The 57671-nt window shown below is 57.5% G+C and carries 53 protein-coding genes and 3 pseudogenes (1 of these 56 running past the window's edge); 30 read left to right on the forward strand and 26 right to left on the reverse strand.

Annotated elements, in window-relative coordinates; genetic code table 11:
* The first annotated feature begins 34 nt into the window (after positions 1–34).
* Positions 35–781, forward strand: coding sequence for a bifunctional NADP-dependent 3-hydroxy acid dehydrogenase/3-hydroxypropionate dehydrogenase YdfG (gene ydfG / locus ASF13_RS21310; protein ID WP_056241461.1), 747 nt, complete (start codon positions 35–37; stop codon positions 779–781).
* A gap of 92 nt (positions 782–873) precedes the next feature.
* Here ydfG and ASF13_RS21315 read toward each other — a convergent pair whose 3' ends face one another.
* The gene (locus ASF13_RS21315; protein WP_056241464.1) at positions 874–1200 is read right to left on the reverse strand and encodes a YnfA family protein; all 327 of its coding nucleotides are present in this window, start codon (positions 1198–1200) and stop codon (positions 874–876) included.
* Positions 1201–1337: 137 nt separating this feature from the next.
* On the opposite strand from ASF13_RS21315, the gene ASF13_RS21320 reads away from it, so the two are divergent.
* Complete coding sequence (locus ASF13_RS21320) at positions 1338–1682, forward strand: DUF1283 family protein (protein ID WP_056241467.1); 345 nt, start codon at positions 1338–1340, stop codon at positions 1680–1682.
* A gap of 88 nt (positions 1683–1770) precedes the next feature.
* Positions 1771–2070 (forward strand): DUF1161 domain-containing protein, encoded by a 300-nt coding sequence (locus tag ASF13_RS21325; protein WP_369814408.1) that lies wholly within the window; start codon positions 1771–1773, stop codon positions 2068–2070.
* 75 nt (positions 2071–2145) lie between these two features.
* Here ASF13_RS21325 and ASF13_RS21330 read toward each other — a convergent pair whose 3' ends face one another.
* From ASF13_RS21330 to ASF13_RS21345, 4 genes are all read right to left on the reverse strand, one after another.
* Entirely contained in the window at positions 2146–3603 is a 1458-nt protein-coding gene (locus ASF13_RS21330; protein WP_056241474.1) for an MDR family MFS transporter, read from the reverse strand.
* Positions 3604–3938: 335 nt separating this feature from the next.
* The gene (gene bioD / locus ASF13_RS21335; RefSeq protein WP_056241777.1) at positions 3939–4604 is read right to left on the reverse strand and encodes a dethiobiotin synthase; all 666 of its coding nucleotides are present in this window, start codon (positions 4602–4604) and stop codon (positions 3939–3941) included.
* 120 nt (positions 4605–4724) lie between these two features.
* Positions 4725–5942 (reverse strand): ROK family transcriptional regulator, encoded by a 1218-nt coding sequence (locus ASF13_RS21340; protein WP_056241477.1) that lies wholly within the window; start codon positions 5940–5942, stop codon positions 4725–4727.
* Between the two features lie 144 nt (positions 5943–6086).
* Positions 6087–6998, reverse strand: coding sequence for a LysR family transcriptional regulator (locus ASF13_RS21345; RefSeq protein WP_056241480.1), 912 nt, complete (start codon positions 6996–6998; stop codon positions 6087–6089).
* A gap of 102 nt (positions 6999–7100) precedes the next feature.
* On the opposite strand from ASF13_RS21345, the gene ASF13_RS21350 reads away from it, so the two are divergent.
* Together ASF13_RS21350 and ASF13_RS21355 are read left to right on the forward strand one after the other, a co-directional pair.
* Complete coding sequence (locus tag ASF13_RS21350; protein WP_056241485.1) at positions 7101–8354, forward strand: MFS transporter; 1254 nt, start codon at positions 7101–7103, stop codon at positions 8352–8354.
* A 259-nt stretch (positions 8355–8613) separates the two neighbouring features.
* The gene (locus tag ASF13_RS21355) at positions 8614–9012 is read left to right on the forward strand and encodes a hypothetical protein (protein ID WP_056241488.1); all 399 of its coding nucleotides are present in this window, start codon (positions 8614–8616) and stop codon (positions 9010–9012) included.
* A gap of 125 nt (positions 9013–9137) precedes the next feature.
* Here the strand turns inward: ASF13_RS21355 and ASF13_RS21360 are convergent, their stop codons facing one another.
* Positions 9138–10022 (reverse strand): LysR family transcriptional regulator, encoded by an 885-nt coding sequence (locus ASF13_RS21360; protein ID WP_056241492.1) that lies wholly within the window; start codon positions 10020–10022, stop codon positions 9138–9140.
* Between the two features lie 198 nt (positions 10023–10220).
* Here ASF13_RS21360 and ASF13_RS21365 point away from each other — a divergent pair, with 198 nt between their 5' ends.
* The 3 genes from ASF13_RS21365 (at position 10221) to tus (ending at position 13837) form a co-directional block, all read left to right on the forward strand.
* Positions 10221–11357, forward strand: coding sequence for an alpha/beta hydrolase (locus ASF13_RS21365; protein ID WP_072166469.1), 1137 nt, complete (start codon positions 10221–10223; stop codon positions 11355–11357).
* A gap of 177 nt (positions 11358–11534) precedes the next feature.
* Positions 11535–12728: an MFS transporter gene (locus ASF13_RS21370; RefSeq protein WP_056241498.1), complete on the forward strand. Its 1194-nt coding sequence runs from the start codon at positions 11535–11537 to the stop codon at positions 12726–12728.
* A gap of 179 nt (positions 12729–12907) precedes the next feature.
* Positions 12908–13837: a DNA replication terminus site-binding protein gene (gene tus / locus ASF13_RS21375; RefSeq protein ID WP_056241503.1), complete on the forward strand. Its 930-nt coding sequence runs from the start codon at positions 12908–12910 to the stop codon at positions 13835–13837.
* Positions 13838–13922: 85 nt separating this feature from the next.
* Here tus and ASF13_RS21380 read toward each other — a convergent pair whose 3' ends face one another.
* The 3 genes from ASF13_RS21380 to ASF13_RS21390 form a co-directional block, all read right to left on the reverse strand.
* Positions 13923–14558 carry a DUF421 domain-containing protein gene (locus ASF13_RS21380; protein ID WP_056241506.1) on the reverse strand — a complete coding sequence of 212 codons (636 nt, stop codon included), beginning with the start codon at positions 14556–14558 and terminating at the stop codon, positions 13923–13925.
* A gap of 8 nt (positions 14559–14566) precedes the next feature.
* Positions 14567–15013 (reverse strand): DUF3290 domain-containing protein, encoded by a 447-nt coding sequence (locus ASF13_RS21385; protein ID WP_056241508.1) that lies wholly within the window; start codon positions 15011–15013, stop codon positions 14567–14569.
* Between the two features lie 328 nt (positions 15014–15341).
* Positions 15342–15779, reverse strand: a complete 438-nt coding sequence (locus ASF13_RS21390) for a VOC family protein (protein WP_056241511.1) — start codon at positions 15777–15779, stop codon at positions 15342–15344.
* A gap of 215 nt (positions 15780–15994) precedes the next feature.
* On the opposite strand from ASF13_RS21390, the gene ASF13_RS21395 reads away from it, so the two are divergent.
* Positions 15995–16945 carry a lysozyme inhibitor LprI family protein gene (locus tag ASF13_RS21395; protein WP_056241514.1) on the forward strand — a complete coding sequence of 317 codons (951 nt, stop codon included), beginning with the start codon at positions 15995–15997 and terminating at the stop codon, positions 16943–16945.
* A gap of 99 nt (positions 16946–17044) precedes the next feature.
* Here ASF13_RS21395 and yajD read toward each other — a convergent pair whose 3' ends face one another.
* On the reverse strand, positions 17045–17392 hold the full coding sequence (gene yajD, locus ASF13_RS21400) for an HNH nuclease YajD (protein ID WP_056241517.1): 348 nt from the start codon (positions 17390–17392) through the stop codon (positions 17045–17047).
* Between the two features lie 664 nt (positions 17393–18056).
* Here yajD and rcsA point away from each other — a divergent pair.
* Positions 18057–18686, forward strand: coding sequence for a transcriptional regulator RcsA (gene rcsA, locus ASF13_RS21405; protein WP_056241520.1), 630 nt, complete (start codon positions 18057–18059; stop codon positions 18684–18686).
* A 28-nt stretch (positions 18687–18714) separates the two neighbouring features.
* Here rcsA and ASF13_RS21410 read toward each other — a convergent pair whose 3' ends face one another.
* Positions 18715–19677, reverse strand: a complete 963-nt coding sequence (locus tag ASF13_RS21410; RefSeq protein ID WP_056241524.1) for an AraC family transcriptional regulator — start codon at positions 19675–19677, stop codon at positions 18715–18717.
* Positions 19678–20105: 428 nt separating this feature from the next.
* Complete coding sequence (fumC, locus tag ASF13_RS21415; RefSeq protein WP_056241527.1) at positions 20106–21503, reverse strand: class II fumarate hydratase; 1398 nt, start codon at positions 21501–21503, stop codon at positions 20106–20108.
* Positions 21504–21920: 417 nt separating this feature from the next.
* Between fumC and manA the strand changes: the two genes are divergently transcribed.
* From manA to arsH, 5 genes are all read left to right on the forward strand, one after another.
* A complete protein-coding gene (gene manA / locus ASF13_RS21420; protein ID WP_056241530.1) occupies positions 21921–23105 on the forward strand; it encodes a mannose-6-phosphate isomerase in 1185 nt (394 codons plus the stop codon).
* A 140-nt stretch (positions 23106–23245) separates the two neighbouring features.
* Positions 23246–24748: a YdgA family protein gene (locus tag ASF13_RS21425; protein WP_056241532.1), complete on the forward strand. Its 1503-nt coding sequence runs from the start codon at positions 23246–23248 to the stop codon at positions 24746–24748.
* 367 nt (positions 24749–25115) lie between these two features.
* Complete coding sequence (locus tag ASF13_RS21430; RefSeq protein WP_056241533.1) at positions 25116–26090, forward strand: IS110 family transposase; 975 nt, start codon at positions 25116–25118, stop codon at positions 26088–26090.
* A 188-nt stretch (positions 26091–26278) separates the two neighbouring features.
* A complete protein-coding gene (locus ASF13_RS21435; protein ID WP_056241537.1) occupies positions 26279–26614 on the forward strand; it encodes a helix-turn-helix transcriptional regulator in 336 nt (111 codons plus the stop codon).
* A complete protein-coding gene (gene arsH, locus ASF13_RS21440; RefSeq protein ID WP_101505621.1) occupies positions 26611–27333 on the forward strand; it encodes an arsenical resistance protein ArsH in 723 nt (240 codons plus the stop codon). Before ASF13_RS21435 ends, arsH begins: the two co-directional genes overlap by 4 nt.
* 43 nt (positions 27334–27376) lie before the next feature.
* Here the strand turns inward: arsH and arsC are convergent, their stop codons facing one another.
* The 3 genes from arsC to ASF13_RS21455 form a co-directional block, all read right to left on the reverse strand.
* Positions 27377–27805, reverse strand: a complete 429-nt coding sequence (gene arsC / locus ASF13_RS21445; RefSeq protein ID WP_056241541.1) for an arsenate reductase (glutaredoxin) — start codon at positions 27803–27805, stop codon at positions 27377–27379.
* A gap of 47 nt (positions 27806–27852) precedes the next feature.
* Positions 27853–29136, reverse strand: a complete 1284-nt coding sequence (locus ASF13_RS21450; RefSeq protein ID WP_056241544.1) for an arsenic transporter — start codon at positions 29134–29136, stop codon at positions 27853–27855.
* 72 nt (positions 29137–29208) lie between these two features.
* Positions 29209–29562 (reverse strand): metalloregulator ArsR/SmtB family transcription factor, encoded by a 354-nt coding sequence (locus ASF13_RS21455; RefSeq protein ID WP_056241548.1) that lies wholly within the window; start codon positions 29560–29562, stop codon positions 29209–29211.
* Positions 29563–30176: 614 nt separating this feature from the next.
* Between ASF13_RS21455 and add the strand changes: the two genes are divergently transcribed.
* Positions 30177–31184 (forward strand): adenosine deaminase, encoded by a 1008-nt coding sequence (gene add / locus ASF13_RS21460; RefSeq protein ID WP_056241551.1) that lies wholly within the window; start codon positions 30177–30179, stop codon positions 31182–31184.
* On the opposite strand, the gene araC is transcribed toward add, so the two are convergent.
* From araC to ASF13_RS21480, 4 genes are all read right to left on the reverse strand, one after another.
* Positions 31181–32101, reverse strand: a complete 921-nt coding sequence (gene araC, locus ASF13_RS21465; RefSeq protein ID WP_056241554.1) for an arabinose operon transcriptional regulator AraC — start codon at positions 32099–32101, stop codon at positions 31181–31183. The two genes, add and araC, sit on opposite strands and share 4 nt — an antisense overlap.
* 13 nt (positions 32102–32114) lie before the next feature.
* Positions 32115–33095, reverse strand: coding sequence for an L-arabinose ABC transporter permease AraH (gene araH / locus ASF13_RS21470; protein ID WP_056241558.1), 981 nt, complete (start codon positions 33093–33095; stop codon positions 32115–32117).
* 15 nt (positions 33096–33110) lie between these two features.
* Entirely contained in the window at positions 33111–34634 is a 1524-nt protein-coding gene (araG, locus tag ASF13_RS21475) for an L-arabinose ABC transporter ATP-binding protein AraG (RefSeq protein ID WP_056241559.1), read from the reverse strand.
* Positions 34635–34834: 200 nt separating this feature from the next.
* Positions 34835–35818, reverse strand: a complete 984-nt coding sequence (locus ASF13_RS21480) for an arabinose ABC transporter substrate-binding protein (RefSeq protein ID WP_056241562.1) — start codon at positions 35816–35818, stop codon at positions 34835–34837.
* A gap of 358 nt (positions 35819–36176) precedes the next feature.
* On the opposite strand from ASF13_RS21480, the gene ASF13_RS21485 reads away from it, so the two are divergent.
* The 3 genes from ASF13_RS21485 to ASF13_RS21495 all read left to right on the forward strand — a co-directional run bounded on the left by ASF13_RS21485 (position 36177) and on the right by ASF13_RS21495 (position 40543).
* Entirely contained in the window at positions 36177–37862 is a 1686-nt protein-coding gene (locus ASF13_RS21485) for a ribulokinase (protein ID WP_056241564.1), read from the forward strand.
* Between the two features lie 12 nt (positions 37863–37874).
* Entirely contained in the window at positions 37875–39368 is a 1494-nt protein-coding gene (gene araA / locus ASF13_RS21490; protein WP_056241567.1) for an L-arabinose isomerase, read from the forward strand.
* A 776-nt stretch (positions 39369–40144) separates the two neighbouring features.
* Positions 40145–40543, forward strand: coding sequence for an NUDIX domain-containing protein (locus ASF13_RS21495; protein WP_056241568.1), 399 nt, complete (start codon positions 40145–40147; stop codon positions 40541–40543).
* 153 nt (positions 40544–40696) lie between these two features.
* Here ASF13_RS21495 and ASF13_RS23870 read toward each other — a convergent pair.
* From ASF13_RS23870 to ASF13_RS25110, 3 genes and pseudogenes are all read right to left on the reverse strand, one after another.
* A pseudogene (locus ASF13_RS23870) lies at positions 40697–40842 on the reverse strand (helix-turn-helix domain-containing protein); the annotation flags it as partial.
* Positions 40843–40950: 108 nt separating this feature from the next.
* Positions 40951–42729, reverse strand: coding sequence for an ABC transporter ATP-binding protein (locus ASF13_RS21500; protein WP_235515093.1), 1779 nt, complete (start codon positions 42727–42729; stop codon positions 40951–40953).
* Between the two features lie 382 nt (positions 42730–43111).
* Positions 43112–43291, reverse strand: a complete 180-nt coding sequence (locus ASF13_RS25110; RefSeq protein ID WP_056241577.1) for a hypothetical protein — start codon at positions 43289–43291, stop codon at positions 43112–43114.
* A gap of 400 nt (positions 43292–43691) precedes the next feature.
* Here ASF13_RS25110 and ASF13_RS21515 point away from each other — a divergent pair.
* Together ASF13_RS21515 and ASF13_RS21520 are read left to right on the forward strand one after the other, a co-directional pair.
* Positions 43692–43933: pseudogene (locus ASF13_RS21515) on the forward strand (transposase); the annotation flags it as partial.
* Between the two features lie 98 nt (positions 43934–44031).
* Positions 44032–45050: pseudogene (locus ASF13_RS21520) on the forward strand (IS110 family transposase).
* 409 nt (positions 45051–45459) lie between these two features.
* Here the strand turns inward: ASF13_RS21520 and yjfF are convergent.
* From yjfF to ytfQ, 4 genes are read right to left on the reverse strand one after another with little or no spacing between them, the layout of a single operon-like run.
* Positions 45460–46458: a galactofuranose ABC transporter, permease protein YjfF gene (gene yjfF, locus ASF13_RS21525; RefSeq protein WP_056241579.1), complete on the reverse strand. Its 999-nt coding sequence runs from the start codon at positions 46456–46458 to the stop codon at positions 45460–45462.
* Positions 46451–47470, reverse strand: coding sequence for a galactofuranose ABC transporter, ATP-binding protein YtfT (ytfT, locus tag ASF13_RS21530; RefSeq protein WP_056241581.1), 1020 nt, complete (start codon positions 47468–47470; stop codon positions 46451–46453). The genes yjfF and ytfT overlap by 8 nt, the downstream gene beginning before the upstream one ends.
* Positions 47463–48986 (reverse strand): galactofuranose ABC transporter, ATP-binding protein YtfR, encoded by a 1524-nt coding sequence (gene ytfR / locus ASF13_RS21535; protein ID WP_056241584.1) that lies wholly within the window; start codon positions 48984–48986, stop codon positions 47463–47465. The genes ytfT and ytfR overlap by 8 nt, the downstream gene beginning before the upstream one ends.
* Positions 48987–49037: 51 nt before the next feature.
* On the reverse strand, positions 49038–49994 hold the full coding sequence (gene ytfQ, locus ASF13_RS21540; RefSeq protein ID WP_056241587.1) for a galactofuranose ABC transporter, galactofuranose-binding protein YtfQ: 957 nt from the start codon (positions 49992–49994) through the stop codon (positions 49038–49040).
* A 474-nt stretch (positions 49995–50468) separates the two neighbouring features.
* Between ytfQ and ydgT the strand changes: the two genes are divergently transcribed.
* The 9 genes from ydgT to nth form a co-directional block, all read left to right on the forward strand.
* Positions 50469–50684: a transcription modulator YdgT gene (ydgT, locus tag ASF13_RS21545; RefSeq protein ID WP_056241589.1), complete on the forward strand. Its 216-nt coding sequence runs from the start codon at positions 50469–50471 to the stop codon at positions 50682–50684.
* A 152-nt stretch (positions 50685–50836) separates the two neighbouring features.
* Positions 50837–51277: a DUF2569 domain-containing protein gene (locus tag ASF13_RS21550; protein ID WP_056241592.1), complete on the forward strand. Its 441-nt coding sequence runs from the start codon at positions 50837–50839 to the stop codon at positions 51275–51277.
* A 151-nt stretch (positions 51278–51428) separates the two neighbouring features.
* Entirely contained in the window at positions 51429–52010 is a 582-nt protein-coding gene (gene rsxA / locus ASF13_RS21555) for an electron transport complex subunit RsxA (RefSeq protein WP_056241594.1), read from the forward strand.
* Positions 52010–52585, forward strand: coding sequence for an electron transport complex subunit RsxB (gene rsxB / locus ASF13_RS21560; RefSeq protein ID WP_056241597.1), 576 nt, complete (start codon positions 52010–52012; stop codon positions 52583–52585). The genes rsxA and rsxB overlap by 1 nt, the downstream gene beginning before the upstream one ends.
* Positions 52578–54911, forward strand: a complete 2334-nt coding sequence (gene rsxC, locus ASF13_RS21565; RefSeq protein WP_056241600.1) for an electron transport complex subunit RsxC — start codon at positions 52578–52580, stop codon at positions 54909–54911. Before rsxB ends, rsxC begins: the two co-directional genes overlap by 8 nt.
* Positions 54912–55973: an electron transport complex subunit RsxD gene (gene rsxD, locus ASF13_RS21570; protein ID WP_056241603.1), complete on the forward strand. Its 1062-nt coding sequence runs from the start codon at positions 54912–54914 to the stop codon at positions 55971–55973. It abuts the gene before it with no gap.
* A complete protein-coding gene (gene rsxG, locus ASF13_RS21575; RefSeq protein ID WP_056241606.1) occupies positions 55974–56606 on the forward strand; it encodes an electron transport complex subunit RsxG in 633 nt (210 codons plus the stop codon).
* Positions 56599–57300: an electron transport complex subunit E gene (locus ASF13_RS21580; RefSeq protein WP_056241608.1), complete on the forward strand. Its 702-nt coding sequence runs from the start codon at positions 56599–56601 to the stop codon at positions 57298–57300. The genes rsxG and ASF13_RS21580 overlap by 8 nt, the downstream gene beginning before the upstream one ends.
* A protein-coding gene (nth, locus tag ASF13_RS21585) for an endonuclease III (protein WP_056241611.1) crosses the window boundary here: on the forward strand, positions 57297–57671 show its 5' portion. The gene runs 267 nt beyond the window's last position; 375 of the gene's 642 nt are visible here — the first part of the coding sequence; its start codon is at positions 57297–57299; its stop codon lies off the right edge, out of view. Before ASF13_RS21580 ends, nth begins: the two co-directional genes overlap by 4 nt.

Consider the following 57671-nt stretch of genomic DNA (forward strand, 5'->3'; position numbering starts at 1 on the left):
TGGTTAACCCTGAATTACCTGAAGGAATTGTGAGATGATCGTATTTGTTACCGGCGCGACCGCCGGTTTTGGTCAGAGTATTGCCCGCCGTTTTGTCGCTGAAGGCCACAAGGTGATTGCCACCGGCCGCCGCCAGGAGCGCCTGGACGCGCTTAAAGCCGAGCTGGGTGACCGTGTTTATACGCTGGTGCTGGACGTGCGCGATCGCGCGGGGATCGATGCGGCGGTGGCCAGCCTGCCGGCGGAGTGGCGGAATATTGATATTCTGGTCAACAACGCCGGGCTGGCGCTGGGCATTGAGCCGGCGCACCGCGCCAGCCTGGAAGACTGGGAAGATATGATCGATACCAATAATAAAGGGCTGGTGTATATGACCCGCGCTATCCTGCCGGCTATGGTAGAGCGCAACGTCGGCCATGTGATCAACATCGGTTCGATCGCCGGCAGCTGGCCTTATCCTGGCGGCAACGTCTACGGCGCGACCAAAGCCTTTGTGCGTCAGTTCAGCTTTAACCTGCGTACCGACCTGCACGGCACCGCGCTGCGCGTCACCGATCTCGAACCCGGCCTGGTCGGCGGCACCGAGTTTTCCAACGTGCGCTTTAAGGGCGACGACTCACGCGCCGAGAGCGTCTATCAGGGTGCCGAAGCGCTGACTCCGGAAGACGTTACCGAGGCCGTCTGGTGGGTGGCTACCCTGCCGAAACACGTCAACATCACCGCGCTGGAGATGATGCCGGTCGGCCAGAGCCAGGCGGGCCTGCGCGTTCACAAGGCATAAACGCCAGACCGCTGTTGCGCCGGGCCGTTCACAGATGGCCCGGTGCGTTAACGATCGACACATCCGTAATGCCGACAAAGAATCGTCCTGACTTAAGCACGGCCCCAACCGGCTACGATAATCAGCATACCGCAAAACGCGACCGCTGCCCCCGTCCAGTCCCAGGCGCTGAGCCTGACCCCATCGACCACCCGCAGCCACAGCAGCGCCGTGACCACGTAAACTCCGCCGTAGGCGGCATACACGCGGCCGCTGGCCGCCGGATGCAGGGTCAGCAGCCAGACAAACATCGCCAGGCTCAGCGCTGCCGGCAACAGCAGCCACGGCGAACCGCCCTTTTTCAGCCACAGCCAGGGCAGAAAACAGCCGATAATTTCGGCCAGCGCGGTGGCGAAAAACAGCAGCGTGGTGGTTAACATCTTTTCATCCTTTTATTCTCACTCAATGCTCAACGGCGATTACGGCTTGCTGGTGGCCGCCTGAAGGCTAATGATATACTGGCGTCATTATTGGTGCAGCCGTTACCGATCGCCCGGCCTGACAGAAAGGAAGACCTATGAAGAGATTGCCCCAACGCCTGACCCGCACCGCCCTGCCTCTGCTGCTGGTAGCGCTGTTCTCCGTGCAGCACGCTGCCCAGGCGCGCACAGACCGCCTGATTATTCAGGACGGCAACAATGCGCTGAGCAATGAGCAGGCACGCCAGGAAAAAGAGCAGTGGGACGACACCCACCGCCTGCGCGGCAAGGTAAATAACCGCGTTGAGAAAGAGTTTGATAAGGCCGATCGCGCCTTCGACACCCGCGATAACTGTGAGAAAAGCCTTAACGTTAACGCCTACTGGGAGCCGAACACCCTGCGCTGCCTCGACCGCCGCAGCGGCCGCCCGGTGGCTCCGTAAACAGGAAAATGCGGCTGATTAGCCGTGCCGGCCTGCAGACCTGCTGATTTGACATATAATTAGCGCTGATTCAACGCATAAGGATGAAATGATGAAAGGTTTTAAGTGGATGTTAACCGCACTGATCGTCGCCACCCCGCTGGCGGCTCAGGCATCATGCGAATCGGTCAAAGCGGATATCAATCAGAAAATTATTAACAACGGCGTGCCGGCGTCAGGCTTCACGCTGGACGTGGTGCCGAACGATCAGGCGGACCAGGCTGGCGGCCAGGTGGTTGGCCACTGCGAAAATGATTCGCAGAAGATTGTCTATAAACGCAGCGGCAACGACGGCGACAGCAATGTGCCGGCCTCGGCGGGATCGTCGCAGGACGCGCCTGCACAGTAAGCGGTAATGGCTTTAAATGAGGCGGCCTGATGCCGGTCACTTAAGGTGACCGGCATTTTTTTTGTTAACGGGAATTCAGTGGTGCAGTTTCTGCGCCGGCACCAGTCTGGAGATCAGCAGGCTGGCGCAGGCAATTACCAGCGAAACGGCAAACACCCAGTGCAGCGAATGGGCGATTTCCGCCAGCATCTGCTGCAGCCCTCCTTCGGTCAGCCGTTCACGCTGCGGGTGGGACATAATCTGTTGCACCGGATCGCGGTAGTCAGGTAGCCGGAGCAGCAGGTTGTAGTTCAGTACCGCGCCCATCACCGCGGTGCCCAGCGCCGAGCCGAGCATGCGGCTGAACATAATAGACGCGGTACAGATGCCACGAATTGAGAACTCTGCATTGTTCTGCACCGCCAGTAAGAAGGTGGTGCTGGTCATGCCCATTCCGGTGCCGATGACGAAGGCAGACAGCCCGGCGTACCAGATCGGGCTGCCGAGGTGCAGCGCCAGCAGCATCGCGGTGCCGGCGATCAGCAGCAGCGATCCCAGCAGCGCGGTAAACCGGTAGGAACTCCACTGCATCAGCCGCCCGCTCAGCGTGCTGGCCAGCGGCCAGCCGATCGACATCATCGCCAGCGCACTGCCCGCCTGCAGCGGCGTGCCGCCGTTAACGCCCTGGATCCAGGTAGGTAAAAACGCGCTGATGCCCATCATTGCCGCGCCGATCGCCAGGTTACCGAGGTTGCCGGCCAGCAGCGGGCGGCTGCGCCAGATCACCGGCGGGAACAGCGGCTCGCTGGCCCTGCGCTCATGCCGCAGCAGGCGGGATCCGGCGACCACGGCCAGCGCCAGCAGCAGCAGGCTCCAGTAGCCGAGGCTTTCTGCCTGCAGCAGCGCGGCCAGTAAGGCGCTGACCGCCAGCATTAACCAGACGCTCCCCGCTACGCGGATGCGCTGGCCGCGCGCCGACGGGCTTTCGCTGAAGAACCGCGCCAGCAGCAGCATCGAGATAATACCCACCGGCACGTTGACCCAGAAGATCAGCGCCCAGTTAAAGTGCTGCACCAGCCAGGCCCCGGTCAGCGGGCCGACGATGGCCGCCACGCCCCACACGCTGGAGAGCCAGCCCTGTACCCCGGCGCGCTCTTTCGGCGAGTAGATATCGGCGACGATGGTTGAGGTCAGCGGCATAATCGCCCCGGCCCCCAGCCCCTGAAACGCGCGAAACAGGATCAGCCAGCCCATATGGCTGGCAAACCCGCACAGCACCGAGCCAAGCAGGAACAGCCCGGTGCCGATAAAGAACACTTTCTTACGCCCCCACAGATCCGCCAGCCGGCCGTAGATCGGTACGGTCACCGCCTGGGTCAGCAGGTAAATCGAGAATACCCAGCCAAACTGCGAGAAGCCGCCGAGATCGGCAATAATGGTCGGCATCGCCGTGGCGACGATGGTCACTTCGATTGCCGCCATAAACATCGCCAGCATGCAGGCGATCAGTACCCAGTGACGGTGCGTCACGGTATGTGCAGTGGTGTCTGTCATATCATCCCTTTTTAACGTCTTCTGACAGTGTGCATCATTTTTTGCCGGTCAGTTTCCCGTCTGTGCGGATTTTTTGCAACGGCGTACGCAAACCGGCAAGGAATTATGATCTTAAAGGCGTTACACCCGCGGGCCGCACCGTTTAAGCCTTGCCGGTCGCAGGGAATACACGCCGTCGCGCGTGCGCGTTCAGGCTCACTGCAGAGAGGAGATCAACAGAGTTCAGCGCGCATTAGCGACGGCACGGGCAGTAAGGGAAACGAGAGCGAGAGTGTGGCAGAGGGCGACCATGAAATGTGACCGGCTGGAGTAAGCCCCCTCAGCCGTTCAGATAATCAGAGAGACAGCGCCGAGAGATCGATATAACGCGCCAGTTCGCGGGTTTCCGCGCGCGGCAGGTAGGGCAGCTCGCCGAGCATCGGGGCCGGGATTTTTTCCGCCAGCACCGCGATAATTTCCGCATAGTGCGCCAGGCCTGGATTGATGCGGTTGGCCACCCAGCCGAGCAGCGGCAGGCCGTCCTGCAGGATCGCCTGCGCGGTGAGCAGCGCGTGACTGATACAGCCCGGTTTGATGCCCACCACCAGTACCACCGGCAGCCGTTCCTGCACCACCCAGTCGGACAACGGGCGCAGGTCGCCCATCAGGCTGCGCCAGCCGCCGGTTCCTTCCACCACCACGCAGTCTGCCCGTGCGGTCAGCGCCTGCAGGCCATCGCTCAGGGTGGCGTAGTCGATCGCGGCACCGCTGGTGCCGATCTCATCGTCCGGCAGCGTCACCGGATTGACCGCCTGATAGGCCAGCGGCAGCGAAGAGGAGTGCTGCAATACCAGCGCATCTTTGTTGCGCAGCCCGTCGGCCGTCTGCTGGCTGCCTTTACCCACCGGCTTAAAACCGACCGCCTGCTTTTCTGCGGCCACCAGCGCCTGCAGCAGCGCACGGGAGACCACCGTTTTTCCCACCTCGGTATCGGTACCGGTGACAAATATTCTCTCTAACATCAGGGACTCCAACAGGCAGAAGCTGCCCGTAATGACCAATGAACACCTAAGTGACGAGGGAAAATTTTAGTGCAGCCCAGGGCAGCGGGAATTGCGCTGGCGCAAGGTTTGGTGGGTTTGTCAGCCCTGCAGCAGGGAGATCAGTAAGGAACCGTTATACATCGCGTCTTTGACCAGCGCGGCACCGGGTAGCGTGCCGTCGTTCGGGTAACGGGTGGCCTCCACCTGCAGCGCGCGGCTGTAGTCCGGCAGCGCCTGCTGGCTGATGCAGGCATCAATCGCCGGGAACAGGATCGCCTGCGCACGGTTAAGCGGCGAACCGATTAAGATCTTCTGCGGGTTAAACAGGTTGACCATAATTGCCAGGATGCGGCCAACGCTGTTGCCGACGCCGGTGATCACCTCAACCGCCAGCGGGTCGCCGGCCAGCGCGGCGTCGCACAGCGAAGCCACCGTTAACGGCTGATGGTGCAGGCTGGAGCTCATCGACGCCTGCATGCGCTGGGCGGCCAGCTCCAGCAGCCGGTCGGTGCTGGCCACCGTCTCCAGGCAGCCGTTGTTGCCGCAGTAACAGCGGGTGCCCCAGGGATCGACCTGGGTGTGGCCGATTTCGACCAGGCTGGAGGTGCCGCCGTGCAGCAGACGGCCGCCGGTAATTACCCCGGCACCGACGTTATGGTCAATCACCACCTGCAGTACGTCGCTGGCGTCGCGCGCCGCACCAAACAGCGACTCCGCCATGGTCCAGGCGCAGACGTCCTGCTGGATATAGACCGGCAGGCCGGTGCGCTTGCGCAGCTCCGGGCCAAGCGGCATATCGTTGACCGGGTAGAACGGCATACGGTGGACGACGCCGGTCTGCGCGTTAACGCGCCCCGGCAGCGTGATGGCGATGGCGGTCAGACGCTCAAGTTTGCGCTGGTGCAGAATAAAGAACTGGTCGATTAGCTGCACGATGCGCGTCAGCAGTGGCTCGTCGGCCTCAGCCGGCAGCGGGATAAGCTGTTCAACGATGATTTTACAGCTGAGGTCACGCAGCGCGAGAGTCATCTCGCCGTTGCCAAGGCGCACCGAGAGAAAATGCCAGGCGTCGGTGTCCAGCACCAGCCCAATCGCCGGGCGGCCGCGGCTGCCCGGATCCTGAAACTCGGTCTCCTGCACCAGGTGTGCTTCCAGCATCTCACGGACGATTTTGGTGATGCTGGCCGGGGCCAGCTGGGCACGTTTGGAGAGCTCGATACGCGAAATCGGACCATAGCGGTCGATCAGGCGATATACCGCGCCGGCATTTGTCTGTTTAATCTGATCGATATGACCAGGCTGACCGTCAGCAATCACACCCCTGCTCCCACTACGCACCCATCCTGATACTTATTTTCGGGCTTCAAAATAAAGCCATTCGCTATGGTGAAACACTTCGCAGCGGGCGTCAAATATTTGATTCGAAATGTGATTTGCAGCACATAATGCTGCCCGTTACGCTCAGGTTTTCAGCGATTCAGAGGGGCGGGACTGCAGCAGCAGCGACATCATCGCCGCGGTGCTCGCCGAGCGTTCGCGCTGATGCGCCCATACCAGCCACACCTCAGAGCGCGCGTCGGCCTCCGCCAGCGGGATCCACACCACGTCGGCCAGCCCCACCCGGCGAAATGAGGCGGGCAGGATCGAGATGCCAAGACCGGTGGAGACCAGGCCGATAATGGTCATCGCTTCACCGACCTCCTGGGTAATGGTCGGCTCAATCTGATAGCGCTGCAGCAGCGCGAGGGTCTCGCCGTACAGCGCGGTGCCGCCCTGCGGATCGAAAAACACCAGCGGTTCGCCGGCCAGCTCGGTAATCGACAGCTGCGCGCGGCCGGCCAGCCGGTGGTCGCGGTGCATCAGCGCGTACATCGGCTCTTCCAGCAGCAGCTGATGGCTGAGATTATCCGGCAGCGCGGTGTTGCGCATCACCCCCAGATCCAGCCGCCCGTCGCTGAGCGGGGCCAGCAGCTGGCGGGTATTAATTTCCTGCATCTGAATATGCACGTCCGGGTAGCGCCGGCGAAAGCTGAACAGCGCGTCAGAGACGCCGCTGATAAAAGGCGCGGAGGAGGTAAAGCCGATGCGCAGCTCCCCCTCATCACCACGATGCAGGCGTGCGGCTTTATCCGCGGCCTGGCTGACGCTCTGCAGGATCAGCCGCGCGTCGGCGAGGAACTGCTGGCCGGCTGCGGTCAGCCGCACGCTGCGGTTGGTGCGCGCCAGCAGCCGCGCGCCGATCTCCTGCTCCAGCTGTTGGATCTGCTGGCTGAGCGGCGGCTGCGAGATATTCAGCCGCGCAGCGGCGCGGCCAAAGTGCAGCTCTTCCGCGACGGCGATAAAGTAGCGCAGATGACGCAACTCAACATTCATAGCTTAAACGTCTCAATCGAGATTATTAATATATTATACATCCTAATAGAATTTTCTTACGCTTAGCAAGGTGTTACTTCTCTTCGCGACTAAGGACCTTTTGTGAACCGCTTATCCGCTGCCGTCACCGTTGAAGACGGCGTTGATCGCACTGAACCGTTATCTCCTCCTGCCACTGACTATATTCAACGCGGTACGCCGCAGTTTATGCGCGTGACGCTGGCGCTGTTTACCGCCGGGCTGGCGACCTTCGCCCTGCTCTACTGCGTGCAGCCGATCCTGCCGGTACTGTCGCAGCAGTTTGCTATTTCGCCGGCGGCCAGCAGCGTTTCGCTGTCAATCGCCACCGCGATGCTGGCGCTGGGGCTGCTGATTGTCGGGCCGCTGTCCGACGCCGTCGGCCGCAAATCGGTGATGGTGACGGCGCTGATGCTGGCGGGGGTCTTTACGCTTCTCTCAGCCACCATGAGCAGCTGGCACGGAATTTTAATCATGCGCGCGCTGACCGGGCTGGCGCTGAGCGGCGTGGCGGCGGTCGGCATGACCTACCTCAGCGAAGAGATGCACCCCGGTATGGTGGCATTGGCAATGGGGCTGTATATCAGCGGCAATTCGATTGGCGGTATGAGCGGCCGCCTGCTGAGCGGGGTGATCACCGATTTCAGCGGCTGGCGGGTGGCGGTGGCGACCATCGGCTGTTTTGCGCTGGCCTCGGCGGTGATGTTCTGGAGGATCCTGCCCGCCTCGCGTCATTTTCGCCCGGCATCGCTGCGGCCCTGCAAGCTGCTGATCAACTTCCGCCTGCTGTGGCGCGACGCCGGCCTGCCGCTGCTGTTTCTGCAGGGGTTCCTGCTGATGGGCGCCTTTGTGACGCTGTTTAACTATATCGGCTATCGCCTGCTCGCCGCCCCCTGGTCAATGAGTCAGGCCACGGTTGGGCTGCTGTCGCTGGTCTATCTGACCGGTTCGTGGAGCTCGCCAAAGGCGGGGGCGATGACGGCGAAGTTTGGCCGCGCGCCGGTGATGCTGTTCTCGACCGCGCTGATGCTCGGCGGCCTGCTGATTACCCTGTTTAGCAGCCTGTGGCTGATCCTGCCGGGGATGATGCTGTTTACCGCCGGCTTCTTTGCCGCCCACGCGGTGGCCAGCGGCTGGATCGGCCGGCGCACCCGCCGCGCCAAAGGCCAGGCCTCGGCGCTGTATCTGTTCTGCTACTACCTAGGTTCCAGCGTGGCCGGTACGCTGGGCGGGGTGTTCTGGCGACATTACGGCTGGTACGGCATCAGCGCCTTTATTACCCTGCTGCTGCTGGCGGCACTGCTGGTGGGTAACCGGCTGCGGGTAAAACAACTTTAACGCCACTTATCGCCGGTGGCATATTCACCGGCGACATGTTCACGGGTATCAGGTTCCATTCGGACATCCCCCTTCACTAAGCACGTTTAACGCCGCTCACGCCGGGCGTTAAATACCCGCAATCGTTTTATTTAGCAACTATCACTTAATGTTACCGTTAATATTTTTTCTGATATTAAGAAATATCTTAATTGAGTAACGTATTGAAAAAATTATACTCATTCGCCGATAATAAACGTAAACAATTGTAAGGGATACAATGAAAAAGTTGGTATTGTGCAGCCTGGTGTTGCTCACCTCCTCCTGTGCTGATTTCCAGCAGGGTATGAACAGCGTCGGCGCTAAAATGAAAGAAGTCAACGCAGCGCTTACACCCAAACAGACCTCTGGTACCCAAACTACCGCCTCTGCAAAACAGGTTGGCACTATTACTAATGAACAGTGCAAAACCAGCGTCGGCAAAAGCAAAGCATATTTCGAACAGCTGGTCGGTTTTAAACTGAACGAATCTAACGCTTCCGGCTACAGCTCAATGTATGAGAGCTACAACCTGAAAATCTCCGATCGTAAGGACCGCCTGGGCGGCAACTTCGCTATCTGCATCCTGTCATTCGATCCGCAGACCAGCAAAGTAACGACCTACTCAATGCCGACCTGATCGCCGGAATTGCCAACAGCTCGGGGCCGCAGGCTGGCCCCGATTTGCGATCTACATTTAGTGCCAGCCGAACCGAAGAACCCTCTTCTTCCTTAAAAGCCAACAGGACGGCATTTATTCCAGCATCACACCTTCAGCAGATCGATAACGACTCTTAACGCGGGCGACACATTGCGATGCGGATAGTAAATAAACGATCCCTCCAGGCGCTGGCTGTAGCGCTGCAGCACCCTGATCAGCGTTCCACTCTGTAAATCATCGACAACCAGCTCCTCGGGAACATAGGCCAGACCCAGCCCAAGCCTGGCGGCGTTGGCTTCCATATAGCTGTCCGCAAACACCCACTGCCCCTGCGGCCGGTGGGTGACCGTTTTATCGTCCTGAATTAACTCCCATGGGTAGAGGCTGCCATCAGCAAACTGGTAGGCAATGCAGGGATGGCTGGCTAAATCGGCCGGCGCCTGCGGAAAACCGTAGCGAAGAAAATGCTCGGGCGAGCCGACCACGGCCATCGCCATATCCGGGGTGATACGTACCGCGACCATCCCCTGCGCCACCTCCGGCCCCAGCCGCACGCCGGCATCAAACCGTTCGGCGATAATATCGACAAAGCGCCCTTCGCCGATCAGCTCAAGGCGAATATCAGGATAGTGTTGCTTAAGCACCGCCAGTTTAGGCAGCAGGACTTTATCGATCGCGTGCTGGCTGGCGTTGATGCGCACCGTACCGGAGGGTGTGGTGCGATAATGGGCCAGCGTGGCCAGCCCGGCGTCTAACGCGTCAAAGCCGGATTCGGCGGTCTGGTACAGCTGCTCACCCGCCTGGGTTAACGACAGCCGGCGCGTGGTGCGCACCAGCAGCTGCACGCCCAGCCGTTCTTCCAGTTCGCGAACGGAGCGGCTGATCCCCGACTGTGCCAGCCCCAGCCGTCGGGCCGCGGCGGTGAAGCTGCCCTCACGCACCACCTGAAGAAACAGCCAGAGCTCATTGTAGTTTTCGCGTTTGGTCATTCATCTTCATCCAGGCAGCAGCATTCAGGAAGGGCCATCACAGCGCCCTCATTGATAGCAATTTGCTATGAATCATAGCATTTAAACCCCACTAATCAGCTTCTTTTGTGCTGAGTATAATGTGTACAACTGAACAAAGCACCGCAGCGTTGCCCTGGGCGCGCTGTACCTTCTCTGTTATTTACCCTGGGGATTTAGATGATCGCTTTCACCCGTAAACTGACCAGCGTGATACCTGTCATGCTGCTGTGCGCGTCACTAAGTGGAGTTGTAACAATGAGTTATGCTGATAGCACCAATCCGAACCTGCCCGTGTCAATGGTAAAGACATGGGATAAAACTTTCGCCGGGAGCGAGAAGGTCGAACACCGTAAGGTGTCGTTCCAGACCCGCTACGGCATCACCCTGGTCGGCGATCTGTATCTGCCCAAAACCCGTGGCGACGCTAAGCTGGCCGCGATCGCCCTAAGCGGGCCGTTTGGCGCCGTGAAGGAGCAGTCGAGCGGTCTGTACGCGCAGACCCTCGCCGAACAGGGCTTTGTGACGCTGGCCTTCGACCCTTCTTACACCGGTGAAAGCGGCGGTTCTCCGCGTAACGTCGCCTCGCCGGATATCAACACCGAAGACTTTAGCGCGGCGGTGGATTTCCTCGGCTTACAAAAAGAGGTGGATCGCAACCGCATCGGACTGCTCGGCATCTGCGGCTGGGGCGGCATGGCGCTTAACGCCGCCGCGATGGACACCCGCGTAAAAGCGGTCGCGACCAGCGTCATGTACGATATGAGCCGGGCGATGGGCCACGGCGTGGGTGATGGCAAAGACCGTTACACCACGGACGACCGCCGTGCGGTGCTGGGCTATCTGAATCAGCAGCGCTGGAAGGATGCGGAAAACGGTTCCCCGGCGGCGGGCAGCCACGATCTCTATGTGGATAAAGACGGCCGCATTACCGCCGCCGAGCGGATTCTGCCGGAGGTATTACCGGCTAATCCGAACCCGGTGCTGAAAGAGTTCTTTGACTATTACCGTCTGCCGCGCGGCTTCCACGCGCGCTCAGTCAACTCTAACGGTGCCTGGACCGCCACCATGCCGCTGTCGTTTATGAATATGCCGCTGCTGAGCTACGCGAAGGAAATTACCATCCCGACGCTGATCGTTACCGGTGAAAACGCCCACTCGCGCTACTTTGCCGAAGACGCTTATAAAGCGGTGGGCAGCACGAAGAAACAGCTGGTAGTGGTGCCGGGTGCTAACCACGTTGACCTGTACGATAACGCGGCCGGTAAAATCCCGTTTACGCAGTTTGACCAGTTCTTTAAAACCAATCTGAAGTAAACCACTTAACGGGCCACCTGTTAGCGACGGGTGGCCTGACCACGGGTTTCAGTACCGATGTTCGCCTCGCCGCCGTTGACGGCGCACGGCATCTATTCCCGATTAGTTGTTATTGCATTAATAGCCTTAGCCCCGGCTTTTCCTGAGCCTGCCGGGGCGATATTCAGAGATGCTGATATGTCCACACTAAGCCATACCCCACCCCATCACCCACCGCACGCTTACTGGAGCGGCATTTTCGCCATGACCCTGTGCGTCTTTGTGCTGGTGGCCTCCGAGTTTATGCCGGTCAGCCTGCTGACGCCGCTGGCCCGCGATCTGCAGGTCAGCGAGGGGCTGGCAGGCCAGGGGATCGCCATCTCTGGTGCACTGGCGGTGCTGACCAGCCTGAGTATCTCCTCCCTGGCCGGCGCGATAAACCGTAAAATCCTGTTGCAGGGAATGACGGTGCTGATGGCGGTCTCCGGCATCATTATCGCGCTGGCCCCGGACTACCCGGTCTATATCGCCGGACGCGCGCTGATCGGTGTTGCTATCGGCGGGTTCTGGTCAATGTCCGCCGCCACCGCGATCCGTCTGGTGCCGGCGCCGCAGGTGCCGCGCGCGCTGGCGATTTTCAACGGCGGTAACGCGCTGGCGACGGTGATCGCCGCCCCGCTGGGCAGCTATCTTGGTACCACCATCGGCTGGCGCGGGGCGTTTCTGTGCCTGGTACCGGTGGCGATCGTCGCCTTTATCTGGCAGGCGATCAGCCTGCCCGCAATGCCCGGCGATCAAGGCCCACGCTCCCACGGTACGGCGTTTCACCTGTTGAAGAGGCCGATCGTTGCCGTCGGTATGCTGGCCTGCGGGCTGTTCTTTATGGGGCAGTTTGCGTTATTCACCTACGTGCGCCCGTTCCTTGAGACGGTGACCCGGGTTGACGGGGCCGGCCTGTCGCTGATTCTTCTGGGGATTGGCGTGGCGGGTTTCATCGGCACGCTGGCGATTACCCCGTTCCTCAATGCGAAGTTCTACCCGACGCTGATCGCCATTCCGCTGCTGATGGCGGCAATCGTCGGCATGCTGCTCCTCAACAGACAGCTGGTCTGGCTGGTTGCGCTGCTGTTCGGCCTGTGGGGACTGCTGGCGACCGCAGCACCGACAGGATGGTGGACGTGGATTGCGCGTACCCTGCCCGGTGATGCCGAGGCGGCGGGCGGCCTGATGGTGGCAATGGTCCAGCTGTCGATTGCGCTGGGTTCAACGGTGGGCGGCGTTCTGTTTGATCATCTCGGCTGGCGGAGCACCTTTGCGATGAGCGGCGCGCTGCTGCTGGTTGCGGCGCTGCTGACCTGGCTGACTTCAGGGCAAAACAGCCGTCAGAAATAGCGGACAGGCTTAATCAACGTTACGCTTTTAACGGGGCCGTAAGGCCCCGCTACGGTTAACAGACTCGCCATCATCTCGCTGCTGTTTTCGCTGCTGAAAATAAACTGACGCAAGTGCTGGATTTTTGCACCAGTATTCGGCAAAGTAAAAGTATGTTGTAACTATTAAAGGTTCGCGTAATGAGTCAGTATGAAGCCGTCGATCGCCTGCACCGCTGCGTGGCGGAGCTGGAGCAGGAACTTGCCACTTTACAGCAGCAGATTGTTGCCCTGCGTCTGCTGGCCGCGCGGGTGTTTGTCTTACCGCCGGTGGAGAAAGGTCGCGAGCACGATCCGCTGCTGAAAATTGCCGTTGAGCAACAGCTCGGCCAGGCCGCGCTGCAGCGGGCGCTGGCCCACTACGGGCTGCTGTTTATGCAGCACCAGTCGGAGACAATCAGCACCAAATCGGCGGTACGCCTGCCCGGTGCCATCTGCCTGCAGGCCGATGATGTGCAGGCCGAAAGCCTGCGCCAGCAGGTGCAGCGGGTCAATCAGCTGAAGCAGGATCTGGAGCAGATTATCACCGTCGACTCCGGCCTGCCGAGCGAAGAGCGCTTCGAGTTTGTGCATCGCCACCAGCGCGGGCTGATCACCCTTAACGCCTATCGCGGCATTCCGCTGCTGGAGAGCCCGGACTCGGTGCGCTTCGGCTGGGCCAACAAGCATATTATTAAGAACGTCAGCCGCGCTGAGATACTGGAGAAACTGGAAAAAAGCCTGCAGGCCGGGCGTGCCGTCGCCCCCTGGACGCGTGAACAGTGGGCGGAGCGGGTATCGGAAGAGATGGATCTGCTGCGCGGGTTACCGGAAGGTGCGGCGCTGAAGATTAAACGGCCGGTAAAAGTGCAGCCGATTGCGCGGGTGTATGATGCGGAGTCAAAAAAACAGACCCAGCTGGCCTGCCCTTCCCCGCTGCTGGTGCTGTGCCGCGATGCCGCCAGCGTGCCGAAGCTGGGGGAGCTGCTGAACTACAACGCGGCGCAGATTACGCACCGCTATAAGCCGGAGGCGCAGATGCTGCACCTGGTGGTGCCAAGGCTGCATTTGTACAGTGACCGGGTGGAATAGCTTCAGGGGTATTTTTCGCGCCCCGTCTGTCGCCACGCGGTTACCAGGGCGGCATTGTAAAGTGACCCGATGGGATGGCCCGCGATCATCTCGCATACCCGTATAAATTAATCCGGCCGGAGAGGTATTCACCTAAGTAGACTTCACTGATTTTACTGAAGCCCTGTTCTGCAATTCTTGCTTCTAACCATGCGCTGTCCTTATTAATAATTTCCAGCAGGTCATGGTTCGCTAAACCGTCCACGATGATGGGATATCGAATATTTTCGTCGCCACTCTGAATAATGGTCAGCTGCCCATTCTGCTCAAGAACGACGCGCTTGAGCTGTTCCACTTCATAAACGCCGTTAGCCCTTAATTTAAACATCAGATCGTTGGCAGAAACCCCGTTGCGTAAACACTCCTTCACATTCACGGATCCATTATGTACTAACGTAATGGGTTTGCCATCGATGATTCTTTTGACGAAACGATTATGCTCTTTCGAAAACTTAAGAACAAAAACAAGCAAGGTCCATATAATCAACACCAGCACAAATTGCAGCACCGTAATTGACTCATTGTAAATCACGCCACCGATAATCCCACCCAAAACGTAGTTCTGAACCTGATCCATCGCCGATGAAGGGGCCAGGTTACCCTTCCCCATAAGATTAATTTGCACAATCAGGCACAGTATCCCCAGAGCCAGCTTGATCATAATAGGTGTGTAAAGAGTCATTTTATTCCTCAATTATTGACGATGGAGATGTCCGGATTGGTTAACCAGACCTCCACTAAGCTGTAGGTGGCTTGATCCGCACTTAGATTCACACGGTAATAACCGTCACCGACCTTAACGATCACGCCATCCGTCAGCTGTACTGAGCTGGCAAAAACAGCATTGACGCTGACGTTTTTTTCTTTGGACAACAGCCTTACAAAATTAACCATTTGTGATGACTGTGAATGTACGTTCTGGCTGTTGGTATAATCCGCATACTGAACGCCCGAGATGAAAAGCAGAAACAGGAAGGCGATGATCGTTAAATCCCGATATTTAGTCTGCAGGCGATGGCGCATATACAGGCTAAAGACGACGATCAGAACAAATAACGTGCTAAAGATAATAATATATTTCAGATAGTCATTCAGATTAGACTGCGCTTGTAGATAATTTATCCCATAAAACTTCATTCAGACACCGTTCCTGGTCGTTTAAAATTTTGCTGAGGCCATTATAGTAAATCATTATCAGCATGCTCTGCTACACCTGGCTCCCACGTCAGGCATTTTGCCTTCCCGATCTATGGCACCCAATGAAGAACAGAGAAAAACGGCCTGGAAACGGGGTGCAGGTGGCTGAACCCGACGATATCCGGTGGGTATATTATCCGGTTGGCTGCGGCTTCCCCTGCCTTGAGAGCACAGTGTCGGCCCGGCGATACCGCAATATGCGTGGCTATGACTCGGTCAGCGCCTTTATCACCATGCTAAGAAAGGTGCTGGGTAAGTCGCCTGCTTATTACTGACGCAACCAGGGCGTGAAGGTCAACCCGGTGATCAACCCTTCAGGGCTGAGCAGGCGGGTGACCCTTTGTCCCCAGGGCTCGGTACGGTTCGCCACCAGCAGACGAAAGCCCTTGTCGGCTAACACCTGGGTGGCAGCATCGAGATCCCGCACCTCATACTCAATCCATCCCTGCGGGATCGGCAGCTCGTCTGGCCACTGCTCAGTGCCAAAACATGAGGTGGCTGCCTGTGCCAGCGGCCAGACGGCAAAATGCTTAGCGCCCGATAGCGCGCCCTCTTCCGTCACCAGGTAATCGCTGTTGCCCTCCATCGGCTTCAGCGGCAGCCCCAGCGCCTGCAGATAAAACGCGGCGCTGGTTTCCGTACTCCGGGAGATGGGACCAAACCCGGCGATAAACATTACTTCAATTTCCGCTAAAAGCTGGGACATGGCTGCTTCCTTACGTGACTGAAAGAGTTTGATGTTTTTACTGCAGCAAAGGTGATCGCCACAAGGCATCTGAGCGCTAAAGTTCACAGAATAAATGCCGATAACCACATGACAATGGTAGGTTTTATCTTGATGCAAAGCAATGTAAACAGGATTATTTCAAGATAACCTTCCAGCATCGTATAAAAACATATAGCTCGATCTAAAGGGATCTCATGAAGATTAAATATGCAGTTCTGTTTCTCGCCGTGGCAATCACAGGTTGTAACGACAATAAGGAAGTGATCGGCTGTTCATCAGAAATGACCAAATCGACCCTGATCGATTTGATTAAAAAATCTGCTTTTGAAAGTTTATCTGCGCAAGTTGACAAATATCAGGATGTTACCAATCAGACCAAGAGAAGTGCTTTAGAAAAAATCAAGTTAACAATATCTGAAATATCGACCACCTCCAGTGATTCGGGCAGTACAATGAAAACCTGTGAAGCTACAGTGTCGATGAATATTCCCGCTGAAGAATACTCTAAGTTGTCTGAAGCGTACCGTTCTAACTTTGGCAGAAATCTCGATAAACAGTTGGAGAACCTGTCGCTCGAAAATAATGCAAACGTCTTTTCTAAGCGCATTGTTTATACCGCTCAGGCAACAGACGATCAGAAAAATGTTTTTGTGAAAGCGTCCTCTGATAATGCAATTTCATCAGGGGCAGGTCTGCTAACTGCATTATCAATTATCAATCCGATCGTCGAACAACAAAAAATTCAGCAGGAAAAAGAACAGCAACAAAGGCTCATCGAAGCACAACAACGGGCGCAGCAGAGGGAACAGCGCGTCCAGCCGCAGGTAGAGCTGAATACACTGCAACAAACTCAACAACAGGGTCAGCAAACGGCAAACCAACAATCGCCACAGAACATTGCTGACACCCTTTATCAATCAAGAATGCAATTCGCAAATGCTGATTCAGATTTAACTACCATCTGGAGTTCGCTCAGTCCGGAGAAGAAAAAAGAGTTGCTACCCTCTCAGCGCCAATGGATCAAAACTAAAGACGCAATGTGCGGGAAAGTGTCTATGCAGGGCACTGACTATGAAGTGAAAAAAATGGTCGATTGTCAGACCCAAATGACGTTTTCAAGAAATCAGTTTCTTAGAAATCAGTAAATCAGTGTCGGTCATCTTATAAGTGTCAGCCCTGACGTCCGCTTCTTCCTGATTGCCTCTCTGCTGAGGCAATCTGCTACCAGAAGCGGACATCTGCCATCACTTCTTCTTGTTCAGCATCGCCTGAAGATTGGCAAACGGATTATAGGTAGCGGCTTCAACATCATCCTGCGCGTCCTCGCCTGCCACCACCCGGGTGCCGTACTGGTCCGCTTCGGTGTACTTCGAATGTTCGTGATCGTGACAATAGAGGCATAACAGCTCCCAGTTGCTGCCATCTTCCGGGTTGTTGGTGTGATCGTGATCGATATGATGCACCGTCAGTTCACGCAGGTTGGAGTAGACAAACTCACGCGTGCAGCGCCCGCAGACCCACGGGTAGATTTTAAGCGCTTTCTCGCGGTAGCCGCTTTCGAGACGGGCATAGTTTTTGGGGATCAGGGCCATCGGGGAATACCTTTGGAAAAAGAGGATTTTGATAGTGGGGCTAATATATCGCAAAATGGGCAAAAGAGAGAAATGATCCCCCGCTTCATCACCGACTCGTTCAGGGTAATCGCTTTTTATGCGAATGATTAGCCAACTTCATGGCCTCGCCTCACACGCCCTGCGGTGTCCACTGTCAGAAGTACTCCTGCCGCGTTGCGGCGAAAATCACGATTTAACAGTGCTTGTAGCGTCAGGGTTACTAAAACGCTGTTCCCTGTACCAGATTTTTCGAGGGAGCTCAGCCTGGATTAAGCGTTCCGATCAATCATCTCTGATAACAACCTGAGATCTTAACCGACAGGCTGTCGATGCGGTTGCGGGGTTCCCGCAAAGCCAGATTTCCTGCAACTTCCGCCGTTGGTCTTCCGGGCTGGCCGCGGCTGGCGTTCTTTGTCTTTCTGGGGGGGAACCCCTGACTCATCTCATTGCTGCCGGCAGGAGGGGAACACACATCCCTGTGACGGAGAAGAACAAAAAGTGATGTGCAGAGACATGTTTTAATGAAGAAAAACTACGCATAATTTGATCTACTTGTGGCCGTTAGTTTTTTATTTCCCTTTGTATTTTAATCTTTATTCACGCGGAAAAGCTGAAAGAAACCCAACTTAAGAAGAAGATAAAAATGCAAGCGATTGTTATTGATCCCTGTAATTATACGCTAACCGGGCTGACACATTACTTCTCACATATTAATATATTTTTCGCAAGAAAAGTAACTTCCGCACAAGCTTACTGCACTGAATACCGGTCCGGACTGGTGTTTGTCAGTGAGAATTGCCTCTCTGAAGACAATCAGGAAACGCAGGAGCTGCGGGAGATGATTGCCAGTAATGCCGACTTTATCTTTTTAGTATTTATGTCAACTTCTGCCAGAAATTTTAAAGAGCATGTCTTTGTTCGTGAGAATCTGGTGTTCTTATCAAAGCACATCGGGTTGAATTCGTTGAAAACACTGGTTGACGACTATCTTAAGAAGGATGTGCTACATCCTTTATGCAACGACCGTCAGTCCCAGCCTGTAAAGCTGAGCAGAACAGAGTCGGTTATGCTGGAAATGTGGATGTCCTGTCATAGCACGCCGCATATCTCTGACGAACTGAACATTAAAAACAAGACCATTGCAGCACATGAAGGCAATATCAAAAGAAAAATAAAAACCAACAGCAAACAAATTATTCATCACGTATTCAGGCTGGCAAACAAGGTGAGCGGCGGTATCTGTGTTGACAGGGAAAGATTCCAGCAACAGTAAAGCAAGGGTTTACCGTTTTGAGTAAGGATTATGTCCCGCCAAAATTGTCACGCCAGACTTTAGGCGGCATATGGTACTTCTCCCGGAAATTCTTACTGAAGATAAACTGATTACTGAAACCACACTCCCATGCGACCCGATCAATACGCAGATGCGGGTGGTTTTCCAGCAGAGCTTTTGCTTTGGTTAAACGCAGATCTTTTATCGTTGCCATCACCGTCGTCCCCTGCTCTTTAAACGCCCTGTCCAGGCTGGAACGTGAATAGCGCAGAACGGTTGAAATCTGGTCTGGATTGAGCGCCTGCAGATGATAGTTCTGTTCGATCCAGGATCGGGCCGCGTTGTAAATGTGGCTAAGCGCACCTGATGAAATCAACCCCTTTTCCTTCGCCACATCCGTTAGCATCAGCATTGCCATATTGTGCAGGCCATCCAGAATTACCGACGCCTGTTTGACGTTGAGTAAGGCTCCCTGTTGATGTAACAGCAGCATATGTGATTTCATAAACGGCATCAGCGGATGATTTTCCAGCGAAACCGTCGGGTTGGTGAGCCTGCCATTAAATATGCCGTTAACGATCTCAATATCCGGGATCAGATAGACCTGATTCACGTCATTGCTTTCATAGGTGTAATAATCATTACGCTGATGAACGTTCAGCGTGCCCTGGCTGACCCTGGCGTGGGCTGACTTTTTCACCCCACGAATAGACTGATCGCCCTCCAGCAGAACGGAAAAGTAGAGCGAGGGCTTTGGCGATTTATGCGGGTCAAAGGTGGTGATATTGCGTGAACCCGTTGCGCTGCAGAAGTCACAGTTGATGCCGGAAATGGTTTTGTGCCGGGCAACGATCTCTTCCGGCCGGCGGTCATCTGCCACCGTTATGCCGTAACACTCCAGATTTTTAGCGATCTCCAGATAGCGATTTTCAGCAGGAATATCATCGACATCAAGCAGATGCTGAACATAGAGTTCTGTCGGTCTGGACATGCTGTTCTCTTGGCTTACCGGCGTTTAAAAACCACAAGTGGTTATTTATACGGCAAACTTAATGAAGAAGCTATGTACGAAGGGAACCTGTCTGTAGCCCAGCCAGCGAATTACGTTCACTTATAGGTAAGGAAAGCGGTTCTGGCTGATTACGCTGCTGTTTCGCCTGTGGGATTTGCCAGGCATCGCGTCCCCTGCGGGGTAGTTGAGTTTTTAGAAAATTTCGGCGCCAGGTTACTGACGCCGGCTTTAATGCTTAGTGTGCCCTCAGCCAACGTTTGCGGATTATCGATTAAAACTAAGCCGCTGGCTGAGTGACTAACTGACTAACTGACTAACTGACTAACTGACTAACTGACTAACTCCCAGCCTGACAGACTGACAGACTGACAGACTGACAGACTGACAGACTGACAGACTTAAGCTAATCAGATCTTAAGACTCCCCACCATCTCCTCCGGCTTAACCCAGGCATCAAACTCGGCTTCGGTCAGATACCCCAGCTTAAGCGCAGCGGCTTTCAGCGTAGAGCCTTCCTTGTGTGCCTTCTTGGCAATCTCGGCCGCTTTGTCATAGCCGATATGGGTGTTCAGCGCGGTAACCAGCATCAGCGAGTCGTTAAGCAGCTGGGTGATGCGGTCGCGGTTAGGCTCGATGCCGACCGCGCAGTGGTGGTTAAAGCTGTCCATACCGTCGGCCAGCAGGCGCACCGACTGCAGGAAGTTGTGAATCACCATCGGGCGGAACACGTTCAGTTCGAAGTTGCCGGAGGCACCGCCGATGTTGACCGCCACGTCGTTGCCCAGCACCTGGCAGCAGAGCATGGTCAGCGCTTCGCACTGGGTCGGGTTCACTTTGCCCGGCATGATCGAGCTGCCCGGTTCGTTTTCCGGGATGCTCAGTTCACCGATGCCGCTGCGCGGGCCGGAGGAGAGCCAGCGCACGTCGTTGGCGATTTTCATCAGCGAGGCCGCCAGCCCTTTCAGCGCGCCGTGGGCGTGAACCAGCGCATCGCAGGTGGCCAGCGCTTCAAATTTGTTGGGCGCGGTGACAAACGGCTGTTTGGTCAGCACGGCCAGCTCTTCCGCCACGCGCACGGCGTATTCCGGGTGGGTATTCAGGCCGGTGCCCACCGCGGTGCCGCCCAGCGCCAGCTCCGCCACGTGCGGCAGGCTCTGTTCAATATGTTTGAGGTTGTGGGCCAGCATCGCCACCCAGCCGGAGATCTCCTGGCCAAGCGTCAGCGGCGTGGCGTCCTGCAGGTGGGTACGGCCAATCTTCACCACGTCTTTAAAGGCTTCAGCCTTATCGTTCAGCGTTTTTTGTAGCACATGCAGTTGCGGGATCAGGTGCTCTTTTACCGCCACCACCGCCGCCACGTGCATCGCAGTCGGGAACACGTCGTTGGAGCTCTGGCTCTTGTTAACGTCGTCGTTCGGGTGCACCAGCCGCGACATGCCGCGCTCGCCGCCGAGGATCTCGCTGGCGCGGTTGGCCAGCACCTCGTTCATATTCATATTGGTTTGCGTGCCGGAGCCGGTCTGCCAGATCGCCAGCGGAAATTCACCGCCGTGCTTATCGGCCAGCACTTCGTCGGCCGCGCTGACGATGGCGTTAGCGCGTTCTGCCGGCAGCAGCCCGAGGTCGCTGTTGACCTTCGCCGCCGCGCGCTTGGTCAGCGCCAGCGCGTAGACCAGTTCGACGGGCATTTTTTCCGTGGAAATGCGAAAGTGTTCCAGGGAGCGCTGCGTCTGCGCGCCCCACAGTTTGTCAGCCGGTACCTCAATCGGGCCCATTGAGTCTTTTTCAATGCGGTTGGCAACCATTACTCTCTCCTTTAGCGCAATCATTATGATTAATCATAGCCCTGCTCTGCCGGGTTGCGGCAGCGGGCGCGGCAATCAGTTTACAGTCCGCAGCAAAAGATTATGCGACTCATTCGCATTTATTGCATCAGATTGTCTTTGCGATCACAAAAACATCCCCGTCGCCTTCCCGGCAGCACGCCCGGATAAGTGGCGATCCCTTAACCAGAATCAGTCTGCTGGCACTTATCCTGGCCAGGATTCAGAATTAGAGCATAGACCGGACGAAACTTCTTTTGTAAGCTGATGTAATAGAAAGGAAATGCCATCAGATTTGATCTGCCTGATTTTACGGGGGATCCCGGTGTCATTCCGATCGCCTTTTCTGGTTTAATAGCGGCCCTGCCCGCATCGTTACAAGGATGAATTACACCGATCATGCAAAAACTACTCAATACCGTGCAGAATTATGCCTGGGGAAGCACCACCGCGCTCAACGAGCTGTACGGCATTGCCAATCCGCAGGGCCTGCCGCAGGCCGAGCTGTGGATGGGCGCGCACCCGAAGAGCCCGTCATCGGTGGTGGTCGGGGGGGAGACGCGTTCACTGCGCGAGGTGATTAACGCCGACCAGCCTGCACAGCTGGGCGCACAGGTGGCGCAGCGCTTTGGCGAGCTGCCGTTCCTGTTTAAGGTGCTGTGCGCCGCTCAGCCGCTGTCGATTCAGGTACACCCAAGCAAAGCGGCCGCAGAGCTCGGCTTTGCCCGTGAAAACGCCGCCGGCATTCCGCTGGACGCCGCCCACCGCAACTATAAAGACGCCAACCATAAGCCGGAGCTGGTTTACGCGCTGACGCCGTTCAGCGCCATTAACGGCTTCCGCCCGCTGGCGGAGATCGCCGCGCTGCTGCAGCCGGTAGCGGATGCCCACCCGGCGATTGTCGCCTTCCTGGCGCAGCCGGACGCAGAGCAGCTGGCACAGCTGTTTGCCGCCCTGCTCTCAATGCAGGACGCGGAGAAACTGCAGGCGCTGACGGTGCTGCGCGCAGCGCTGAAAACCGAACAGGGCCAGCCGTGGCAGACCATCGCGCAGATCGCCGGGGTCTACCCGGACGACAGCGGCCTGTTCTCTCCGCTGCTGCTGAACGTGGTTGAGCTGCAGCCGGGTGAAGCAATGTTCCTGTTTGCCGAAACGCCGCACGCCTACCTGAACGGCGTGGCGCTGGAGATTATGGCCAACTCCGATAACGTGCTGCGCGCCGGGCTGACGCCGAAATATATCGACGTGCCGGAACTGCTGGATAATCTGCAGTTTGTTTCCCGCGCCGCGGACACCCTGCTGACCGCTCCGCAGGACGACGGACGCACGCAGAACTTCCCGATCCCGGTGGCCGATTTTGCCTTTACAATCCACCGCCTGAGCGCTGAACCGCTGAGCGTCAGCCAGCAGAGCGCGGCGATCCTGTTCTGCATCGAAGGCGAGGCCGTGCTGAGCACGGGCGGCCAGACGTTGCGTCTGCTGCCGGGCGAGTCGGCGTTTATCGCCGCCAGCGAGTCACCGTTAAGCGTCACGGGCAGTGGCCGGGTGGCGCGCGCGTTCAACGATCTCAACGCGCGCGGCTGACGCCAGCGCACATTATTGCTAAGCTGAGTAGCGAAGCAGAGGAAAAACGCCGTTCCGGCGTTTTTTTATTCGCCAGACAACTGGCCGCCGGAGATGCGAGACAGCTCCGGCGATGGTGACTAGAAAGGATGACATTACCGATGAAGAAAACCAGGATTGCAGTAGGCGTGGTGATTGCGTTGGGCGTGGTGTGGACCGGTGGCGCATGGCTGACCGGTAAGCAGCTGGAAAAGCATATGGACCAGGTGGTTGCCGACGCAAATGCGAAAATCGCCGAGGCCGCGCCGGAAAGCCGCCTGCAGCTGAGCTACCAGGACTATCAGCGTGGTCTGTTCAGCAGTTCCGCCCGCTTTGTGCTGCAGTCAAGCTCGCAAACCGAAGATAACTCCCTGCTGAAGCCGGGCCAGAGCGTAGTTTTTAAAGAGACTATCGACCACGGTCCGTTCCCGCTGGCACAGCTGAAAAAATTCAATCTGCTGCCGTCGATGGCTTCGGTACACAGCGAGCTGGAAAACACCGACGCGGTGAAGAAGCTGTTTGAGATGGCGCAGGGTAAATCGGTGGTGCAGGCGGAAACCCGCATCGGCTACGGCGGCAACACCGACTCGCGCATTCAGCTGCTGCCGGTGGATTACAACAACGTGCAGACCCACGAGCGCTTTGCCTTTGAAGGCGGCACGCTGGACATCAGCGCCGACGACAAGGGCGATAAGGTTGATATCAACGCCGATATCAAGAGCGTGGCGCTGAGCAGCAAAAATCAGCTGGATATGCCGATGCTGTTTACCGTAAACGGTCTGACCTTTGACGCCAACAGCAAGCTGAGCGAAGAAGGCCTGCGCATCGGCGATCAGAAGGTGGCGCTGAAAAGCTTCACCACCGCCGTATCCGGTAAAGACGTGCTGGCGCTGGAAGGGCTGAACGGTACTTCTAACTTCGACTCGAAAGATAACCGCGTCGGCGGTGAAGTGGCCTATACCCTCGATAGCCTCAAGCTGCAGGGCCAGGACTTTGGCCAGGGCAAGCTGGTGGTTAAGCTGGCCGACTTTGACGGTAAGGCGATGAAAGCGTTCTCCGCTAACTACAACAGTCAGGTGCAGGCGCTGGGCAACGATCCGGCGGTCGCGAACGACCCGGCGCTGTATCAGCAGCGCGTCAGCGAACTGCTGATGGCTAACCTGCCGCAGCTGCTGAAAGGCAGCCCGTCGGTGTCTATCGCACCGTTCAGCCTGAAAAACGACAAGGGCGAGAGCAGCTTTAACCTGAACACCCAGTTTAAAGAGCCGACGCCGGGCACCCCACCGGCCGACGATCCGGCACAGCGTCTGGACAGCGTACTCAAGTCGCTGGACAGCAAGCTGACCATCTCAATGCCGATGGCCACCGAGCTGATGACCCGCGCCGCGCTGGGCGAAGGTCATTCGCAGGAAGATGCGGCCAAACTGGCCGAGCAGCAGGTGAAAGGCCTGGCGGCGATGGGCCAGATGTTCCGCCTGACCACGCAGCAGGATGACAACATCATCACCAGCCTGCAGTACGCTAACGGCCAGGTAACAATGAACGGCGAGAAAATGCCGCTGGAGCAGTTCCTCACCCGCTATATGCTGGGCGGCGGAATGGCAGCGCCTTCGCTGTCCGAGTAACCTCCATAATTAAGGGCACCCTCGGGTGCCCTGCTTTACTCTCCGCCGTTACCCGCTCCAGACTCTGTACCGCAGCCGATCGATTCGGATCGACGCGATCGTTCGCACGCTTTAGCCCTGTAGCACCCTCCGCTCCCCCTCCCTTGTATCTAACATTAGGTAGTGATTAGCTACCACTACACGGAAGCAGAATGCGCCTGGCCCTTCCCTGAAGATCAGTTATCTCAGTAACTGAATCTTGCTTTGCAGCTAACAGGCCTCTGCTTCCCCTTTCACGCCAGCACAGTACGTTGAACGGTTACCGGGAGCTCGACTCCGAATGAACAAGGCGAACAGGCGTGACGGTTAATGTGAGAGGAGAATGATTATGTTTCCTGTAGGCATAGACGTAAGTAAAGCGACGCTGGACCTGTGCATGCTGTATGACGGCATGCAGGGTCGAATTAAAACGAAGAAGATCAAGAATGATAGCAGTGCTTCACTCGCTATCTTTGCCTGGCTCAGGCGTCAGCATTGCGGGCCGGAAGACATTCACTTTGTGATGGAAGCCACGGGTGTCTGTCACGAAAAACTGGCCACGGCGCTGCATGACGCCGGTGGATATGTGTCGCTGGCCAATCCCCATCGCAGCCGTGAATTTGCCCGGGGGTTGGGGATCCTGACTAAAACGGATAAGGTGGATGCATACATGCTGGCATGCTATGCACTGCTTAAAAAACCGCACCGATGGATACCCCCGGCCCCCGAGATACGCCACCTTAAAGCGCTCCTTCGTCGCCGTGATGTTCTGGTCAGCGATGTCGTCCGGGAAAAAAATCGTATGGAAAAGTACGAGAGCACCGACACGCCGGCAGAAGTAATCAGCTCATCGCTACACATGTTGCAGGTACTGATGCAGGAGGTGAAGGATACCGAAAAACTCGTCACCAGGCATATTCTGGCACATCCTGACCTTAAGCGTGATTATGAACTTTTGACGTCTATTAAGTCTGTTGGCCCACAGCTGGGTACCCACATGCTGGTTGTGTTGCGAAGTCATGACTTTAAATCGGCAGAGCAGGCAGCATCTTACCTGGGCGTAGTACCGGTCGAGAAACGGTCAGGAACGTCAGTGCGGGGGCAGGCAAGAATGTCTAAGATAGGTCCGCCACAACTCCGGGCCAGACTCTACCTGTCTGCGCTGTGTGGAAAAACTCATAACCCCAGGATGCGTAATATCTATGATCAGCTGTGCCTCCGGGGCAAGCCTAAAATGGTGGCGATTGGCGCCCTGATGCGGAAACTGGTTCACTGGTGTTACGGGGTGCTATGTTCAGGCAGAGAATTTTCGTTCACCGGCTGAGGCCTCGAGACAGCCTGATATACAAATTTGTGGGAAAACCAAAAACGATCCTACGTTAGGCCTGTTTCATCTGCAGTTTTAACGTGCAGTGCTCAGCAGACGTTTCCATACTGATTATTTAACATCAGAAGTACGTATATTGGCTATAATAATTCCATTATTCTGGAAATATAGTTTAAAGAGGTATTATGGACCTGGACATTGCAGCCAGCGCGTTAAAAGAGCTCGGCCATCCTACGAGGCTGGCCGTTTACAAAATGCTGGTTAAGGCCGGACACCGCGGACTGCCGGTCGGTGATTTACAGAAGCAGCTGGATATACCAGCATCAACGCTTAGCCATCACCTTTCAGCGCTGATATCTGTCGGGCTTATCCGTCAGGATCGTCAGGGCCGCACGCTGTTTTGTCTGCCACAGTATGAGCGACTGGAGCAGTTGCTGGCCTTTCTCGTCGAGGAGTGCTGCAGCGGGGATAATGGATGTAGCCTGACCCTGCCAACAAAGTTAACAGAGAGAACCGAATGAATCTGATGGATATGACGCTACCCAATATCGATGCTGATCTGCTTGATGCACCGATTACAACCGCAAAACTGGCCACTGACGAGCCAGCCCACGCCCCGCGTATATTGATGCTGTACGGTTCAGTTCGCGAACGCTCTTTCAGCCGGTTATCCACGGAAGAAGCTGCCCGCCTGCTGACGGCGATGGGCGCTGAAGTCAGGATTTTCAATCCATCCGGGCTGCCACTTCCCGACGACGCCCCTGAAACACACCCTAAAGTTACTGAACTGCGCGAACTGGTGCTGTGGTCTGAAGGCATGGTGTGGTGTTCACCAGAGCGCCATGGCGCAATGACCGGCGTGATGAAAGCGCAGATTGACTGGATCCCACTTTCAACCGGAGCGGTGCGGCCGTCGCAGGGCAAAACGCTGGCGGTGATGCAGGTCAGCGGCGGCTCTCAGTCATTTAACGCGGTTAACCAGATGCGCATTCTTGGCCGCTGGATGCGCATGATCACCATCCCTAACCAGTCCTCCGTGGCAAAAGCCTGGGCGGAATTCGACGAAGCGGGACGGATGAAGCCCTCGGCATATTACGAGCGCATCGTGGACGTGATGGAGGAATTGATAAAGTTCACTGTTCTGACGCGCGGTCGCAGCGATTATCTGACCGATCGCTACAGCGAGAGAAAGGAGAGCGCGGAGCAGCTCTCAGCCAGAGTTAACCAGCGCAGCATCTGAAAAAAACCGGCGTTACGCCGGTTTTCCTTTTCATTATGTCTGATTACTGGTTGACGCGTATACCGTCCGCGTCAATCACCACTTCACCATCTTCCTTGGTGAATGGGCCTTTCTGCGGGGCAGGCAGAATGTCCAGCACAACTTCGGAAGGGCGGCAAAGCTTCGTTCCCAACGGCGTCACCACTATCGGACGATTGATCAGAATCGGGTTAGCCAGCATGGCATCCAGCAGCTGTTCATCAGAAAAGCTGTCGCTGGCGAGTCCCAGTTGTTCATAGGGATCAGTGTTTTTACGCAGCAGCGCCCGCACGCCGGTTCCCATCGCTTCAATCAGCGCCTGCAGAGTTTCACGTTCAGGTGGAGTTTCAAGGTAATGAATAACGGTAGGTTCCGCACCGCTGTTGCGGATCAGCGCCAGCGTATTACGCGAGGTGCCGCAGGCGGGATTGTGATAAATAGTGATGTCAGACATGGTAAAACCTCGTGAAATGGGGCTGCATACGCCGCCCCGGATTATCATCAGACAGACAGGCGCAGCGCGAGCGCTGCAAGCGTAACGGTCAGTACCGGCAGCGTCATGACGATGCCGACCCGGAAGTAGTAGCCCCAGCTGATGCGGATGTTTTTCTGTGACAGTACGTGCAGCCACAGCAGCGTTGCCAGGCTGCCAATCGGCGTGATTTTCGGTCCAAGATCGCAGCCGATGATGTTGGCGTAAATCATTGCCTCACGCACGACACCCTGCGCAGCGCTGGCATCAATGGAAAGTGCACCAATCAGCACCGTTGGCATGTTGTTCATGACTGATGAGAGGAGTGCGGTGAGATATCCGGTTCCCATCGCCGCCCCCCATACACCGGAAGTGGCAAAATCGTTAAGCAGCCTGGTCAGATATTCCGTCAGTCCGGCATTACGCAGTCCGTAGACCACCAGATACATGCCAAGTGAAAACACCACTATCTGCCAGGGGGCGTTGCGCAGCACTATGTGGGTATCGATCACATGGCCGCGCCGTGCGACCAGCCAGAGGATCAGCGCACCAATGGCTGCAACCAGACTGACCGGCACGCCGAGCGGCTCGAGCGCAAAGAACCCCGCCAGCAGCAGAACGAGGACTACCCATCCGGCGCGGAAGGTGCTGATATCACGAACGGCCTCACGCGGCGTTCTGAGCTTAGCCTCATCATACTGCGCGGGGATCTCCCTGCGGAAAAACAGGTGCAGCATGGCAAGAGTCGCCAGCACCGAAGCGATATTGACCGGCACCATGACCGAAGCATAATCGCTGAATCCCAGATGGAAAAAATCAGCTGAGACGATATTGACCAGGTTAGACACGATTAGCGGGAGGCTTGATGTATCAGCGATAAATCCCGCCGCCATCACGAACGCCAGCGTTGCACCCCGGCTGAATCCGAGTGCGAGCAGCATAGCAATCACGATCGGTGTCAGGATCAGCGCCGCGCCATCATTAGCAAACAGCGCTGCTACCGCCGCTCCCAGCAATACAATATAGGTGAAAAGCATCTTTCCGCTGCCGCCGCCCCAGCGAGCTACGTGCAGCGCCGCCCACTCAAAAAATCCTGATTCATCCAGCAACAGACTGATGATGATCACCGCAATAAACGTGGCCGTTGCGTTCCAGACAATCTGCCAGACCACGGGAATATCACCGATATGAACCACACCGGTTACCAGCGCCAGCGCGGCTCCGGCAACTGCGCTCCATCCGATACTGAGCCCGCGTGGCTGCCAGATAACGAGTATCAATGTAAAAATAAAAATTGAACCTGCCAGCAGCATGCTACCTCCGTTTTTAAGTCTTGAAAGCCTTCAAACACATTCGTTAAAATGAATGTGTTTGAGTAAATTTTTTTACAGGCAGACAGCCCTGCCGTTGGTTGTGGCATGATCCAGCTGCGTATGACCGGCCAGTTCACGAATTTCGTCACGCTGGCTCAGCCACGCCTGCTCGATGACAGAAGCCGCCCATACTGGCATGTGTGGTGACAGGCGGTAATGGATCCACTTTCCGTCCCGTCGGTCGCTGAGTAATCCGCTGGATCGGAGCATTGCTAGGTGGCGTGAAATTTTAGGCTGAGGTAGTTTCAGTGCCCCTGTGAGTTCACACACACAGAGTTCTCCCTTTTCTTTGAGAAGCAGCACCAGCGTCAGGCGTGTTTCGTCTGAAAGGCTTTTAAACAGTTGTAGTGAAGTCAGAGCTAACATGTTTCCTCACGGCTCAGGGAAATCCAGAGATCTGTTCAAGAGCATAGAGCAAAAACACATTCACTTAAAGGCATATGTATAACGGATTGTAATTCAATCCTCCGCTGAGTGTTGTGCCCTCAAGCCAGGCAGGTATGCACAACCTGCCTTCTGTATGCCGCGTCAGCGGCATGGAGGCGCCAAATGAACTTGCATATAGTTAAGAGCTTAAACGGCGCCGTACGCCCGGCGTAGCCGGTTACAGGGCTGTAAATGCCTGCCGCCCATACCCTCTCCCTGCCAGGCCTGACAAGCGTTCTGCAACGAAGAATCTCAGGTAATCCCGTCAACCCCGGTGAGCGGGCTTTACGGCGCTTGCGACGTGAAGGGCGTGATTTCCGGGGCCTTAGCGCCGGCAGCTTGCTGCCGACGCTTAGGGGGATGTACACCTAAACTTTAAGCGACTTGTATGGAACTTAACACAGTAGCTGATAACCTTATTAAGCCGGCAAGCCGTCTTATTCCGCCGATTAATCCAGCAATCAGGCCAGCCGTTGCGCAATTTGCTGGTATTGTTGCGCAAAGAGTTTTTATAATGCTCTGCACTTAATTAATCACATAAAAAGAGTGCCGACATGATCGATTCCCAGCTGCCCCTTACCGATATTCATCGCCATCTTGACGGCAATATCCGCGCACAGACCATCCTCGATTTAGGCCGTGAGTTTAATCTGACCCTGCCCGCCAGCACGCTGGAGCAGCTTCGCCCGCACGTGCAGGTGATGGAGACCGAGCCGGACCTGGTCAGCTTCCTGAACAAGCTGGACTGGGGCGTGAAGGTGCTGGGTTCGCTCGACGCCTGCCGCCGGGTGGCGCTGGAGAACGTCGAAGACGCGGCGCACGCCGGCATCGACTACGCCGAGCTGCGCTTCTCCCCCGGTTATATGGCGATGACCCACAACCTGCCGGTAGCGGGCGTGGTGGAAGCGGTGATCGACGGCATTAAAGCCGGCGTGGCGAAGCACAATATCGACGTGCGCCTGACAGGGATTATGAGCCGCACCTTCGGCGAAGACGCCTGCCTGCGCGAGCTGGACGCGCTGCTGGCGCACCGCAGCGGCATTACCGCGCTGGACCTGGCCGGTGACGAGCTGGGCTTCCCCGGCGAGCGTTTCCTCAGCCACTTTACCCGCGCGCGTGACGCCGGGCTGCGAATTACCGTACACGCCGGTGAAGCGGCAGGCGCGGCGAGCATCTGGCAGGCGATCCGTGAGCTGGGCGCCGAACGCATCGGCCACGGCGTGAAGGCGATTACCGATCCGGCGCTGATGGACTATCTGGCCGAACACGGCATCGGGATGGAGTCCTGCCTGACCTCAAATATTCAGACCAGCACCGTCGCCTCACTGGCACAGCACCCGCTGAAGGCGTTCCTCGATCACGGCATTCTGGCCACCATCAATACCGACGATCCGGCGGTTCAGGGCATTGAGATCGCCCACGAGTACCAGGTGGCCGCCCCGGCCGCCGGCCTGAGCCAGCAGCAGATGCGCACCGCGCAGGAGAACGGCCTGAAAATCGCCTTCCTCAGCGACGCCGAGAAAGCGGCGATTCGCAAACGCGTGGCGGATCGTCAGGTTTAGCCTTCATTCACCCGGCGCGGCGGGTGCCAGGTCTCCTGTGCCACCAGCGCGTCGTGTGCGTCGAGGCTGCGGCGGCGGAAATCGCTGGGGCTGACCCCGACCCGCTTACGGAACACCCGTGAGAAGTAGAGCTGATCGTCGTAGCCGACCTCGCGGCCGATGCTGGCGATCGGCTCCTGAGTGGTCTGCAGCAGCAGCCGGGCGCGGATCACCCGCTGATCTTCCCGCCAGCGCAGCAGATTAACCCCCATCTGTTCGCGGAACAGGTGCGCCAGGCGCGATGGCGACAGGCAGACGTGCTTCGCCACGTCCTCAATTTTCACCTCGGCCGCCAGGTTGCGGGTGACAAACTGGCAGGCCTCCACCACCCGCGCGTCGCGGATCTGCTGATGGCTGCGCGGGTCCTCCTCCACCGCGCGCAGCAGCAGCCGCTCCAGCAGGTTCATCGCCAGCTCTTCGGCAAAGCGCCGCCCGGAGTTGTGCGTCTGCTCAATGCCGGCAAACAGCCGGTCAAACTCCTCGCGCAGCGACTCCGGCAGCCGCAGGCGGCCGACCCCCTGGCCGTTATCCTGCCACTGCAGCCAGTCGTTCCAGTAGGCGCGCGGGCGGAAGTAGACCCAGCGGTGGTGCCAGGCGTCGCTGCCCGGCGAACGGCCGTAGAGGTGCGGGGTCTGCGGCTGAAACAGCAGCAGATCGCCCGGCTCGCAGTCAAACTCGGTTTCGCCGTCAAACACCTGGCCGCGCCCCTTAATGGTCAGGTTAAGGATATAGCCCTTCATGCCGTGCGGACGGTCGATAAAGAAGTCGAGCGGCCCGTCGGCGGCGATCGGCGTCAGTCCTGCTACCAGCCAGGCACCGAACTGATAACCGGGCAACAGCGGGTTGGACTGCGCCACCGGGGCCAGACGATGATACATAGCGCCTCCTTAATCAGGCCTGTTTGGCTTTCTGTTTGTAGCGGTCGAAGACCACCGCCGCTAACAATATCAGACCGCGCACCACGTACTGTGAGAACGGCGAGATATTGAGTAAATTCATCGCGTTTTCAACGGTGCCGAGGATCAGTACCCCGGCGATCACGTAGGAAATTTTACCGATGCCACCCTTCAGCGACACGCCGCCGAGCACGCAGGCGGAGATAACGATCAGCTCATAGCCCAGCGAGGTCATCGGCTGGCCGCTGGTCATGCGCGAGGCGAGGATAATGCCCGCCGCGGCTGAGACCAGTCCGGAGAGAATAAAGATGATAATGCGGGTGCGTACCACCGGCACGCCGGCCAGCCGCGCCGCCTCTTCGTTACCGCCGATCGCCAGCGTGTTGCGGCCAAAGGTGGTTTTATTCAGCAGGAAGGCAAACAGCGCCAGGGTGATGATGGTCAGCCACACCGGAGCCGGTACGCCCAGCCAGCTGGCGTAGCCGAGGGCGAAGAAGCGTTCGTCTTCGATGCCCACCGCCTTACCGTCGGAGAAAATATAGGCCAGACCGCGCACGATCTGCATGGTCGCCAGGGTAGTGATCAGCGCATTAATCTTAAGCTTTGCGATGACAAAGCCGTTAACAAAACCGCAGGCAACGCCGAGCAGCAGCCCGGCCCCCACGCCGATCCACAGGCTTTCGCTGAGGTTGATCACCACCGCGCAGGTGACGCCCGCGCAGGCGATCACCGAGGCCACCGACAGGTCAAAGTCGCCGGAGGCGAGGCAGAACAGCATGCCGCAGGCGACCATGCCCGACATTGAGATCGCCAGCCCCAGCCCCTTCATATTGATCAGGCTGGCGAAATTAGGCACAAACAGCGTGCAGGCCAGAAACAGCGCGGCGAACACCACCAGCATGCCAAAGTTGTCCCAGATGCGTCCGAGGCTGAAACGCTTCGCTGCCGCTGGGCCGGAGGTCGTGGTTACAGACATAGTTTACTCCTGAATTCAGGCCACCCGGCTGGCGGGTTTGGCGGTTTTAGGCATGGCAAGGCTGAGGGTCAGGGCTTCGGTGGCGTCGTCGTGCGCCAGTTCGCCGGCAATTTCACCTTCGCGCATCACCAGGATACGGTCGGCCAGCCCCATCACCTCCGGCAGATCGCTGGAGGCAAACAGCACGGCAATGCCGCGTTCGGCCAGCGCGTAAATCAGCTGGTAGATCTCGTTTTTTGCGCCGACGTCGATGCCGCGCGTCGGCTCGTCGAGCAGGATCACTTTCATCTCTTCCGACAGCCAGCGGCCGAGGATCGCCTTCTGCTGGTTGCCGCCGGAGAGGTTCATAATCAGCTGCTCTGCCGACGGGGTACGGATCTTCAGCGACCTGATATGCTCACCGGCGTTGCGCGCTTCCCAGCGTTTGTCGATCAGCCCGCTGGCGGTGAGGTTGTTGCGCCGCGCGCTGATGTTGATGTTGTCGCGCACCGAGTGCACCGGGATGATGCCGTCCGCCTTGCGGTCTTCCGGGCAGAGCATAATGCCGGCGCGGATCGCCTCAATCGGCTCGCGAAGCGTGACGTTGTCACCGTCAAGCTTCAGCTGGCCCCCCGTCAGGCGGGTGGCACCGAACAGGCCTTTCATCAGCTCGCTGCGCCCGGCACCCACCAGGCCAAACAGGCCGACGATTTCGCCGGCGCGCACGCTGAACGAGACAGGGCAGCGCACGCCCTTCGCCTGCACCGCCTCCAGCTGCAGCCTTACCTCGCCGTGCGGGCGCGGCCGGTAGCCGTAGATGTCGCCGATGTCGCGGCCGACCATCGCCTGCACCAGCTGGTCGTGATCGGTGGTGGCCATATCGGTAAAGGTGCGCACGTAGCGGCCATCCTTAAACACGGTAATCGCGTCACTGAGGGCGAAAATCTCCTCCATGCGGTGCGAGACGTAGAGCACCACCCGCCCTTCGGCGCGCAGCTGACGGATCACCCGAAACAGCTGGTCGATCTCGCGGGCGGAGAGCGAGCTGGTCGGTTCATCAAAGGCGATCACCCGCGCGTTGCGCGCCAGCGCCTTGGCGATCTCCACCATCTGCCACTGGCCGAGTGACAGATACTTCAGCGGCAGGTCCGGGTCGATATCCATACCCAGCGCCTGCAGCTGCACCCGCGCGTCGGCGCGCAGGCGGGCATGGTTCACCAGCCCGGCGCGCTGTGGCAGCTGACCGAGGTAAATATTCTCGGCGACGGTCATCTCCGGCACCAGGTGCAGCTCCTGGTAGATAATCGCCACGCCGGCGTTGAGCGCCGCCACGGTATTGGGGAACTTCACCGGCTGCCCCTGCAGCCGGATTTCGCCGGCGCTGGGCTGATAGCTGCCGCTGAGGATCTTCAGCAGCGTCGATTTGCCGGCACCGTTTTCGCCCATCAGCGCGTGCACCTGTCCGGCATGACACTCAAAGCCAATATCCTGCAGCGCCTTAACGCCCGGGAAGGTTTTGGCAATGCCGTGAAAGCTGAGATAAGCAGGTTGTTGTTGCATAACCACTCCAGCCAGAATGCGGGTTGCCCCGCCGGTACCTGACGCGGCCTTGTATAGCCGCGCGTTGCGTATTGCTTCAGCTGACCGTCTGCCGTGATGCGCAGGCGTTCAGCTGAAGCGCTTTATCCGTTCTGCCCGGCCCCGGGCAAACCGGCTGGCGTGTGACCCGGCCATAATGTGACAGGGTCACACACCCCCTCTTACATCAGCCCTTTTTTCGCCAGTTCGGCTTTAAAGTTGTCGCGGGTGATCAGCACCACGTCGGTGACTTCGGTGAATTTCGCCGGCTCGGTGCCGCTGGTGACCCAGTCATGCAGCATCTTAATGCTGCGGTAGCCATGCACGTCCGGGCTTGGCAGCAGCGAGCCGTAGAAACCGGTGGCCTGGCCTTTCGACAGTTCGCTGACCGCATCAACGCCGTTGATGCCGATGCCGATCACGTTGCTGCCCTTAAAGCCCTGGCCTTCGGTGGCGCGCACGCCGCCCAGCACGGTGTTGTCGTTCATGCCGACGATCAGCCAGTTTTTCACTTCCGGGTGCTGCACCAGCAGCGAGTTGCCGGCGTCAAACGCGCCGGGGATATCGTTAGATTTGGTCGGGATCTGGTAGATCTGCTTCTCCGGGAAACCGGCCGCCTTCAGCGCGTCCATCGAGCCGCCGGTGCGGCGACGGGCGGTGTCCAGCTCGTTGGCGGTAATCGCCATCACCGCGGTCTCTTTCACGTCCCAGCCGCGCTTCTGCATCTCTTTGTACAGCTCCTGGCCCTGACGCTCGCCGATTTTGGTCGCCGCCATCATCACCAGCGGTACGGTGTCCATCGGTTTGCCTTTGGCGGTGACGAACTGATCGTCAACGGCGATCACCTTCAGGTTATAGCTGCGCGCCTTGGCCATAATCGCCGAGCCGAGTTTCGGGTCCGGCGTACAGATCACAAAGCCCTTCGCGCCGCTGGCGGCCAGGCTGTCGATGGCGTTCAGCGTTTTTTCACCGTCCGGCACAGCGATTTTAATCACCTCAAAGCCCAGTTCCTTACCGGCCTTGTCGGCGAATTTCCATTCGGTCTGGAACCACGGCTCCTCCGGCTGCTTGACCAGAAAGCCCAGTTTCATGGTTTCGGCGATAGCGGATTGTGACATAACGGCGGCGAAACCAATCGCGGCCAGCGTTTTAGTGAATTTGTGCATGAGGCTCTCCGGCTCAGTGCCCGCATCAGCGGGTTTGTGTAAACGGTATCAATCGGATGAACGAAATTTTTTACGCCTGCAAACATTAGGTTATCCCGATGCCGACGGCCTGACGGTGCGGGGATGCGCTAGTTTTAGCCGCTGGGGAGAAATAATTTGTAGAGCGTTATCACATCGCGGGATTACAGCTATTTTGTCCATGCATTCAGCCGTTTTAACCGCCACGTAACATTTGAAGCCGGTCACATAACCCGTCGATACGACAGAAAAGTGCATATTTGCAGCCAGCGATGCCTAACGGCTTACGCCCAGGTTTTCCAGGATAGAGGCAACCTTTTCTCGTCTGTGGAGAACCCCTATGCATCAGGATGCGATTACCCTCGGCCTCGACTTTGGCAGCGACTCGGTGCGGGCGCTGGCGGTGGAGTGCCGCAGCGGTCGCGAGCTGGCCAAACACGTGGTGGCCTACCCGCGCTGGCAGGCCGGGCGCTACTGCCGGCCGGCTGATAATCAGTTTCGCCACCATCCGCAGGACTATATCGACGCGCTGGAGCAGGCCATTCGTGACGTTGTCACTCAATTAAGCCCCGCGCAACGCGCCAGCGTGGTTGGCATCGGCGTCGATTCAACCGGCTCCACCCCTGCCCCAATCGACCGTGAAGGACGGGTGCTGGCGCTACGGCCGGAGTTCGCCGATAACCCCAACGCGATGTTTGTGCTGTGGAAGGATCACACCGCCATTGAAGAGGCGGAGGCGATTACCCGCCTGTGCCACAGCGGCGAGTTTGCCGACTACTCGCGCTTTATCGGCGGCATTTATTCCTCGGAGTGGTTCTGGGCGAAAATTCTGCACGTCAGCCGCGCCGACGGCGCGGTGCGTGAGGCCGCCGCTTCCTGGGTGGAGCTGTGCGACTGGGTGCCGGCGCTGCTGAGCGGCACCACCGCCCCAGCAGTTCTTAAACGTGGCCGCTGCGCCGCCGGGCACAAGTCGCTGTGGCACCCGCTGTGGCATGGGCTGCCGGAGGCGCGCTTCCTTGAGGCGCTGGATCCGCTGCTGACCCGCGATCTGGACTATCCGCTGTTTAACGATACCTGGACCGCCGATCGCCCGGTCGGCCAGCTGACCGCCGAGTGGGCGGAACGGCTCGGGCTGCCGCAGACGGTAACCCTCTCCGGCGGCGCGTTTGACTGCCATATGGGCGCCGTAGGTGCGGGCGCGAAGCCCTATACGCTGGTTAAGGTGATCGGCACCTCCACCTGCGACATTCTGATCGCCGACGCCGACCGCGTGGGCGAGCGGGCGATTAAGGGCATCTGTGGCCAGGTGGACGGCAGCGTGGTGCCGGGAATGATCGGCATGGAAGCCGGCCAGTCGGCATTTGGCGATATGTACGCCTGGTTCAGCCGCCTGCTGGGCTGGCCGCTGCAGCAGGCCGCGGTGCAGCAGCCCGAACTGCGCCCGCAGCTGGAGGCGCTGCAGAAGGGGCTGCTGGAGCAGCTGACCGCCGCCTGGGCCGCCGATCCGCAGCTCGATCACCTGCCGGTGGTGCTGGACTGGTTTAACGGCCGCCGCACGCCGTTTGCCAACCAGCGCCTGAAAGGGGTGATTACCGACCTGAACCTCGGCACCGACGCCCCGACGCTGTTCGGCGGCTTTATCGCCGCCACCGCCTTTGGCGCGCGCGCCATTATGGAGTGCTTCGAGCAGCAGGATATCCCGGTCGAACAGGTGCTGGCGCTCGGCGGCATCGCGCGTAAATCGCCGGTGATCATGCAGGTGTGCAGCGACGTGATGAACCGCCCGCTGGATATCGTCGCCTCCGACGAGTGCTGTGCGCTGGGGGCGGCAATCTTTGCCGCCGTCGCCGCCGGCGTCTACGCCGATATCCCCACCGCGCAGGCCGCAATGGCCAGCCCGATTGAGCGCACGCTGCAGCCCGACGCCGCACGCGTGGCCCGTTATCAACAGCTTTATCAACGTTACCTTGAATGGTGTGAACTGGCTGAACCACAGTTTGCCCCGCAACCGTCGTCCGTCAGTTAAGGAGTGGTCTTTATGTCCCAGCATGTATGGTTTGTGATTGGTACCCAACATTTATACGGCGCGGAAACCCTGCGCCAGGTGGAGCAGCACGGTCAGCAGGTGGTCGACGGCCTGAATCAGAGCGGCGCACTGCCCTTCACCCTGCGGCTGAAGCCGCTGGTCAAGAGCCCGGACGAGGCGCTGGCGCTGTGCCGCGACGCCAGCCACGATACCCAGTGCCTGGGCGTGATTACCTGGCTGCACACCTTCTCGCCGGCCAAGATGTGGATCGGCGGGCTGGCGGTGCTGACCAAACCTCTGTTGCAGTTGCATACCCAGTTCAACGCGGCGATCCCGTGGGACACCATGGATATGGACTTTATGAACCTGAACCAGACCGCCCACGGCGGCCGCGAGTTCGGTTTTATCGGCGCGCGGATGCGGCTGCCGCATCAGGTGGTGACCGGCCACTGGCAGGATGCCACGACGCAACAGCGCGTGGCGCAGTGGATGCGCGGAGCCGCCGCGCTCCAGGCCAGCCAGCAGCTGAAGGTGGCACGCTTTGGCGACAATATGCGGGAAGTGGCGGTGACCGAAGGTAACAAGGTTTCGGCACAGATCCAGTTTGGCTATTCGGTCAACGGCTGGGGCGTGGGCGATCTGGTTGAGGTGGTTAATCAGGTGTCGGACGGCGACGTCAGCGCGCTGATCGATGAATATGAGAGCCGCTATACCTTCTCCGCCGTGGCGGCTGCGGGCGGCGAGAAGCGCCAGCACGTGCTGGACGCGGCGCGCATTGAGCTGGGAATCAAACGTTTCCTCGACGGTGAAGGCTGCCGCGCTTTTACCACCAATTTCCAGACCCTGCACGGCATGAGCCAGCTGCCGGGGCTGGCGGTACAGCGCCTGATGCAGCAGGGTTACGGCTTTGCCGGTGAAGGTGACTGGAAAACCGCCGCGCTGCTGCACATCTTCAAGGTGATGGCGGGCGACCGGCCGGGTGGTACGTCGTTTATGGAGGATTACACTTATCACTTTGCGCCGGGCAACGATCTGGTGCTCGGCTCACATATGCTGGAGGTGTGCCCGTCGATTGCCCGCGAGGCGAAACCGCTGATTGACGTGCAGCCGCTGGGCATCGGTGGTAAGGCCGATCCGGCGCGTCTGATTTTCTCTGCGCCGGCCGGCCGTGCGGTCAATGCCAGCGTGATTGACCTTGGCGATCGCTTCCGCCTGCTGGTGAACGTGGTGGATGCTATCGATCAGCCGCAGGCGTTGCCGAAGCTGCCGGTGGCCCGGGCGTTGTGGAAGGCGCAGCCGTCGCTGGCGACCGCGTCGGAGGCCTGGATCCTCGGCGGCGGCGCGCACCATACGGTGTTCAGCCAGGCGCTGACGGTGGAGGATATGCGCCTGTACGCCGAGCTACACGGTATTGAGGTGGTGGTGATCGATGAGGAGACCACCCTGCACGGCTTCCGCGATGCGCTGCGCTGGAACGAGGCGTACTACCGGTTGAATCAGCGATAAGCTGCGGCTGGTGATTAAGACGAAACCCACCTTGAGTGGGTTTTTTTATCCCTTTCTCAGATCGGTTACTCTTCTGGCTATGATGTTGCTGTTTAAGGGCATCGCTTAGCGTATCGGTGCCGGGTGCGGCTATTCACGTTGCTGTTTTAAGGGCATCGCTTTTTGTTTATGCGCCGGGTTCGGCCGCTGGCGACAGAACGCCGGGACGCCGTTAATTTTTTAAAGCCCAAAAACCGGGCTTTAAAAAACAATCCATCCCTGGAGGCTCGGATGCCGCATCCGTGCGGCATACGCCCGGCTAACCTGCTCGCCAGCGGCCTTCCTTGTAAGCTATTGTTTTGCTGTCTTAAAGGCATCGCTTCATATACTGGTGCTGGGTTCGGCCGCTGGCGACAGAACGCCGGGACGCCGTTAATTTTTTAAAGCCCAAAAACCGGCTTTAAAAAACAATCCATCCCCGGAGGCTCGGATGCCGCATCCGTGCGGCATACGCCCGGCTAACCTGCTCGCCAGCGCCCTCCCTTGTAAGCTATTGTTTTGCTGTCTTAAAGACGTGGCTTGTTAACGTCAGCAACGGTTAGCTTTGCGACTGGACGTTTTTGCCCGATAATCTCGCCATACTGCATTCAGGGAAGGTAATCCCCCCTGATATCGCACAAGATAAGACCATTAAACGCCACCTGCACACGCTGCCGCAGTCAGCTTTTCCTCGCCCCAATGTTCAGATTTAGGGTCTGGTGGTAGCGCAACGTATTTAGCAAGGAGAGTAAATCACCGTGAGTGAGAACAAGATTATTACCGTAGCCGCGGCGCTTATTACCGATCGCGCTGGCCGCTATCTGCTGGTCAGAAAGCGCAACACGCCGTACTTTATGCAGCCAGGCGGCAAACCCGAGCCGGGCGAAACGCCGCAGGCGGCGCTGGTGCGTGAGCTGTGGGAGGAGCTGTCGCTGGAGGTGGTTCTGGCAGACCTGACGCCGTTAGGGCGCTTTGAAGATCGCGCCGCCAACGAACCGGGCCACAAGCTGATTGCCGATATGTTTGCCTTTACCACCGCACAGACCGACTTTAGTCCGGCGGCCGAAATCGAAGAAGTTATCTGGTTCGATCCCCGCCAGCCCGGCGAAGTAATACTGGCCCCCTTCAGCCGCAGCCAGTTAATGCCCGAGGCGTAAATACTCTTAATAGCGGATTCTAATACTGCTACACTTTTGCCAGACCATATCCGCTTACGGGGAACGGACTTGCTGTTGTCATAAAATGGCAAATCTTTTTCAGCAGTCGCCACATCGAACGGCACTGATGGTTTCCGGTAAGGGCCAGCGTCATCCGCGTCCTGGTGGCAGAGATTCAAGACCCTCAAGGCCATACAATGTGAACCCGTTAATCCAGCGTCCGACGGAAGAACGTGCACAGCAGAGCATTCTGGCCACGACACTGACACGTTCGCCCGGTGCAACATCAGCATAGCTGATTTGCCCTTTTGCCCTTTTGCCTGTTTCCGGGATGCTCGTGTATTCGTATGCTCATATGCTCGTGTGCCTGTATGCGGGATAGGTTGCGGGCGGTGGCAATGGCCAGCTTATTGTCCGGTGCGCGATGATGGTCGCTCGGCATACTGGCTTTTCTGAAGCGCCAGCAGCTCAGCATATTCGCCGTTCAGCGCTTCCAGCACCTGAGGCGGGCCTTCCTCAACGATCCTTCCCGCCTTCATCACCACCACCCGATCAACGTCTCTTACGCTGCCCAGTCGGTGGGTGACCATCACCGCCGTTTTTCCGGCCATAATAGTGCCAAACTGGCTGAACAGTTCGGACTCAACGCGCGGGTCCATTGCGCTGGTGGGTTCATCGAGAATCACCAGCGGGCGATCGGCGTAAAACGCTCGTGCCAGGGCCAGCCGCTGCCATTCACCACCCGACAGCTCGGTACCGTCAAACTCTTTGCCGATTTGGCTGTCAATACTTAACCCTTCAGGTAAAGTAAATTGCGCCTTTTGACAAGCGACAGAGACTTTTTCAGATGTAATATGTGTGCTTAAATCCCCTATAAAAACATTTTCCTTAATTGTTAAATTATAATGTCCAAAATCCTGGAAAATAGCGCTAATTGTTGAATGCCATTCCTCTATGTCAATTTCATTGATATCTATGCCGCCTATCGTAATTCTGCCTTGATCTGGAACATATAATCTACAGAGTAACTTTATTAAAGTGCTTTTTCCTGCTCCATTCTCCCCTACAATAGCAATGTGATCGCCTTGCATTATTTTCAAGTTAACGTTATTAATGCTCACTTTATCTTTATGATATGAAAAACTAACGCTCTCGAATTTTATTGTTTTGTTGTCTGGTATTTTTTTGCATGGAAACATTTTGGGTGTGCTGTGTTTTTTTTCCAGGATCATTAGCTTTTCGAAAAAAGAAAAGCAAATCCCAAGATTACTAAATGAATACACCATCCATTGGCAAGACAGACCAAAAAGTCCTATAGATTGTATGGTTCCCAGTAATCCACCTGTGGATATATCACCTTTTGATATATATTCAGAAAACCAAAACATCACACCCATGGCAGATATGAAGTAGAGAAAATTCCATTTTTGGGGGCGGGTAATCTGACCTTTTCTAACCTTATCAAGATCTTTATCAATTAAATCAAAAGACTCGCGGTGTTTATTTATGAAGAAACCTGATAGGTTAAATAATTTGATCTCTTTAGAGTGCCTAATGTCAATGGCTGTAGAAAAATAATAACGAATTAGTCTTGATGTGATGCCTTTTCCAAGCAAAACTTTAAAAATATCCAGTTGAGATTGAGCCACAGATACCGTGACGGGAATTGCAGGTAATAGAAGTGCAAGCGGCAACCACCATGCTACACTAGCTAATACTAAAGACATTGATAAGAGAGTTAAAGAACCTCTTAATATATCAACAAGGTTAACCAATAGGTTTAATGGACGGTGTGAGGCTTCCTTAGATAAAACCTCAAGCTTGTCATGTATTTCATTGCTCTCAATGATTTTTAAATCTTGAATTCGAGATATTGCCAACATGATTTTATGTTGTGTTAATTGCGTTGACTTTTGATTAAGAACACTCTGTACTGTACTTATTACAGGTGCGATAATTCCAGGAAAAATAAAAGTGAATGCCCATATCAGACAAGCTATTAGTAGTTGGCTGTGAGAACCATGGCTGACAAGATTTCCTAAATGAATACTTGCCATTACACTTACTGTTGGTATCAAACCTTGAATTGTGACCATAGCTATAAATAACATTGATAGCCTGGGGTGAGATATCAACAAAAGTCTTAATGAATATTTAAAAAGTTGAATCTTTTCTCTGTTTTTCATAATGCCTCCTTTATTTTTATAGGGTTTTCATGGTTAGCTATTATTATTTTATCAAAATGATGTGGCTTTTTTATTTTCATTCTAATAATGTCCTTTTTTTCACACTCGAAGAATGCGGAAACTATTTTTGCAAAATAAGATTTTTTATTGTATTTCATGATTGCATTTTTCAATTTGTTTTTTTTCAAGACATTGATGCTATTGGTTGAAATAAATGTCATATTCCTGGAGAAAAATGCATAAGAAAGAACATTATGAGAATTTGCGTGCTTTTCTGTAATCATCTCACACAAACTATTGTGAGGTAGCCAGCTTTTTTTAGATGCATGAAAAATGTGGCACAAAACATAGATGTTTTTATATTTGCATTTTAAAATAGTTGTTAGCAGAAGAAGTTGTCATCAATGCTTTCTAAAGCATTACACACGACATCCTCTGCGTTTATGCTCTTGGAATCCCATCCATGATCGCAGGTTCCACTAGCACAATCTTTTCCGCTGTTAGCCATATACCCACGAATTTCCTGAATCCTGGATTCTCTGACCTCGATGATTCTTTCCATAATACTATCTCCTTAATTAATTATTGATGCTGCCATCAGTATCAATTCTATCTTCTTATTAATTCCGTCAGATTGAAATGGTATTAATGTCCATATTTTGTAGTCAGGTGTCATGAAGAACTTTTATTCTGACTTATCCTTGCGTGTTATTGTTTTATTTAAATCTTGAGCAAATACAATCAATTGCATTTTATCTGTAGTAATTGAATTATTTTTAATGTGAATTTTTTTATTGAAGTAGCTTTTTTACTAAAATATCTTTTAAAAGTCACTAATAAAATTCAAGCACGGGTTGTTAATTTTGGCACTTAGTGAATAAATTATTAGCACCTGTGTTAAAAGCACCATTCACTTTTCGAGATCTTCCGGAATACTGATTATGTCCATGGAGGAGATCGCCATGCGCAAAGCACGATTCACCGAACACCAGATCATCGCCGTTCTGAAGTCCGTCGAAGCCGGACGTACAGTTAAAGATGTCTGCCGCGAAACCGGGATCTCTGAGGCCTCGTATTACAACTGGAAAGAGAAGTTTGGCGGTATGGAAGCTTCTGATATCAAAAAGATGAAAGACCTCGAGGATGAAATCTCCGGCTGAAACAGATGTTTGCTGGTCTGAATCTCGAGGATACAAAGGATGTACCCGACCGAGCGCAGGGATAATGAGATGGACGCTCCAACCTTGCGGCATCAGATGTGCCAAAGTGCGAGTGTTAACTCTCAGCTGAAGGAGCGTCCAAATGAAAGTATCTACTCTTGGTATCGATCTGGCAAAAAACGTTTTCGTTCTCCATGGCGTCGATCACAACGGCCAGACCGTCCTCAAAAAAAAGCTTACCCGCGCGAAATTTGCCGAGTTTGTCATCAGACTGGAGCCCTGCCTTATCGGAATGGAGGCCTGTTCATCCAGCCATCATTTTGCCCGACTTTTTCTCAGCTACGGCCATCAGGTAAAACTGATGCCGCCACAGTACGTCAAGCCCTATGTAAAAACCAACAAGACGGATGCGGCCGACGCCGAAGCCATCTGCGAAGCCGTCACTCGCCCTAACATGCGTTTTGTTCAGGTGAAAACGATGGAACAACAGGCCGTACTGGCGCTGCATACGGAACGGGACATGCTGGTTCGCGAGCGCGTTGCGTGTACTAACAGCCTGCGGGCTATGCTGGCGGAGTTTGGTTTTGTTATGGCAACGGGGAAAAAGCCTTCGACCAGGGCGTTCCCGACATTATCGAAGATGCTGAAAACTGGCTTTCACCCTTCGTTCGTGCCAGCGCTTCCCGGCAAATGACCCATATCCATGCGCTGACAGAGCAGCTGTCGCTGATTGAGCATCAGCTGAATGCGTGGGCAGCAACGAAGGAGGCCTGTCAACGCATGACGAAAATCCCCGGCGTCGGTCTGCTGACGGCCACGTATCTGGTGGCATCCGTTGGAAACGGCAGGCAGTTCGGTACGGCAAAACAGTTTACAGCCTGGCTGGGCTTAACGCCGCGGGAGCATTCCAGCGGGGGTAAACAACGGCTGGGCCACATCAGTAAGCGCGGGGATGGCTACTTCCGCTATCTTCTGGTTCACGGTGCCCGCGCCGTCGCATCGGTCATTGAACGCCATAAAGAAGAGATGCCGTGGCTTGACGCGCTGCTGAAGCGCAGGCACCACAATGTCGCGGTGGTGGCCCAGGCCAGTAAAACGGCGCGGATAATGTGGTCGATGCTGGTACATGACACAGAGTATCGAACCCCTGCGGTAGCCTGAAGCGAGTTCAGGCCCTGCCGGGGCTCATAACAGAGTACAACGCAGTCCGGAAATTGCTGGTGTAATCAGAGAGATGGTAAAACAGGTAAGACCGCAGGTGAGGCAAACCGGTTACACGTAGGGCACTATAGCCCGTAGAGGATGATTGGTTCTCACCTGGCGGATTTCATCATGGTTCGGGGCGTTGAAAGCCCCATCAGAAACCGGATATATGGCTGCATTTACCGATTTTACATCTTACTGAAAAACGCCTTGTTCAACCGGGAGCGTCCATATACGGTGTAGCGGGTCCGCGTTCCGGATTACCCCGATAAGCCAGGCACCCGATCCCAAAGCGACCAGGCCCCAAAGCCAAAAAAGGGGAACGATCCTTAAATCGCCCCCCTTTCCCATGCCAGCAACGAAAGAACTACCCCGCCGCCCCCGAATTAAGCCGCTTCACCGGCGCATTCTGCTGCCTGTCCCACATCACCGACAACACGCGCTGCAGCGCAATAAAGGCAAACAACAGCACGCCAATCGCAATCTTGGTCCACCACGAACTCAGCGTGCCGTCAAAATTGATCCACGTCTGAATCAACCCCTGAATCAGCACGCCAAACAGCGTCCCCAGCACCGTACCCACCCCGCCGGACAACAGCGTCCCGCCAATCACCACTGACGCAATCGCATCCAGCTCCACCCCCATCCCCGCCAGCGCATACCCCGCCGACGTATAAATGGAGAACACAATCCCGGCCAGCGTCGCCAGCGCCGACGACAGCATATAAATACGCACCGTGGTACTACGGGTGGAAATCCCCATCAGCTGCGCCGACGTCGCGTTGCCGCCGATGGCATACACCTGATTACCAAAGCGGGTGCGGTGCGCCACTAAAATACCAAACACCACCACCGCCAGCATAATCACCGCCAGCAGACTAAGCCGCCCGCCGCCGGGGATCTTCCACGCCATCGACGACAGCGTGCCGTACAGCGGATGGTCGATCGGCAGCGAAGATTCAGCCACCAGATAACTGCAGCCGCGCAGAAAGAACATCCCTGCGAGGGTAATAATAAACGCCGGGATCTTCAGCGCGTCGATCAGCCAGCCCATAAAGGCACCAAACGCCGACCCCATCCCCATCACCAGCGCAAACGCCAGCCACGGGTTCAGGTTATAGTCGCCAATCGCCCGCGCCAGAAACACCCCGGTAAAGGCGATCACCGCCCCCACCGACAGATCGATACCGCCGGAGAGGATCACAAAGGTCATCCCGACCGCGATAATGCCGAGAAAAGCGTTATCGGTCAGGATATTGGCGATCACCCGCGTGGAAGCGAAGCCGGGAAACTGGCTCAGACAGAACAGATAGCCCGCCACAAACACCAGCAGGGTAATCATTAAGGGTAAATGACGTTTAATCACGGCGTGGCCCTCGCTTGAACAGTTGAATAAATCGTGGCGACTGCAGCAGCAGTACCGCCATTACCACCACCGCTTTCACCACCTGATTCAGCTCGGGCGGGAAGCCCGACAGCAGAATACCGGTGTTCATCGCCTGAATAATCAGCGCGCCGATCAGCGACAGAAACAGGTTAAAGCGCCCACCCATCAGCGACGCGCCGCCGATCACCACCGCCAGAATGGCGTCCAGCTCCAGCCACAGCCCGGCGTTGTTGGCGTCCGCGCCGCGGATATCCGCCGCGACGATTAAGCCTGCCACCGCCGCACACAGCCCGCTCAGCAGATAGGTGCTCATCACCACCAGCCAGCCGTTAACGCCGGCGTTGCGCGCCGCGCGCAGGTTAATGCCCACCGCCTCGATAAACAGCCCCAGCGCGGTTTTTCGCGCCAGCAGCCACACCAGCAGCGCCAGCCCGAGGGTGATCCACAGCGGCACCGGCAGCCACAGCAGCGTGCCGCTGCCCAGCTGCGCCAGCGCGTCGTTGTTAAAGGTGACGATCTGCCCTTCGGTAATCAGCTGCGCCACGCCGCGCCCGGCCACCATCAGGATCAGGGTGGCGACGAACGGCTGGATTTTCAGCAGCGCCACCAGCACGCCGTTCCACAGCCCGCACAGCAGGCCGCTGCCGAGGGTAACCAGAATGATCACCGGCAGGCTGTGGCCGGCCACGGTCAGCGTGGCGGCGGTGGCCCCGGCGATAGCCATCACCGCGCCCACCGACAGGTCGATACCGCCGGTGGCGATCACCAGCGTCATGCCGATGGCAAGGATCGCCACCGGCGCGGCGCGGTTAAGGATGTCAATCGGGCTGCCAAACAGCCGCCCGTCCTGCAGGTGGATAGCAAAGAAGTTGTTTGCCACCAGGCTGTCGATAATCAGCACCAGCATCAGCGCGGCGATCTGCGGCAGCCCCGGCGGTAGTTTACGTTTGCGCATCGGCGTTTTCCCCGGCACCAGGTCTGTTTCAAGCATGCTGCTCCCCTCCTGCGGCGATGGCGTTAACAATTGCCGCCACCGACAGCTGTTCCAGCGGGATTTCCGCCACCTGCTGGCGATCGCGCAGGATCACCACCCGATCGGCGTAACCGACCAGCTCTTCCAGCTCGGAGGAGATCACCAGCAACGCCAGCCCGTCGGCACACAGGGTTTCGATCAGGCGGATAATTTCGGCGTGGGCACCAACGTCGATGCCGCGCGTCGGTTCATCAAGGATCAGGAACTGCGGTTTGGTCACCAGCCAGCGCGACAGCAGCACCTTCTGCTGGTTGCCGCCGGAGAGCAGCTGCACCGGCTGTTCGGCGTCCGGCGTGCGGATGCCGAGGCTCTTAATAAAGCGGTCGGCGATCTGCTGCTGTTCGGCGCGCGGCAGCGGCCGCAGCCAGCCGCGCTGCGCCTGCAGCGCCAGGATAATGTTTTCGCGCACCGAGGCGGCACCGATAATGCCGTCGGTTTTGCGATCTTCCGGGCAGAACCCCATGCCGAGGCGCGACGCCTGGCCCGGCGAACGCAGCGTGTGCGGCTGGCCTTTAATCAGCGCCGTGCCGCTGTCCGCGCGGCGGATGCCGAACATCAGTTCGGCGGTTTCTGTGCGGCCGGAGCCGAGCAGCCCGGCCAGGCCCACCGCTTCACCCGGCCTTACGCTCAGGCTGAACGGGGCCAGCGTGCCCTTTTTGCCAAAGTCTTTAAACTCCACCACCGGGCGTTCGCTTTTAAGTGTGCTGCCGGCCCGCTGCAGCGCGGTTTCCATCAGCTCGCGCCCGAGCATCAGCTTGATCAGCTCGACGCGCGGCAGCGTGGCGGTGTCACGGGTGGCGATAAACTGGCCGTTGCGCAGCACGGTAATGCGATCGGTAATGCGGTAGACCTGGTCGAGGAAGTGGGTAACGAAAATCAGCCCCATCCCGCGATCGCGCAGCTGTTTCATCAGCGTGAACAGCATTTCGACCTCTTCCGCGTCGAGGCTGGCGGTGGGTTCATCGAGGATGAGCACTTTAGCCGACAGGTCCACTGCGCGGCAGATGGCGATAATCTGCTGCATCGCCACCGAGAAGTGCCCGAGCGGACGGGTGACGTCCAGTTCGAAGCCATACTCCTGCAGCAGCGCGGCGGCGCGACGGTTGAGGGTTTTACGGTCAATCAGACCGAAGCGTTTCGGCTCGCGGCCGATAAACAGGTTATCCGCCACCGACATGTTCGGCAGCAGGTTCACTTCCTGGTACACGGTGCCAATGCCCAGCTGCTGGGCCTCGGCGGTGCTGCGTGGGTCGATCGGCTGCTGCTGCAGCGCAAGGGTGCCGGCGTCACGGCTGTATACGCCGGTCAGCACCTTAATTATGGTCGATTTACCCGCGCCATTTTCGCCGAGCAGCGCCATAATCTCGCCCGCACGCAGCGAGAACGAGACGTTGTCCAGCGCTTTCACGCCGGGAAAGGTTTTGCTGACGCCGCGAATATCCAGCAGCGTCGGTGCCGAGTTCTCGATGGTCATACGCCTGCCTCAATACGAGAAAAGCCGCCCGGCATCGGGCGGCAGGGTGTCTCAGTAACCCATACCCTTTTTGCTGTCCAGTTCGGTCTGCGCGTCGGCAGGCAGGAACAGTTTGGTTTCGGTTTTAATAATTTTCGGCGGCGCGGTGCCGTCTTTTTTCAGTTTTTCCAGCGCGTCAAACGCCGGACCGGCCATATTTGGCGTCAGCTCAACGTTGGCATTCGCCTCACCGGCCAGCATCGCTTTATAGATATCCGGCACGCCGTCGATCGATCCGGTGAGAATATCTTTGCCCGGCTTGAGGCCGGCTTCTTTGATCGCCTGAATGGCACCAATCGCCATATCGTCGTTGTGCGCGTAAACCATGCAGATGTTTTTGCCGTTGTTTTCCGCCTTGATAAAGCTCTCCATCACCTCTTTACCTTTGCTGCGGGTAAAGTCGCCGGACTGCGAGCGGATCACCTTGATATTTGGCGTGTTGGCAATCGCTTCCGCAAAGCCTTTCTTACGGTCAATCGCCACGCTGGCGCCGACGGTGCCCTGCAGTTCGACCACGTTACAAGGTTTACCGGCCTGCTCTTTTACCAGCCAGTCGCCGATCAGCTTGCCTTCCAGCACGTTATCCGCGGTGACCACCGCCTGATACAGCGATTTGTCCTTCACCACGATGGCGCGGTCCAGCAGGAACACCGGGATTTTGGCGTCTTTCGCTTCTTCCAGCACCGGTTCCCAGCCGGTTTGCACCACCGGCGCAATAAAGATGGCGTCCACGCCCTGAGCGATAAAGGAGCGTACCGCCTTGATCTGGTTCTCCTGTTTCTGCTGACCATCCGCAATCTTCAGGGTGATGCCCCGTTTCTGTGCTTCACTTTTTGCCACGCTGGTTTCTGCCGCGCGCCAGCCCGATTCGGAGCCAACCTGCGAGAAACCCACGGTCAGATTTTCAGCCATTGCCGGTACAGACAAGCTGGCACCAATTAAGGTGGATAAGAGTAAACGCTTCCACATGATCATTGTTCCTCTGATGGGATGATATCGTTCATGATTAACAGCCCTGTTAGCCTGGACTATTTAACGAATAACATTTTGGACAATGCTCACAAAATCCTGAAAAACAAATGAGTTACGCCAAGTCACCTCATTGGCTGCCGCCGGGTCATATGGAATAAACGCCTGGATGGGGAAAAAATAAGGTTAAATAATCGTAATAAACATAAGCGTTTGCGTAACGAACATTTGGTAGCGATTACAGCACCGCGTGAAGATCTGTCATTGCTTAGCGGACCATTACCGGCGCGGGCAAAAGCCAACTTTGTGAACTGCAACACACTTTGACCAGCAGGCGCGCGGCGCTCAACGCGCCGATTCGCCCAGGAAACGACGCTTTATGAAAATTTTTAACAATTTTACACTTGCCGGTCTGGACTCCGTCCGACGGCCACATATACTTGAACATTCTCATTTTTATTTCCAACCGCCACTATGACCTTTCTTGATTATCTGATGAAATTCCGCAAAGTGAGTTCAGCGGAGAGCCTGGAGAAACTGTTCGATCATCTCCACTATTCCCTGAACGATGACCGCGACATTATCCTGATGTACCGCGCCGCCGATCACCGCCGCGCCGAGCTGGCCTCCGGTGGCCGCCTGTACGATCCGGGCCGCGTGCCGAAAACGGTCTGGCATTACGTCGCGTAACCACTTTTCCGCCTGTTCCGGTAGCGCGACGACGGGTAAAACCTCTCTGGTTCTGATGATCTGCCTGCGTTTATTCCGTATAATTATCCGCTTTGCAAAACGGCAGGCAGAGCACGCCTGCGGCACTTTGCGGCTTCACTTAAGGACACCCCGTGGCTACTGACTCTAAAACGCGTATTGGCGGCTGGCTGCTGGCCCCGCTGGCCTGGCTGATCCTGACGCTGCTGACCAGCGGGCTGGTGATGACCATGTACCTGAGCGCGCTGCTCGACCCTGCTCTGCGCAACGTGCTGTTCAGCCAGGCCGGAGGCGCGTTCATTCCGTGGGCGGCCTCGCTGCTGACCTCGGCGCTGATGCTGGTCTACAGCGGCTGGCTTACCTGGCTGTTCTGTCAGCGTTCACAGCGGGTACCGCGCCATTACATTATCTGGCTGCTGCTGACGGTGCTGCTGGCGCTGAAGTCGTTCGCTTTTTCGTCGGTGACCGACGGTGCGGCCACGCGCACGCTGCTGATCGCCCTGCTGGCGGCCAGCGTGCTGGTCCCCTATTTTCGACGCTCTCAGCGGGTGAAAGCGACGTTTACCGAGCGCTGATGCTGAAAAAAACGTCAAGAATTTAATCCTGAGTGCGCTATGGATCCCCCCGTGTCAGCGGGGAGTTGTGACCTGCGCCACATTATCAGATAATATGCACCGCCCTGTGCGTGCAGGGCTGACGGTTTTACTCTCTTTATCAGGCATAACTATGACCGATTACCTGCTTCTTTTTATTGGCACAGTGCTGGTGAATAACTTCGTTCTGGTGAAGTTTCTCGGCCTCTGTCCCTTTATGGGTGTTTCCAAAAAACTGGAAACTGCGATCGGCATGGGGCTGGCCACCACCTTTGTTATCACCCTGGCGTCGATCTGCGCCTGGCTGGTGAACCACCTGATCCTGCTGCCGCTCGACCTCGTCTACCTGCGCACCATGGCCTATATCCTGGTGATCGCCGTGGTGGTGCAGTTCACCGAAATGGTGGTGCGTAAAACCAGTCCGGACCTATACCGCCTGCTGGGCATCTTCCTGCCGCTGATCACCACCAACTGCGCGGTGCTCGGCGTGCCGCTGCTTAGCGTTAACCTTAACCACAGTTTCCTGCAGGCCGCCCTGTACGGCTTCAGCGCCTCGATCGGCTTCTCGCTGGTGATGGTGCTGTTTGCCGGCATCCGTGAACGGCTGGTGCTGGCCGACGTGCCTGCGCCGTTTAAGGGCTCGTCGATCGCGCTGGTGACCGCCGGCCTGATGGCGCTGGCCTTTATGGGCTTCACCGGACTGGTGAAGTTCTGATGAGTGCGATTTGGATTGCTGTTGTCGTACTGAGCGCCCTGAGCCTGGTGTTTGGCGGCCTGCTGGGCTACGCCTCGCGCCGCTTTAAGGTGGAAGAAGACCCGATCGTTGAACAGATTGACGCCATCCTGCCGCAAAGCCAGTGCGGGCAGTGCGGCTATCCGGGCTGCAAGCCGTATGCGGATGCGGTCGGCAACAACGGTGAGATGATTAACAAGTGTGCCCCCGGCGGCGAGCAGACCATGCTCAAGCTGGCGGCGCTGCTTAACGTCGATCCGCAGCCGCTGGGCGACGAGCAGGCGAAAGAGCCGGAGCGCAAGGTGGCGTGGATCGACGAGGCCAACTGCATCGGCTGTACCAAGTGCATTCAGGCCTGCCCGGTGGACGCCATCGTCGGTGCCACCCGCGCGATGCACACCGTGCTGAGCGACGTCTGCACCGGCTGCGATCTCTGCGTTGCCCCCTGCCCGACCGACTGCATCGAGATGCGCCCGGTTGCGGCCACCACAGCTAACTGGAAATGGGATCTGCACGCTATCCCTGTCCGGGTTATTCCAGTAGAAAGCCATGTTTAATCTGTTCAAATTATTTAAGAAAGATCGTCTGTGGGACTTCGACGGCGGCATTCATCCGCCGGAGATGAAGACCCAGTCTAACGGCACGCCGCTGCGCCAGCTGCCGCTGCCCGCGCAGTTTATTCTGCCGCTGAAACAGCATATTGGAAACGAAGGCGAGATCGCCGTGCGCCCCGGCGATAAGGTGCTGCGCGGCCAGCCGCTGACCTTTGGCAACGGCCGCATGTTGCCGATCCACGCCCCCTCTTCGGGGACGGTAACGAAAATCGCCCCGCATATGACCGCGCACCCGTCGGCGCTGGCGGAGATGTGCATTTTTATCACTCCCGACGGTGAAGACCGCTGGGCTGAAAAACGCCCGATTGCCGACTACCGCCAGGCGGAGCGCAGCGAGCTGGTGGCCTGCATTCATCAGTCCGGCGTTGCCGGGCTGGGCGGGGCCGGCTTCCCGACCGGCACCAAGCTGCGCGGCGGCCTGCGCGGCGTGAATACCCTGATTATCAACGCCGCAGAGTGCGAACCCTACATCACCGCCGATGACCGTCTGATGCAGGACTGCGCCGACGAAGTACTGGAAGGCAGCCGCATCCTGGCGCATATCCTGCAGGCGGAGCGGGTGCTGATCGGTATTGAAGATAATAAGGCGGAGGCGATCGCCGCGCTGCGCCGGGCGCTGGGCGACGCGGCCGACCTGCAGATTCGGGTGATCCCGACCAAATACCCGTCCGGCGGCGCTAAGCAGCTGACAAAGATCCTCACCGGTCAGGAAGTACCGCACGGCGGGCGCTCGACCGATATCGGCGTGCTGATGCAGAACGTCGGCACCGCCTTTGCGGTGAAGCGCGCGGTGGTCGACGGCGAAGCGCTGACCGAGCGCGTGGTGACGCTGACCGGCGAGGCGGTGCAGCGCCCGGCTAACGTCTGGGCGCGCCTCGGCACCCCGGTCAGCCATCTGCTGCAGCAGGCCGGTTTTATCCCCGGCAACGAGCAGATGGTGGTGATGGGCGGCCCGCTGATGGGCTTTACCCTGCCGGCGCTGCACGTGCCGGTGGTGAAGATCACCAACTGTATACTGGCCCCTTCCGCCAGCGAGATGGGCCACAGCGAGCCGGAAAAAGGCTGCATCCGCTGCAGCGCCTGCGCCGACGCCTGCCCGGCGGGGCTGCTGCCGCAGCAGCTCTACTGGTACAGCCGCGGTGGCGATCACGATAAGGCCCGCGAGTACAATATCGCCGACTGCATCGAGTGCGGTGCCTGCGCCTACGTCTGCCCGAGTAATATTCCGCTGGTGCAGTACTACCGTCAGGAGAAGGCCGAGATTCAGGCGATCGATCTGGAATCCGAACGTAATACGCTTGCAAAAGCCCGCTTCGAAGCCCGTCAGCTGCGTCTGGAGCGCGAAAAGCTGGCGCGGGATGCAAAGCACCAGCAGGCCAAACGCAGCGCCGCCGAGCGCTCGCCGGCTGAACTGAACGCTGCGCTGGCGCGGGTGAAGGCGAAACACACCGACGCCGATGCGCCGCAGGTTACCGCTACAGCAGAACAGGAGAGCGCCGTAAGGTCAGCACAGCGCGAGGCGCGTCTGGCCGAAGCCCGCGTGCGTCAGGCCGAGCAACAGGCGGCCAGCGTACCGGTCAGCAATCAGATCGAGGATCCGCGTAAAGCCGCGGTGGCTGCCGCGCTGGCGCGTGCTAAGGCGAAGAAGGCCGCGGCAGCTGAGGGCGCGGTACCGGCTGCAGATGCAGCGGCTGAAGCGACTGTCACGGCTGCCGAACCTGCTGCTCCGGCGGCTGAAGCCGACCCGCGCAAAGCGGCTGTAGCTGCCGCAATCGCCCGCGCCAAAGCGAAGAAAGCCGCTCAGGCCGCTGAGAGCGCTGAGACAGAAGCAGACGCAGCTGCTGAATCTCCTGCCCCGGCAGAAGAAGCCGATCCGCGCAAAGCGGCCGTTGCTGCCGCAATCGCCCGTGCCAAAGCGAAAAAAGCGGCGCTGGCGGCTGAGAGCGCTGAGCCAAAAGCAGCGCCTGAAACGGCTGCCCCGGCTGACGAACCTGCTGCTCCGGTGGCAGAAACCGATCCCCGCAAGGCCGCCGTTGCTGCCGCAGTTGCCCGTGCTAAAGCGAAGAAGGCGGCGCTGGCCGCTGATAACGCGGCAGCGTCGGCAGAAGCAGCGCAGGCTGCCGCCGCCGTGGTGGCCGACGCACCTGAATCTGAAACTGAATACCCTGCGCCCGTCGACGCCGATGCGGCGCGTAAAGCTGCGGTGGCCGCCGCAATAGCGCGCGTGAAAGCGCGCAGGATGCAGCAGCCTGAGACGCAAGAGGATTAAATGGCTTTTCGAATTGCTAGTTCACCCTATACCCACAACCGCCGCAGTACCGGCACGATAATGATGCTGGTGCTGCTGGCCGCGGTGCCGGGAATAGCGGCACAGTGGTGGTACTTTGGCTGGGGAAATCTGATTCAGGTGGCGATCGCCGCCGCCGTTGGCATCGCTGCCGAGGCGGCCATTCTGCGGCTGCGCAAGCTGCCGCTGGGACCGGTGCTGAAGGATAACTCGGCGCTGCTAACCGCCCTGCTGCTGGGGATCAGCATTCCGTCGCTGGCCCCGTGGTGGATGGTGGTGATCGGTACGCTGTTCGCGGTAGTGATCTCCAAGCAGCTATACGGCGGCCTCGGGCAGAACCCGTTTAACCCGGCAATGGTTGGCTACGTGGTGCTGCTGATCTCCTTCCCGGTGCAGATGACCAGCTGGCTGCCGCCGGACGCGCTGCAGGGGATCACCCCGACCTTTGCCGATACGCTGAGTATGATCTTCCGTTTCCATACGCTGGACGGACACACCATGCAGCAGCTGCAGATCGGCATTGATGGCATCAGCCAGGCCACGCCGTTAGATAATTTCAAAACCGGGCTGCGCGCGGGCCACTCCGCTGAACAGCTGCTGGCGCAGCCGATTTACGGCGGCGTGCTGGCCGGCCTTGGCTGGCAGTGGATCAACGTCGGCTTCCTGCTGGGCGGGCTGTTCCTGCTGTGGAACAACAGCATTCGCTGGCATATCCCGGTGAGTTTTATTGCCTCGCTGGCGCTGTTTGCCACCCTCGGCTGGCTGTTTTCACCGGAAAGCCTGGTGTCGCCGATGGTGCATCTGTTCTCCGGCGCGACCATGCTCGGCGCGTTCTTTATCGCTACCGATCCGGTGACCGCCTCCACCACCAATAAGGGGCGGCTGGTGTACGGCGTGCTGATCGGCCTGCTGGTGTGGCTGATCCGCAGCTTCGGCGGCTACCCGGACGGCGTGGCGTTTGCCGTACTGCTGGCTAATATCACCGTACCGCTGATCGACTATTACACCCAGCCGCGCGTTTACGGCCACCGGAAGGAGAAGTAAATGCTGGATGCGATTCGTAAAAACGGCGTAACGCTGGCGGTGTTTGCCGCCATTACCACCGGCATGACCGCCGTGGTGAATACGGTGACCAAACCGACCATTGCCCACCAGACGGCGTTACAGCAGAAGGTGCTGCTGGACCAGGTGGTGCCGCCGGAGCTGTACAATAACGCCATTCAGAAAGAGTGTTACGTGGTGAGCAATCCGGCGCTGGGCAACGCGGCGCCGCACCATGTTTACGTGGCGCGCAAGGATGATAAGCCGGTGGCGGTGGCGATTGAAACCATCGCGCCGGACGGCTATTCCGGGGCGATTCTGATGATCGTCGGGGCCAATTTTAGCGGCACCGTCTACGGCACCCGAGTGGTGGAACACCATGAAACGCCGGGGCTGGGCGATAAAATCGAGCTGCGTATATCCGACTGGATTAACAGCTTTAACGGCCGTCAGCTGAAAGGCGCGGATGACGCGACCTTTGCGGTGAAGAAAGACGGCGGCACCTTCGATCAGTTTACCGGGGCCACCATCACCCCGCGCGCGGTTGTGAATGCGGTGAAACGCACCACGCTGTATATTGAAACCTTACCGGGGCAGCTGGCCACGCTGCCCGCCTGTGGAGACTCCAATGAGTGAAGCGAAAACCCTGCTAATCGGCGGGCTGTGGAAGAATAACTCGGCGCTGGTGCAGCTGCTCGGGCTGTGCCCGCTGCTGGCGGTGACCTCCACCGCCACTAACGCTCTCGGCCTCGGCCTGGCGACCACCCTGGTGCTGACCCTGACCAACAGCGGCATCTCGATGTCGCGCCGCTGGGTCCCCGCTGAAATTCGTATTCCGATCTACGTGATGATTATCGCTGCGGTGGTGAGCTGCGTGCAGATGCTGATTAACGCGTACGCTTACGGTCTGTATCAGTCGCTGGGGATCTTTATCCCGCTGATCGTTACCAACTGTATCGTGGTGGGCCGCGCTGAGGCGGTCGCTTCGAAGAGCAGCATTCCCCTCTCGGCGCTGGACGGCGCGGCGATTGGCCTGGGTGCCACCAGCGTGATGGTGGTACTGGGTTCAATCCGCGAAATTATCGGCAACGGCACGGTGTTTAACGGTGCCGATCAGCTGCTTGGCCCGTGGGCGCGGGTGCTGCGCATTGAGGTAGTGCACTTCGACTCACCGATGCTGCTGGCAATGCTGCCCCCGGGGGCGTTTATCGGCCTCGGCATGCTGCTGGCCGCCAAATACCTGATCGACAATAAAATGAAGCAGCGGGCGGCGCTGAAGGCGGAGCGCGAGGCCCGCGCGCTGCCGGATGGCAAGCCGGAGGCGCTGTGAATAAAGAGAAACGCGAACAGATCCTGGTACGGTTGCGCGACGATAACCCGCACCCGACCACCGAGCTGGCGTTCACCACGCCGTTCGAACTGCTGATCTCGGTGCTGCTGTCGGCGCAGGCCACCGACGTCAGCGTGAATAAAGCGACGGCGAAGCTCTACCCGGTAGCCAACACGCCGGCGGCGATCCTTGCGCTCGGCGTGGACGGCGTAAAGGAGTACATCAAAACCATCGGGCTGTTTAACGGCAAGGCCGAGAACATGATTAAGACCTGCCGCATGCTGCTGGAGCTGCACGGCGGCGAGGTGCCGGAGAACCGCGAAGCGCTGGAAGCGCTGCCGGGCGTCGGCCGCAAGACCGCTAACGTGGTG

Origin of the sequence: Erwinia sp. Leaf53 (assembly GCF_001422605.1) — a bacterium.
Classification (GTDB): Bacteria; Pseudomonadota; Gammaproteobacteria; order Enterobacterales; family Enterobacteriaceae; genus Erwinia.

Bases quoted from the DNA above. Each gene is read 5' to 3' on its own strand.
- tus (WP_056241503.1), top strand. From the start codon at position 12,908: ATGAGTCAGTATGAAGCCGTCGATCGCCTGCACCGCTGCGTGGCGGAG.
- arsC (WP_056241541.1), bottom strand. From the start codon at position 27,805: ATGTCTGACATCACTATTTATCACAATCCCGCCTGCGGCACCTCGCGT.
- ASF13_RS21425 (WP_056241532.1), top strand. From the start codon at position 23,246: ATGAAGAAAACCAGGATTGCAGTAGGCGTGGTGATTGCGTTGGGCGTG.
- ASF13_RS21345 (WP_056241480.1), bottom strand. From the start codon at position 6,998: ATGAATGTTGAGTTGCGTCATCTGCGCTACTTTATCGCCGTCGCGGAA.
- rsxD (WP_056241603.1), top strand. From the start codon at position 54,912: ATGGCTTTTCGAATTGCTAGTTCACCCTATACCCACAACCGCCGCAGT.
- ASF13_RS21370 (WP_056241498.1), top strand. From the start codon at position 11,535: ATGTCCACACTAAGCCATACCCCACCCCATCACCCACCGCACGCTTAC.
- ASF13_RS21480 (WP_056241562.1), bottom strand. From the start codon at position 35,818: ATGCACAAATTCACTAAAACGCTGGCCGCGATTGGTTTCGCCGCCGTT.
- ASF13_RS21355 (WP_056241488.1), top strand. From the start codon at position 8,614: ATGAAAAAGTTGGTATTGTGCAGCCTGGTGTTGCTCACCTCCTCCTGT.
- ytfT (WP_056241581.1), bottom strand. From the start codon at position 47,470: ATGCTTGAAACAGACCTGGTGCCGGGGAAAACGCCGATGCGCAAACGT.
- ASF13_RS21395 (WP_056241514.1), top strand. From the start codon at position 15,995: ATGAAGATTAAATATGCAGTTCTGTTTCTCGCCGTGGCAATCACAGGT.
- ASF13_RS21380 (WP_056241506.1), bottom strand. From the start codon at position 14,558: ATGACTCTTTACACACCTATTATGATCAAGCTGGCTCTGGGGATACTG.
- ASF13_RS21430 (WP_056241533.1), top strand. From the start codon at position 25,116: ATGTTTCCTGTAGGCATAGACGTAAGTAAAGCGACGCTGGACCTGTGC.
- fumC (WP_056241527.1), bottom strand. From the start codon at position 21,503: ATGGTTGCCAACCGCATTGAAAAAGACTCAATGGGCCCGATTGAGGTA.
- rcsA (WP_056241520.1), top strand. From the start codon at position 18,057: ATGCAAGCGATTGTTATTGATCCCTGTAATTATACGCTAACCGGGCTG.
- ASF13_RS21580 (WP_056241608.1), top strand. From the start codon at position 56,599: ATGAGTGAAGCGAAAACCCTGCTAATCGGCGGGCTGTGGAAGAATAAC.
- ASF13_RS21315 (WP_056241464.1), bottom strand. From the start codon at position 1,200: ATGTTAACCACCACGCTGCTGTTTTTCGCCACCGCGCTGGCCGAAATT.
- bioD (WP_056241777.1), bottom strand. From the start codon at position 4,604: ATGTTAGAGAGAATATTTGTCACCGGTACCGATACCGAGGTGGGAAAA.
- ASF13_RS21450 (WP_056241544.1), bottom strand. From the start codon at position 29,136: ATGCTGCTGGCAGGTTCAATTTTTATTTTTACATTGATACTCGTTATC.
- yajD (WP_056241517.1), bottom strand. From the start codon at position 17,392: ATGGCCCTGATCCCCAAAAACTATGCCCGTCTCGAAAGCGGCTACCGC.
- ASF13_RS21330 (WP_056241474.1), bottom strand. From the start codon at position 3,603: ATGACAGACACCACTGCACATACCGTGACGCACCGTCACTGGGTACTG.
- ASF13_RS21455 (WP_056241548.1), bottom strand. From the start codon at position 29,562: ATGTTAGCTCTGACTTCACTACAACTGTTTAAAAGCCTTTCAGACGAA.
- arsH (WP_101505621.1), top strand. From the start codon at position 26,611: ATGAATCTGATGGATATGACGCTACCCAATATCGATGCTGATCTGCTT.
- ASF13_RS21410 (WP_056241524.1), bottom strand. From the start codon at position 19,677: ATGTCCAGACCGACAGAACTCTATGTTCAGCATCTGCTTGATGTCGAT.
- araH (WP_056241558.1), bottom strand. From the start codon at position 33,095: ATGTCTGTAACCACGACCTCCGGCCCAGCGGCAGCGAAGCGTTTCAGC.
- ytfR (WP_056241584.1), bottom strand. From the start codon at position 48,986: ATGACCATCGAGAACTCGGCACCGACGCTGCTGGATATTCGCGGCGTC.
- ASF13_RS21360 (WP_056241492.1), bottom strand. From the start codon at position 10,022: ATGACCAAACGCGAAAACTACAATGAGCTCTGGCTGTTTCTTCAGGTG.
- ASF13_RS21390 (WP_056241511.1), bottom strand. From the start codon at position 15,779: ATGTCCCAGCTTTTAGCGGAAATTGAAGTAATGTTTATCGCCGGGTTT.
- ASF13_RS21385 (WP_056241508.1), bottom strand. From the start codon at position 15,013: ATGAAGTTTTATGGGATAAATTATCTACAAGCGCAGTCTAATCTGAAT.
- ytfQ (WP_056241587.1), bottom strand. From the start codon at position 49,994: ATGTGGAAGCGTTTACTCTTATCCACCTTAATTGGTGCCAGCTTGTCT.
- araG (WP_056241559.1), bottom strand. From the start codon at position 34,634: ATGCAACAACAACCTGCTTATCTCAGCTTTCACGGCATTGCCAAAACC.
- ASF13_RS21320 (WP_056241467.1), top strand. From the start codon at position 1,338: ATGAAGAGATTGCCCCAACGCCTGACCCGCACCGCCCTGCCTCTGCTG.
- ydfG (WP_056241461.1), top strand. From the start codon at position 35: ATGATCGTATTTGTTACCGGCGCGACCGCCGGTTTTGGTCAGAGTATT.
- ASF13_RS21325 (WP_369814408.1), top strand. From the start codon at position 1,771: ATGATGAAAGGTTTTAAGTGGATGTTAACCGCACTGATCGTCGCCACC.
- add (WP_056241551.1), top strand. From the start codon at position 30,177: ATGATCGATTCCCAGCTGCCCCTTACCGATATTCATCGCCATCTTGAC.
- rsxC (WP_056241600.1), top strand. From the start codon at position 52,578: ATGTTTAATCTGTTCAAATTATTTAAGAAAGATCGTCTGTGGGACTTC.
- araA (WP_056241567.1), top strand. From the start codon at position 37,875: ATGTCCCAGCATGTATGGTTTGTGATTGGTACCCAACATTTATACGGC.
- rsxB (WP_056241597.1), top strand. From the start codon at position 52,010: ATGAGTGCGATTTGGATTGCTGTTGTCGTACTGAGCGCCCTGAGCCTG.
- rsxA (WP_056241594.1), top strand. From the start codon at position 51,429: ATGACCGATTACCTGCTTCTTTTTATTGGCACAGTGCTGGTGAATAAC.
- ASF13_RS21500 (WP_235515093.1), bottom strand. From the start codon at position 42,729: ATGAAAAACAGAGAAAAGATTCAACTTTTTAAATATTCATTAAGACTT.
- ASF13_RS21435 (WP_056241537.1), top strand. From the start codon at position 26,279: ATGGACCTGGACATTGCAGCCAGCGCGTTAAAAGAGCTCGGCCATCCT.
- rsxG (WP_056241606.1), top strand. From the start codon at position 55,974: ATGCTGGATGCGATTCGTAAAAACGGCGTAACGCTGGCGGTGTTTGCC.
- ydgT (WP_056241589.1), top strand. From the start codon at position 50,469: ATGACCTTTCTTGATTATCTGATGAAATTCCGCAAAGTGAGTTCAGCG.
- araC (WP_056241554.1), bottom strand. From the start codon at position 32,101: ATGTATCATCGTCTGGCCCCGGTGGCGCAGTCCAACCCGCTGTTGCCC.
- ASF13_RS21365 (WP_072166469.1), top strand. From the start codon at position 10,221: ATGATCGCTTTCACCCGTAAACTGACCAGCGTGATACCTGTCATGCTG.
- manA (WP_056241530.1), top strand. From the start codon at position 21,921: ATGCAAAAACTACTCAATACCGTGCAGAATTATGCCTGGGGAAGCACC.
- ASF13_RS21485 (WP_056241564.1), top strand. From the start codon at position 36,177: ATGCATCAGGATGCGATTACCCTCGGCCTCGACTTTGGCAGCGACTCG.
- ASF13_RS25110 (WP_056241577.1), bottom strand. From the start codon at position 43,291: ATGGAAAGAATCATCGAGGTCAGAGAATCCAGGATTCAGGAAATTCGT.